The organism is Paenibacillus piri (genome assembly GCF_004354045.1).
GTDB classification, from domain to species: Bacteria; Bacillota; Bacilli; order Paenibacillales; family NBRC-103111; genus Paenibacillus_S; species Paenibacillus_S piri.
Genome location: NZ_SMRT01000009.1, coordinates 115344 through 173014, shown reverse-complemented (window position 1 = coordinate 173014; position 57671 = coordinate 115344). Strand labels below are relative to the sequence as shown.

Annotated in this window: 56 protein-coding genes and 1 other RNA gene (2 of these 57 cut by a window edge); 25 read left to right on the top strand and 32 right to left on the bottom strand. The window is 51.7% G+C overall.

Features of this window, described 5'->3' with window-relative positions; all coding sequences use genetic code 11:
• From E1757_RS19325 to E1757_RS19310, 4 genes are all read right to left on the bottom strand, one after another.
• Window positions 1–301, bottom strand: partial view of a hypothetical protein gene (locus E1757_RS19325; protein ID WP_133231089.1) — the start only. It extends 1328 nt beyond the left edge of the window; the window shows 301 of its 1629 coding nt (coding positions 1–301); the start codon lies at window positions 299–301; the stop codon falls past the left edge of the window.
• A gap of 165 nt (window positions 302–466) precedes the next feature.
• Window positions 467–898, bottom strand: a complete 432-nt coding sequence (locus tag E1757_RS19320; protein WP_133231087.1) for a DUF309 domain-containing protein — start codon at window positions 896–898, stop codon at window positions 467–469.
• A gap of 45 nt (window positions 899–943) precedes the next feature.
• Window positions 944–1738, bottom strand: a complete 795-nt coding sequence (gene yjbM / locus E1757_RS19315; protein ID WP_133231085.1) for a GTP diphosphokinase — start codon at window positions 1736–1738, stop codon at window positions 944–946.
• A 20-nt stretch (window positions 1739–1758) separates the two neighbouring features.
• Window positions 1759–2859, bottom strand: a complete 1101-nt coding sequence (locus E1757_RS19310) for a quinone-dependent dihydroorotate dehydrogenase (protein WP_133231083.1) — start codon at window positions 2857–2859, stop codon at window positions 1759–1761.
• A 164-nt stretch (window positions 2860–3023) separates the two neighbouring features.
• Here E1757_RS19310 and E1757_RS35870 point away from each other — a divergent pair, with 164 nt between their 5' ends.
• Window positions 3024–3161, top strand: coding sequence for a hypothetical protein (locus E1757_RS35870; RefSeq protein ID WP_165972182.1), 138 nt, complete (start codon window positions 3024–3026; stop codon window positions 3159–3161).
• 28 nt (window positions 3162–3189) lie between these two features.
• On the opposite strand, the gene E1757_RS19305 is transcribed toward E1757_RS35870, so the two are convergent.
• From E1757_RS19305 to E1757_RS19270, 8 genes are all read right to left on the bottom strand, one after another.
• The gene (locus tag E1757_RS19305) at window positions 3190–4635 is read right to left on the bottom strand and encodes a L,D-transpeptidase family protein (protein ID WP_133231081.1); all 1446 of its coding nucleotides are present in this window, start codon (window positions 4633–4635) and stop codon (window positions 3190–3192) included.
• A gap of 734 nt (window positions 4636–5369) precedes the next feature.
• Window positions 5370–6107 (bottom strand): HD-GYP domain-containing protein, encoded by a 738-nt coding sequence (locus tag E1757_RS19300; RefSeq protein ID WP_133231079.1) that lies wholly within the window; start codon window positions 6105–6107, stop codon window positions 5370–5372.
• Between the two features lie 180 nt (window positions 6108–6287).
• A complete protein-coding gene (locus tag E1757_RS19295; RefSeq protein ID WP_133231077.1) occupies window positions 6288–7886 on the bottom strand; it encodes a stalk domain-containing protein in 1599 nt (532 codons plus the stop codon).
• Between the two features lie 26 nt (window positions 7887–7912).
• Window positions 7913–10057, bottom strand: coding sequence for a FecR domain-containing protein (locus E1757_RS19290; protein WP_133231075.1), 2145 nt, complete (start codon window positions 10055–10057; stop codon window positions 7913–7915).
• 111 nt (window positions 10058–10168) lie between these two features.
• Window positions 10169–12001, bottom strand: coding sequence for a CHASE2 domain-containing protein (locus E1757_RS19285; protein WP_133231073.1), 1833 nt, complete (start codon window positions 11999–12001; stop codon window positions 10169–10171).
• A 151-nt stretch (window positions 12002–12152) separates the two neighbouring features.
• A complete protein-coding gene (locus E1757_RS19280; protein WP_133231071.1) occupies window positions 12153–12389 on the bottom strand; it encodes a ferredoxin in 237 nt (78 codons plus the stop codon).
• Between the two features lie 61 nt (window positions 12390–12450).
• The gene (gene mobB / locus E1757_RS19275; RefSeq protein WP_246079300.1) at window positions 12451–12993 is read right to left on the bottom strand and encodes a molybdopterin-guanine dinucleotide biosynthesis protein B; all 543 of its coding nucleotides are present in this window, start codon (window positions 12991–12993) and stop codon (window positions 12451–12453) included.
• Complete coding sequence (locus E1757_RS19270) at window positions 12986–14296, bottom strand: DNA polymerase IV (RefSeq protein WP_133231069.1); 1311 nt, start codon at window positions 14294–14296, stop codon at window positions 12986–12988. Before E1757_RS19270 ends, mobB begins: the two co-directional genes overlap by 8 nt.
• Window positions 14297–14612: 316 nt before the next feature.
• Here E1757_RS19270 and cimA point away from each other — a divergent pair, with 316 nt between their 5' ends.
• Window positions 14613–16229: a citramalate synthase gene (gene cimA, locus E1757_RS19265; RefSeq protein WP_133231067.1), complete on the top strand. Its 1617-nt coding sequence runs from the start codon at window positions 14613–14615 to the stop codon at window positions 16227–16229.
• A 78-nt stretch (window positions 16230–16307) separates the two neighbouring features.
• Here cimA and E1757_RS19260 read toward each other — a convergent pair whose 3' ends face one another.
• Window positions 16308–16856: a TlpA family protein disulfide reductase gene (locus E1757_RS19260; RefSeq protein ID WP_133231065.1), complete on the bottom strand. Its 549-nt coding sequence runs from the start codon at window positions 16854–16856 to the stop codon at window positions 16308–16310.
• Between the two features lie 184 nt (window positions 16857–17040).
• On the opposite strand from E1757_RS19260, the gene E1757_RS19255 reads away from it, so the two are divergent.
• On the top strand, window positions 17041–18339 hold the full coding sequence (locus E1757_RS19255; protein WP_133231063.1) for an MFS transporter: 1299 nt from the start codon (window positions 17041–17043) through the stop codon (window positions 18337–18339).
• Between the two features lie 84 nt (window positions 18340–18423).
• Window positions 18424–18921 carry a Mov34/MPN/PAD-1 family protein gene (locus E1757_RS19250; protein ID WP_133231061.1) on the top strand — a complete coding sequence of 166 codons (498 nt, stop codon included), beginning with the start codon at window positions 18424–18426 and terminating at the stop codon, window positions 18919–18921.
• Between the two features lie 95 nt (window positions 18922–19016).
• On the opposite strand, the gene E1757_RS19245 is transcribed toward E1757_RS19250, so the two are convergent.
• From E1757_RS19245 to E1757_RS19235, 3 genes are read right to left on the bottom strand one after another with little or no spacing between them, the layout of a single operon-like run.
• Window positions 19017–19754, bottom strand: a complete 738-nt coding sequence (locus tag E1757_RS19245) for an exonuclease domain-containing protein (protein WP_133231059.1) — start codon at window positions 19752–19754, stop codon at window positions 19017–19019.
• Between the two features lie 12 nt (window positions 19755–19766).
• Window positions 19767–20846: a DUF294 nucleotidyltransferase-like domain-containing protein gene (locus tag E1757_RS19240; protein WP_133231057.1), complete on the bottom strand. Its 1080-nt coding sequence runs from the start codon at window positions 20844–20846 to the stop codon at window positions 19767–19769.
• Window positions 20847–20901: 55 nt separating this feature from the next.
• Window positions 20902–22290: an ammonium transporter gene (locus tag E1757_RS19235; protein WP_133231055.1), complete on the bottom strand. Its 1389-nt coding sequence runs from the start codon at window positions 22288–22290 to the stop codon at window positions 20902–20904.
• A gap of 466 nt (window positions 22291–22756) precedes the next feature.
• Here E1757_RS19235 and E1757_RS19230 point away from each other — a divergent pair, with 466 nt between their 5' ends.
• Window positions 22757–23188 carry a MerR family transcriptional regulator gene (locus E1757_RS19230; RefSeq protein ID WP_133231053.1) on the top strand — a complete coding sequence of 144 codons (432 nt, stop codon included), beginning with the start codon at window positions 22757–22759 and terminating at the stop codon, window positions 23186–23188.
• 23 nt (window positions 23189–23211) lie between these two features.
• Entirely contained in the window at window positions 23212–23898 is a 687-nt protein-coding gene (locus tag E1757_RS19225) for a zinc metallopeptidase (RefSeq protein WP_133231051.1), read from the top strand.
• 62 nt (window positions 23899–23960) lie between these two features.
• On the opposite strand, the gene gltC is transcribed toward E1757_RS19225, so the two are convergent.
• Entirely contained in the window at window positions 23961–24851 is an 891-nt protein-coding gene (gene gltC / locus E1757_RS19220; RefSeq protein ID WP_133231049.1) for a glutamate biosynthesis transcriptional regulator GltC, read from the bottom strand.
• Window positions 24852–24960: 109 nt separating this feature from the next.
• On the opposite strand from gltC, the gene tpx reads away from it, so the two are divergent.
• Window positions 24961–25479 carry a thiol peroxidase gene (gene tpx, locus E1757_RS19215; protein WP_133231047.1) on the top strand — a complete coding sequence of 173 codons (519 nt, stop codon included), beginning with the start codon at window positions 24961–24963 and terminating at the stop codon, window positions 25477–25479.
• Between the two features lie 374 nt (window positions 25480–25853).
• Here the strand turns inward: tpx and E1757_RS19210 are convergent, their stop codons facing one another.
• Window positions 25854–26243, bottom strand: coding sequence for a DUF1499 domain-containing protein (locus tag E1757_RS19210; protein ID WP_133231045.1), 390 nt, complete (start codon window positions 26241–26243; stop codon window positions 25854–25856).
• A 468-nt stretch (window positions 26244–26711) separates the two neighbouring features.
• Between E1757_RS19210 and xylB the strand changes: the two genes are divergently transcribed.
• Window positions 26712–28250 carry a xylulokinase gene (gene xylB, locus E1757_RS19205; protein WP_133231043.1) on the top strand — a complete coding sequence of 513 codons (1539 nt, stop codon included), beginning with the start codon at window positions 26712–26714 and terminating at the stop codon, window positions 28248–28250.
• Between the two features lie 150 nt (window positions 28251–28400).
• Here the strand turns inward: xylB and fsa are convergent, their stop codons facing one another.
• The 4 genes from fsa to cshA form a co-directional block, all read right to left on the bottom strand.
• Window positions 28401–29057, bottom strand: coding sequence for a fructose-6-phosphate aldolase (gene fsa / locus E1757_RS19200; RefSeq protein WP_133231041.1), 657 nt, complete (start codon window positions 29055–29057; stop codon window positions 28401–28403).
• Between the two features lie 83 nt (window positions 29058–29140).
• A non-coding RNA gene (gene ssrS / locus E1757_RS19195) (6S RNA) lies at window positions 29141–29321 on the bottom strand.
• Window positions 29322–29437: 116 nt separating this feature from the next.
• Entirely contained in the window at window positions 29438–30280 is an 843-nt protein-coding gene (locus E1757_RS19190; RefSeq protein ID WP_133231039.1) for a YesL family protein, read from the bottom strand.
• Window positions 30281–30564: 284 nt separating this feature from the next.
• Complete coding sequence (cshA, locus tag E1757_RS19185) at window positions 30565–32154, bottom strand: degradosome RNA helicase CshA (protein WP_133231037.1); 1590 nt, start codon at window positions 32152–32154, stop codon at window positions 30565–30567.
• Between the two features lie 277 nt (window positions 32155–32431).
• Between cshA and E1757_RS19180 the strand changes: the two genes are divergently transcribed.
• From E1757_RS19180 to tatA, 5 genes are all read left to right on the top strand, one after another.
• Window positions 32432–32968: a DUF4178 domain-containing protein gene (locus tag E1757_RS19180; RefSeq protein WP_133231035.1), complete on the top strand. Its 537-nt coding sequence runs from the start codon at window positions 32432–32434 to the stop codon at window positions 32966–32968.
• A gap of 43 nt (window positions 32969–33011) precedes the next feature.
• Entirely contained in the window at window positions 33012–33713 is a 702-nt protein-coding gene (locus tag E1757_RS19175) for a DUF4247 domain-containing protein (RefSeq protein WP_133231033.1), read from the top strand.
• 157 nt (window positions 33714–33870) lie between these two features.
• Window positions 33871–34695, top strand: coding sequence for a YitT family protein (locus E1757_RS19170; RefSeq protein ID WP_281282500.1), 825 nt, complete (start codon window positions 33871–33873; stop codon window positions 34693–34695).
• A gap of 140 nt (window positions 34696–34835) precedes the next feature.
• The gene (locus E1757_RS19165) at window positions 34836–35030 is read left to right on the top strand and encodes a hypothetical protein (RefSeq protein ID WP_133231303.1); all 195 of its coding nucleotides are present in this window, start codon (window positions 34836–34838) and stop codon (window positions 35028–35030) included.
• A 123-nt stretch (window positions 35031–35153) separates the two neighbouring features.
• Window positions 35154–35402 (top strand): twin-arginine translocase TatA/TatE family subunit, encoded by a 249-nt coding sequence (gene tatA, locus E1757_RS19160; RefSeq protein WP_133231031.1) that lies wholly within the window; start codon window positions 35154–35156, stop codon window positions 35400–35402.
• Between the two features lie 149 nt (window positions 35403–35551).
• On the opposite strand, the gene E1757_RS19155 is transcribed toward tatA, so the two are convergent.
• Together E1757_RS19155 and E1757_RS19150 are read right to left on the bottom strand one after the other, a co-directional pair.
• Complete coding sequence (locus tag E1757_RS19155; protein ID WP_425464851.1) at window positions 35552–37639, bottom strand: glycoside hydrolase family 65; 2088 nt, start codon at window positions 37637–37639, stop codon at window positions 35552–35554.
• Window positions 37640–37864: 225 nt separating this feature from the next.
• Window positions 37865–39046, bottom strand: coding sequence for an MFS transporter (locus tag E1757_RS19150; protein WP_133231027.1), 1182 nt, complete (start codon window positions 39044–39046; stop codon window positions 37865–37867).
• Between the two features lie 179 nt (window positions 39047–39225).
• Here E1757_RS19150 and E1757_RS19145 point away from each other — a divergent pair, with 179 nt between their 5' ends.
• Window positions 39226–40389: a putative glycoside hydrolase gene (locus tag E1757_RS19145; RefSeq protein ID WP_133231025.1), complete on the top strand. Its 1164-nt coding sequence runs from the start codon at window positions 39226–39228 to the stop codon at window positions 40387–40389.
• 68 nt (window positions 40390–40457) lie between these two features.
• Here E1757_RS19145 and E1757_RS19140 read toward each other — a convergent pair whose 3' ends face one another.
• Together E1757_RS19140 and E1757_RS19135 are read right to left on the bottom strand one after the other, a co-directional pair.
• A complete protein-coding gene (locus E1757_RS19140) occupies window positions 40458–41132 on the bottom strand; it encodes a uracil-DNA glycosylase (RefSeq protein WP_133231301.1) in 675 nt (224 codons plus the stop codon).
• 28 nt (window positions 41133–41160) lie between these two features.
• Entirely contained in the window at window positions 41161–41703 is a 543-nt protein-coding gene (locus tag E1757_RS19135) for an NADPH-dependent FMN reductase (protein ID WP_133231023.1), read from the bottom strand.
• A gap of 284 nt (window positions 41704–41987) precedes the next feature.
• Between E1757_RS19135 and E1757_RS19130 the strand changes: the two genes are divergently transcribed.
• Window positions 41988–42428, top strand: coding sequence for a peroxiredoxin (locus E1757_RS19130; RefSeq protein WP_133231021.1), 441 nt, complete (start codon window positions 41988–41990; stop codon window positions 42426–42428).
• Between the two features lie 144 nt (window positions 42429–42572).
• Here E1757_RS19130 and pfkA read toward each other — a convergent pair whose 3' ends face one another.
• From pfkA to E1757_RS19110, 4 genes are all read right to left on the bottom strand, one after another.
• Window positions 42573–43538, bottom strand: a complete 966-nt coding sequence (gene pfkA, locus E1757_RS19125) for a 6-phosphofructokinase (protein ID WP_133231019.1) — start codon at window positions 43536–43538, stop codon at window positions 42573–42575.
• A gap of 109 nt (window positions 43539–43647) precedes the next feature.
• Window positions 43648–44673: a tetraprenyl-beta-curcumene synthase family protein gene (locus E1757_RS19120; RefSeq protein ID WP_133231299.1), complete on the bottom strand. Its 1026-nt coding sequence runs from the start codon at window positions 44671–44673 to the stop codon at window positions 43648–43650.
• Between the two features lie 43 nt (window positions 44674–44716).
• Entirely contained in the window at window positions 44717–45316 is a 600-nt protein-coding gene (locus E1757_RS19115) for a hypothetical protein (RefSeq protein ID WP_246079298.1), read from the bottom strand.
• Window positions 45317–45546: 230 nt separating this feature from the next.
• Window positions 45547–45864 (bottom strand): hypothetical protein, encoded by a 318-nt coding sequence (locus E1757_RS19110; RefSeq protein ID WP_133231015.1) that lies wholly within the window; start codon window positions 45862–45864, stop codon window positions 45547–45549.
• Window positions 45865–46046: 182 nt separating this feature from the next.
• On the opposite strand from E1757_RS19110, the gene E1757_RS19105 reads away from it, so the two are divergent.
• The 6 genes from E1757_RS19105 (at window position 46047) to E1757_RS19080 (ending at window position 52876) form a co-directional block, all read left to right on the top strand.
• On the top strand, window positions 46047–47375 hold the full coding sequence (locus E1757_RS19105) for a multi antimicrobial extrusion protein MatE (protein WP_133231013.1): 1329 nt from the start codon (window positions 46047–46049) through the stop codon (window positions 47373–47375).
• Window positions 47376–47396: 21 nt separating this feature from the next.
• Window positions 47397–48569: an MFS transporter gene (locus tag E1757_RS19100; RefSeq protein WP_246079296.1), complete on the top strand. Its 1173-nt coding sequence runs from the start codon at window positions 47397–47399 to the stop codon at window positions 48567–48569.
• Between the two features lie 275 nt (window positions 48570–48844).
• Window positions 48845–49537, top strand: coding sequence for an ABC transporter ATP-binding protein (locus E1757_RS19095; protein ID WP_133231011.1), 693 nt, complete (start codon window positions 48845–48847; stop codon window positions 49535–49537).
• Window positions 49534–50931, top strand: coding sequence for an ABC transporter permease (locus tag E1757_RS19090; RefSeq protein WP_133231009.1), 1398 nt, complete (start codon window positions 49534–49536; stop codon window positions 50929–50931). Before E1757_RS19095 ends, E1757_RS19090 begins: the two co-directional genes overlap by 4 nt.
• 12 nt (window positions 50932–50943) lie before the next feature.
• Complete coding sequence (locus E1757_RS19085) at window positions 50944–52035, top strand: efflux RND transporter periplasmic adaptor subunit (RefSeq protein ID WP_133231007.1); 1092 nt, start codon at window positions 50944–50946, stop codon at window positions 52033–52035.
• Between the two features lie 193 nt (window positions 52036–52228).
• Entirely contained in the window at window positions 52229–52876 is a 648-nt protein-coding gene (locus tag E1757_RS19080) for a nitroreductase family protein (protein WP_133231005.1), read from the top strand.
• 315 nt (window positions 52877–53191) lie between these two features.
• Here the strand turns inward: E1757_RS19080 and E1757_RS19075 are convergent, their stop codons facing one another.
• Together E1757_RS19075 and E1757_RS19070 are read right to left on the bottom strand one after the other, a co-directional pair.
• Entirely contained in the window at window positions 53192–53389 is a 198-nt protein-coding gene (locus tag E1757_RS19075) for a cold shock domain-containing protein (RefSeq protein WP_079908601.1), read from the bottom strand.
• Window positions 53390–53468: 79 nt separating this feature from the next.
• Window positions 53469–54197 carry a methyltransferase domain-containing protein gene (locus E1757_RS19070; protein ID WP_133231003.1) on the bottom strand — a complete coding sequence of 243 codons (729 nt, stop codon included), beginning with the start codon at window positions 54195–54197 and terminating at the stop codon, window positions 53469–53471.
• A 222-nt stretch (window positions 54198–54419) separates the two neighbouring features.
• Between E1757_RS19070 and E1757_RS19065 the strand changes: the two genes are divergently transcribed.
• The 4 genes from E1757_RS19065 to pepF form a co-directional block, all read left to right on the top strand.
• Window positions 54420–54653: a hypothetical protein gene (locus E1757_RS19065; protein WP_133231001.1), complete on the top strand. Its 234-nt coding sequence runs from the start codon at window positions 54420–54422 to the stop codon at window positions 54651–54653.
• A gap of 258 nt (window positions 54654–54911) precedes the next feature.
• Window positions 54912–55718 carry a TerC family protein gene (locus E1757_RS19060; protein WP_133230999.1) on the top strand — a complete coding sequence of 269 codons (807 nt, stop codon included), beginning with the start codon at window positions 54912–54914 and terminating at the stop codon, window positions 55716–55718.
• A 391-nt stretch (window positions 55719–56109) separates the two neighbouring features.
• Complete coding sequence (locus E1757_RS19055; RefSeq protein ID WP_133230997.1) at window positions 56110–56289, top strand: hypothetical protein; 180 nt, start codon at window positions 56110–56112, stop codon at window positions 56287–56289.
• 339 nt (window positions 56290–56628) lie between these two features.
• A protein-coding gene (pepF, locus tag E1757_RS19050; RefSeq protein WP_181956670.1) for an oligoendopeptidase F crosses the window boundary here: on the top strand, window positions 56629–57671 show its 5' portion. It continues 748 nt past the right edge of the window; the window shows 1043 of its 1791 coding nt (coding positions 1–1043); its start codon is at window positions 56629–56631; its stop codon lies beyond the right edge, outside the window.

Here is a 57671-nt window from a genome sequence, read left to right as displayed (position 1 = left end):
GCCCCTGATTTGCTTGATACTGAACCCCACGGTTTACTTTAGCCTTATTCAGCTGCAAAGGGCCGAACTGATGCTGCGGCAAATTGCCGTTCGAGCTCTCGTAATCCTCGACAACCTGGTAGCTGACGGGCATTGCGATCATTTTAGCGGAACCGTTCTTCTGCGCATCGGCAGCCGACAATTGAGTCAGCCGGCTCTGGGGTACATGAGTCCGCCATACAATCAAACTCGCCACACACAAAACTGTGATCGCAACTGCCAACTTCCAATAAAGACCTGCCGTTTTCTTGGTGATGTTCATGTTTTATTCCCCACTGTCTGCACATAGATATGGTTGAACCGTATCCATGTATTCCACACCGGCGGGCAAAATCCTTCAAGGCGAGAAACGCCCGTTTCACGATCCGCGATCATACAAGCGATTATATATTAAATTCGACTCCTGGCAGGGCAGACATGCTTCCATTCATGCGTCTTCATGCCCGGACGAAGGCGGATTCTCCTTTAACGCGTCGACCTGCTCCGTTAATGCCGGATCGAGAATCCGGATATTCAAGTCGTAAAAATCGAACGGTTCCCGCTCCAGCCGCTCCAAACGCTGCAAGTACGTCCGGCTGTCCTCCACCAGCAATCCCAGATCTATGCCAAGCTCCTGCTTGCCAGCGTGCTGCAGCTTGTCCAATGCCGCTGTGAACAGCTTGATGGCTCCGCTCACATTGCCGTTGCGGTGATGATAAAGGCCTACCGCTACCTGCAGCAGACCTTGAAGCAGAGGAGCTCTGCCTTCTTCCAGCCAGAGCTCCTCCATCACTTCATGACATTCGAAATAATCCCGCTCCACATTAAAGTAATAGACAAATTCCACATAAAGCCGATCATACCGGTGTTCTCCTGTCATCGTATCACCTCAATGGTTCGGCCCGCCGTTCCAGCGGCCGGCCGACTACCCTTTCTTGGCTCTTGCGATTGCCTCTTCGATTTCTGCGGAAAGCTCCTTCAAATACCTGACATCGTCCGTCCCCCAATGCTCGTTGAAGCGCAATTGAAACTGGGCGGCTTCCCTGACGCGGTGAAAGTAGTAGAGCTCCTGGATTCCGTTCAAGACGCGGGAGATGATGATGGAATTATCCTCGAACAGCTGCTGCGACTCGACTATTTCATCCCGAATGCTGCTCATTTCCTGATCGAGAATATATGCCGCTTCCGCCGCCTTGCTAAGCCGTTTAAGGACATCTTCCGGCAGACTCTCCCGGTATTTATAATTCAGCGAATGCTCGATCGTCGCCCAGAAATTCATCGCAAGCGTGCGAATCTGCACCTCCGCCAATACCCGTTTCATGCCTAATGCCGTTTGTACCGGGTACTCCACAATCATATGGTAGCTGCGGTAACCGCTCGGCTTCTTATTGGTTACATAATCTTTCTCGTACACCAATGTCATATCCTCACGCTGCCGGATCAAGCTGGCAAGCCGTTCAATATCCTCGACAAACTGGCACATGATGCGGATGCCTGCGATATCTTCAATCCCCTGCTCCAGCTGCTCCATCGGCACGTTCAACCGTTTCGCTTTTTCGAGAATGCTGGATACCTTTTTCACCCGTCCGGTAACGAATTCGATCGGCGCATATTCTTCCCGGCTTTTCAATTCGGTGCGCAACGTTTTAAATTTAACCTTTAATTCTTCAACGGACTGTTCATATGGCAGCAGAAATTTTTTCCAGTCGCGTCCATCCATCCGTATTTCCTCCATTCTGACTAACGCCGGTGTGCGGAACCAACCGCTTCCGATATATGCTTGAACCCGTCCTGTTTCATCAGCTCGGCAATCCCTTCATTCAAGCGGCGGATAATGCCGGGACCTTCATAAATCAATGACGTATAAATTTCCACGAGACTCGCGCCTGCGCATATTTTGTCATAAGCGTCCCTGGCCGTAAAAATGCCTCCCGAGCCGATAATCGGCAGCTTGCCTTCCGTCGCCGCATAGATTTGGCGGATCAGCCGTGTGGAACGCTCAGTCAACGGCCGTCCGCTCAGACCTCCCGCTTCTCCTTTGTGCGGATGCGACAAGCCCTCTCTGGAAATGGTCGTGTTGGACGCAATAATGCCCGAAACACCGCTCCGGGCGATCGTTTGCACCATGTAATGGATTTCTTCATCCGACAAATCCGGAGCAATCTTCACAAGTACGGGCTTTGCAGATCCTCCGCGCTGCTGATGCTGAAGCTTCATTTCATCCTGAACCGCGGCAAGCAGACGCGACAGATCGTCGCCATGCTGTAAATTGCGCAAATCGGGTGTGTTGGGCGAGCTGATATTGACCACGAAAAAATCACCGCGGCTGTACAGCCCCCGAATGCAGGCGCGATAATCGTCCTCCGCATGTTCGTTCGGCGTCGTTTTATTTTTCCCGATATTGACGGCTAGCGGTACGAACCGCTTGCCCGCCTCCTCCAAGTGACGCGCCATTCCCTCGATGCCGACATTATTGAAGCCCATCCGGTTGATCAGCGCCGCATCCTCCGGCAGCCTGAACAAACGGGGAAGCTCGTTGCCTGCCTGCGGCTTCGGCGTAACCGTGCCGACCTCCATAAATCCGAAACCGATGCTTGAAAAGCCGGGAACAGCCTTCGCATTTTTGTCCAAGCCCGCCGCAAGTCCTACCGGATTGGCGAAGGTTATTCCCCACAATTCGGTTTTTAACTCAGGGATCGAAGGTACTCCGTACATGCCTCTGAGCAGCGCCCGACCTCCCGGAAGCTTCGCGACGGCATGAAGTCCGTCAATGATTAGGTGATGCGCTTTTTCCGGGTCCATGCGAAATAGCGCCGGTTTTACAATTTGTTTATAAAGCATGCTTATTTGTCTCTCCCCCACGTGCGTGTTGTTGCTCTCTTTGAACAGTTTATCGTTTTATGAGGGAAAAATAAAGAGGAGGCGCCGAACGAAAATCGGCTTCTCAAACGGATACGGTATGATAAAATATTCGTAAATCCACCGAAAAGGCAGGGCTGATCTCCATGCAGCGTAAAAAACCGACCTATTTGCAGCAGCGTAAACCGAAGCAACAAATGAACAAAAAACTACTTATTTGGGTAGGCTCGATATTCGCTGCGATCCTTATCGTCATGATCGTCCTATTGCTGTTGAATCCTTAGATGCTTCTTCCTGTCCAATGCCGAATTTTCAATCCAGCCATTTGTACACCTTGCCGGGGTTCGTCTCATTGCTGCTGAGCGGCAGCCGGAACGACGGGTTTCCGCGTTTGATTTCGGCCGGCAGCAACCCTTTGCCGATAGTGACCTTGGTTCCGAGCGGAACCATATCGAACAGCTCCTCGACATCGTCCGGCAGCATGCGGACGCATCCCAAGGACTGGTCCTTTTCAATGCTTGACGGCTTGTTGGTGCCGTGAATCGCATAGAGCGTGTCGGACAAGGTCATGCCTCTGCTGCCAAAATCGCCATTCGATTTGCCGTTCGGATTCCGCACCTTTTCCGATATTTCGAAGCTGCCTTCCGGTGTTTTATCCCCGCCGAGCCCGACCGGATAGCTGCGTACGATCATTTGACCGCTCACAATGGCTAGCCGATGGTTCGATTTATCGACGACGATGCGAAGCGGCTCCATCAATGGCTTGATCAGCCCGCTCGCGACGGAGGCGCCGCCTGTATCCGGACCGGCCTGCACGGCAGATACCGGCTGCGAATCGGGCACCGGCTGTCCGGTCGGATCCACCGGCGGCAGCCCCTTCGATTTCTCGTACAGCTGTTCCATATATGCCGTGACGCCCGGCAGCACATTATCCGGGTACGGCCGGTTCAGCTCCTGCAGTCCGACAGGCGCTTTTCCGTTAATGCGCGTAAAGGACGCGACCGCCGAACGGAGCACAAGCTCCTGCTCCCGCTGACCCGCCCAAGAACCGTAGATCGCGTTCGCCTTCGCGGCGTCGGTCGGTTGGCAGGCGCAGCTTTCCGCATCATAATAATTGATTTGCTGCCTGGATGCATCCTGCTTTCCTTCCACCGACAGCAGCAGCTGCGGAGGCTGCAGCCAATGTATCCACTTACCGTCATCCGTCGGCTTTCCATGCGCCAAAATAGCGTAGCTGTTCACGCGTTCCTTCAGCAGCATTTCCTGCAAGGCGGCACCGACGTTTTCTTTATTTTTTCCGCCGGCGACATAATATACTTTCGTCTGCTCCATCTGCGCTTCGCTGACTCCGGGAGGAAGCGCCGGAGCGTTCGCGGGGAACGGCTGCGGTTCCGGCGTGTAAGCGCGCTGTATCGGCAAATATAAAATACCGGCCATTGCGAGCGCTGTCAGCGCCGCGATGCGAATACGGCTAAGCCAGCGCCGCGCTCTGCTTCTTTGCTCCCACTGCTTCAACGCTCGCAGCGATTCCTGCGAAACGGGAATCGTCTTGTTTTCAAATGCTTCGTAGACCTCGCCCGCCTGCGCATAACAGTAGAGCGCTTTGCCTCGTTTCCCCTGCGCATCATATTCTCTCCCCAGCAAATACCAGGCCATTTTATTGTTCGGGTGCTCTCGCACATATTTTTTAAGATGAAGCGAATCTTCCTTATATTTGAAAAACTGGCGAAGCTGATCCTCGTGATCCTTTTCTTTCATTGCGATCCCTTCCTTCCGCCCTTCCCCCATAATATCGGCTTTCCCTCGTTGATTTTGAAGGTGCTCCATCCGCTTATGTTTGTGCTCGATTCACCGTAGTGTAAGAATAGCTTCTGACCGAAGCCCTTGCGGCGAAGACACATTAGTGCTTTAGATTTGATTTTTCTTGCGATACTAAGAAAAACGTCTTTCGAGGTCCTTGGCGAAGGATTTACGTTTGAGCGTTGGGAGGGATGGATTATGGCAACACTAAATCCTTTCTTTGAATTTCCGCAGTTCTTGAACTTTTCAGCTTCTTTCATAACTACAGCACGTATATTTTTCCCCTAGCTTCTTCACAAAGTTTTCTCAGTGCTTATGTTCATCAAACAATATTTGTCGTGTGATATTTGTCTCCATAACTTTAATTGCCAAAAAACTCAAAAAAGAAAGCACATGGCTTCCAGGTTTTATACATTCTATTATGTCAAGGATAATCCGCTTCGCCGCTCTTAGGGGACCAGCGTGTTTATCAAGGTTGTGCGAAGCAAAGTATTAACAACTCAGTAAACCGTCAGGTAAATCACCCTGACGGTCAATATTGGTGGTAGAAGCCGCGCGAGTCCGTATTGTTCGATTCTGAGCTTCGGCCGCTGCCTTCTTTAATCACTTTTTCCTTCATCAAAAGACTCCATTGTCCCGTTTCTTACACGGGCTGTCATGTCGAATGCGACACCCGCTGTTTGCCGGTATCATTATTCCACAGGAGCAACGAAAGGCTTGCTCTCGAAAGAGTCCTGCAAATAGTTTCTGCTGCGCATGACCGTCTCGAACGCCTTGACGACTTGCGGATCAAACTGCGTACCTTCGCACCTTATTATTTCATCGACGCCTTCCTTGTAGCTTCTGCCCTTGGCGTAAGGACGATCCGTCGTTATGGCGTCGAACGCATCCGACACCGCGACGATTCTGGCGCAGAACGGGATGTCTTCGCCTCCCAGCCCTTCGGGGTAGCCGGAACCATCCATCTTTTCGTGGTGGTATTTGGCTACTTCAGTCGCTTGAATCATCCGCTCCAACGGCTGCATTTTCGATAAAATGCGCGCTCCGATCGTCGTATGCGAAATCATGATCTGGAATTCCTCGTCAGTCAAACTGTCCTTTTTCAACAGCACGCGGTCCGGTACGCCGATCTTGCCAATGTCATGCATCAATGCGGCCCGATAAAAATGTTTGCACTCGGACTCGTCCATCCCGAGCTCTCTGGCCATCCATAAGGAGTACAGCCCGACTCTTGACGAATGGCCCGCAGTATAAGGATCGCGGGAATCAAGAGCAAGCACCAATGAATGAATGACGCTTATGGAAAATGGATGATCCGTTTCGGTCGAACCGCTTTTCAGCTCATCAGCCGATTCCAGCAGCAGAGAAAGCTCCTTATTTCGCTTCTCCAGTTGTTCGATGCGATTGCGAAGTTCTTGTATGCTGGACATTCGGTCTACCTCCAACCTGACTTTTTGCTTATTATCATAATCGAAAAGACCTATGATGTGAAGAGCAGAGTCCACTGCCTTTCAGCATCATAGGCCTTTCGCTTCTCCGGAACGGCTCCGCCTTTGCCGCTGCCTGATCACCGGACCTCTATAGTTTTTCTGTCAGTACCCGGTATTGATTTATCGCAGTATGGCTGTCTTGGCGGCGTCGTACCATTGAACGTTCATCCCGATTTCCTCCGCAAAGAAACGGATCGGCACGTACGTCGTATCTTCCTTAATATATGGAGCTACATCGGTTTCCTTCATTACCCCGTCGCTGCCCTTCACTTTCCGTTGTATACCGGTTTTGCCGATATACAGCTCGATGGTCATGTCGTCCTTCGACAATTGGACGCTGCGCGACACATCGTCGAAAGTTACCTGGTAACCCAAAGTTTCCGAAATGGCTCTGACAGGAACCATCGTTCTGTCGTCTTTAAATTCCGGTTTGACGGAAAACTGGATCAACTGCGAGCCGTAGGCGACCTTCAGCTCAGTATCATTGGGCAAACCGGCCGGCAGCTGGTACAGGCTGACTTGACGCAGCTTGTTATTATAAGCATCCGTTACTACAATACTGCCATCCTGGGCAACCGCCACATCGGTCGGGTTGTTCAGCGCTGCGCTGCGGTCGGCGCCATCCGCTTCGCCCGCGCGCTGGCCGGCATTGCCTGCAATTGTCGAAACATGGCCGTTCAGCAAATAACGGATGGAATGATTCAGACTATCGGCGATCAGCAGCCCTCCTTCAGCGGTAACGGCGATTCCTTGCGGACTGTAAAACAAAGCCTTATCCGCCGGTCCGTCGGCAAAATCGCCGGCTGCGTACAGATCGTTCCTGCCGTACAAGCCGGTTTTGGCTTCATTCATACTGCTGCCGGCTGCTGTCGTGACCGTACGCTGCTGCAGGTCGATATAGCGTATTCTTTGATTGCCGGTATCACTGACATACAAATTCCCTTTACTGTCTATGGCAAGACCGGTCGGTTCATTGAACTTCGCGTTCGCAAGAGGTCCGTCCGCGTAGTCGCCCGCTTGCGCTACTTGTCCCGGCGTCACCTCGATCAGCCGTCCCGACAAGGCGTTCAACGTCTTCACTTCGCCGCTCGGGCTGATGCTGCGAATCAAATGATTGAGCGTATCCGCCACATAGATCGTTCCGTCGGCTGCAACGGCTGCATCGGAAGGATGGTTAAAGGCAGCATCCGCACCGGTCGCATCCTTCATGCCGATGACGCCGCTTCCGGCGATCGTCGTGACCTGGCCGGAAGGCGTAATTTTACGGATCGCATTGTTGCCCGCATCCGCCACAATGATATTGCCCTGGCCGTCCACGGCCAAGCCGGCAGGATTTTGAAAGAATGACACTTCCTTCGCATCGTCGTATCGTCCGCCCAGCGGCAGCCCTTTGTCGTCTTTCTTCAGGGTCAGCCCTGCATATGTGGTAACCTGTCCGGCTTTAACCTGCCGCAGCAGATGGTTGCGTGTGTCGGCCACCAGCAATGAACCGTCAGCCAGTATGGCAATACCGGAAGGACTGCGGAAGGACGCCTTTGCGGCAGCGCCGTTGTCCCCCCCGAAATCCCCGGTTCCGGATATTGTGGTCACATTCGTTAAAATTTGATCGTCGCTTCCTCTGACGCCGTCCGCCGACAATGAAGCTCCCCATACCGTTGAGGTACTCAGCCAAACGGACGCAACTAGAGTCAAGGCAGCGAGCTTGCTTACTTTTTTCATAGGGTTCCCCTTCCCGGAATCATACCTTACTTGGTTACGGTTATTGATTTAGGTGCCGTAAACTCGGCTACGGTAGCGCCGTTCTTATTCACAACCTTGACATAGACAAGATCTACCTTCGCGGAACCGGCCGCGGCAGCAGAGAAGGTCAACGGGACCGTTACAAGCGTCTTTGCGCCTTCAACCGTAATATTCGGAACCGTTGTTGTCGAACCGGATGCTTCGAATTGCGACGCCGCATAAATCAACTCGTTCTGAGTGCTGCCGGTTACTTGGCGCAACGTCTCAGCCGATTTCGATTCTCCATCGAATACGGTGCCGGGAACATCGCTTAATTCGGCCGGACCGTTGTAGCTCAACGATTTGTCATAAACCAAATGCGCCTCGACCGCATAAAACTGTTTGTCTTGAGGGAAATTGGCCATGGATAAGTTCAATAATACCGTGTTGCCTTCTTTGCCCGATTGCGAGAGCAGCAGCTCCGGCTGCTTGACCGATGGTTCCGTCAGGCTAACTGTAATTTTAGGGATGCTCAGCAACGGACTGAACCGGCCGCCGCGTTCTGCGCGCGCAATCAAATTATATTCGCCGTTTACTGAAAATTCCTTAATTTCCGCTTTGGTAAATACCGTATCCTGATCAAACCCTTTACCCGGAAGGCTTGCGATGATTTTATCGCCGAGCAGCAATTGAATGTTCGTGTTGCTTACGCCACGCAGCCTCAATTCCTCGTTCCCCGCGGTTACGATCGCCGGAGAACTGGACAGTACAGGAGCCGGGACATTCGTATTGCTCGTACCGCCTCCACCGCTGCTGCCTCCACTGCCGCCGCCGGACGGAGAAGGAGCAGAAGGAGTCGACTGCGAATTTTTCTTTTCCTTATCTTGTTGGAACCGCTTCTTCTCATCGTCGTTCAGCTTGCTGATATATTCGGCCTCCAGCCGTTTCTTCGCTTCTTCCTCATTCGTCTTATTAAGGTCGTTGATTCGTTGTACTTCTCTTTCCATAAGGTCCAGAATAGCTTTGAGCCGTTCCAGCAATTCCTGCTGAGCTCTGAATTCCTGTGCGTATTTCTCCTGCTCCTCCATCTTCCATCGTGCAATTTCAGCCAGTCTTTGCTGCTCCGCCAGCGGGTCCAGACCCGCGGTTGGATCAAGCTGCTGCACATTGTTCAGATCCAGCTTTTTGGCAGGATCTGCGATATTCAAGTTCGTTTCGTTAATGATTTTGTCCATTTGTTCTTTGCTGAATTTTTGATGCTCCAGAGCAGCTTTCGCAATATTGCCGATCAGGTTGTCCAGGTTTCTGCCGATTTTGTCCAACGTTTCGTTATTTTTGATGACATACGGCGATTTTCCGGTATTCGCGTTGCCATTGTCGGAAATCTGCTGCTTCATCTTTTCGATGAATTGAGCGTTTTCCTTATCGATCTCCGCTTTGTTGCGAATGATCGCTTCAATTACCCGCGGCGCCGCATTGGCAATCAGGTCATCGATATCGAAAGGACCGACCTTCTTATTCAAGCGTTCGGTTTCATAACGTCCGCTGAGCGTAAGCTGCTGGGAAGGCAAAAGATCGGTAGTCGTTTCTTGCCGACTTCCATCCGTTCCGTTGGTGGAGGTGGATGCGCTGATACGCCCCGATGCCAAATACGTGCCGGTTTGACCTGTCGCAGGATTAATGAAAGTTCCCAGCTGGGTCCCGCGCACACCCATGACCGCCGTCGGCGTTTCGACTTCGAATTCATCCTCCGAGCTTACGAGAGATTTGACTTTCACCCATATGGAGCCTGCGAATGTCTTCAGCTTGGATTGCTTGCCTCCCGCTTGCTCGGACAACTCCGATATGTTTACTTCCGCGTTGTCGCCAATCGTAATCTCGTCTTCGTGATCGGCAATTTTCAGCACGGCCGATGATTGGGCACCCGTCAAAATGACGTCGCCCTGGTTCAGGCTCATATCCGCATAAACGGTATATGCCTTGGAACCCCCCGCCTTTTTGACGGTTACATTTCCGTTAACCTCGGTTACGATGGCGGCACGGGATGTTTTGGCGGCCTGAGCAGGCTGAACCCATACGGTCGACAGCATTGAAAAGAACAAACAATTTGCAATAATAAGCGATAATAACGACTTCTTGTCAACTTTCCTCACCCGCTTCGAATGACCCACGTTCAATCTCCTCTCATCTTCTATCAAACTTTTACTTAGAGCCTGCGCTTTTGATATGCTTCATTTATTGTAATTGGCTATATTTCAATTGGCAATGCAAAATTTGACACATTACGAGGCTTTTCCCGGCTTCTCCCCGTTCGTCGGCTCGCCTTTGATGCTTACGACCTCATACAGCTTGACTGCCGCACTTTTCCCCTTCATCAGCTTCTCTCCGGCAAAATTGTATTCGATGTAAGCTTTGGTCTGTTCGTAGGTGGATTCGGACACCCAAACCTGATTCGGGCTGGCGGTCGATTCGATTCTTGCCGCCGTGTTGACATTGTCGCCGATCGCCGTGTAATCGACCCGCAGATACGAGCCGATATTGCCCACGACCACATCCCCGGTGTTAATACCGATCCGGATGCTAAGCGTAATTCCGTACTTCGCTTCAACGTCCGCGCGTACCCGCTCCATGCCCTTTTGGATTTCATACCCGGTTTTCACCGCGTAATAAGCGTGGTTCGGCACATCCAGAGGCGCATTATACAAGATCATCGCGGCGTCGCCGATAAATTTATCGATCGTGCCGTGATTTTCAAGCGCCCGTTCCGTTATGAGGTTGAACATCATATTCAAAAAGTCGACGACTTCTTCCGGCTTCAGCTTTTCGGACAACGGCGTAAAGCCACTGACGTCAAGGAACAGCAGCGTCAGCTCCCGCTTGATTCCGCCCAGCTGAATTTCCGAATCGCTCTTGGCGATTTCCTTCACCAAATCCGGCGAAATGTAGCGTCCGAACTGTTTCGTTATATAGTTTTTTTGCTTCGTCTCAAAATAGGTTTTCATCGCGATATTGCCTATGTAAGAAATCAATCCGCTCAGCATGGCGCCAACGGCGTCCAAATAGTAATCGCTGTATGCGAACGTCAAATATTGAACGATCATCAGAGCGATGCATACCGAAAATACAAAAACAATGCCGCTGATCGCCTTCAGCCTCCATGTCAGGAAACCGAACAACGCAACCATCAAAGCCGCCAATACTACGGTAACGGCTCCGCTGACGGGCGTAATTATTTTTTGATTTAAAATCTGGTTCAAAATATTGGCGTGGGCATAAACCAGATGCATGTGGCGTTCGACCGGGGTTGTCCCTTCATCGGAGCCGGGAGCCGTATAACCGACCAGTATGATGCGGTCCTTGAACACGCTCGCCGGTATTTTGCCGTTGAATACTTCGGAAAACGGAATCGTTTCAAAATCTTTTTCCATACCGTCCCACTTGATGGTCAGCTGGGATTTCGGGCTGTTCTGCTGCGGCGGCATGTTGAGATACTTGCTTACATCGGCGCCGGCCAGCTGTGCCACAGCCAGACCCATGGAAGGAAGAATGCCTTGGGGCGTATTGATCTCCAGCCAGTTAAAGCGAATGACGCCGTCGGAATCGTACGCCGCATTGATGTGGGCCCTGTGGGGAGATTTATCGATAGCCGGAATCGGGTTTTGCACGCCTTGAGCCATGATCAGCTCGCCTGCTTTGACTTTGGTGGAGCGTGCGAATTCATTTTCCAGTTCCGCATGGGACGGAAAAATAATATTGTTATACTTGGCAATCGTATCGCCCAGCAATTTGTCGCTTTCGGGATTATTGCTTGCGGTATAAAGCTCGATATCGAAGCCGATCACTTTTGCTCCCGCTTTTTCCAATTGATCGATAAGCTGGGCGTATACCTTGCGGTCCCAAGGGTACGGTCCCACCGCTTTGATCGAATCGGAATCGATCCCGATGACGACGATATCCCCATGCGGGGCGCCGGACATGGACTGCTTCATATTCATGTCAAACACTTGGTCGGAGAGCACCTTCCATAATCCGAAGGCAAGAAAAATCAAACAAATGATTACAACGATGACATTGCCTGTTACAATAACTGCAGACTTGCTTAACCCCTTTTTCATTTAACCCCTCCAACCGAAAGTTTCGAACCTAATTTTACCACACAATGTTCCCAAATAGATGATTTTTCTACAAATAAACACAAAAAAAGCCCTTTTTCTAGGTCTATTAACCTAGAAAAAAAGGCTTCTTGTCGAAAATGAATGAATATAATTATTTATTGAAAGGAGTGTCTGCTACTTTAATGGAATCGGTAGGACAGCCGTCTTGCGCATCCTGCAGATCGTCGTACAAATCATCCGGAATTTCCGTAACGCCTTTGTTGCCGTCTCCGTCAAAAATAACTTCAGCCAAACCTTCGTCGTCGTAATCGTAAATGTCCGGAGCAGTCGCACCGCAGGCTCCACATGCGATACAGGTATCTTTTTCCACCCAAGTGTATTTTGCCATCTCTGAATTCCTCCCTATATTGTAACCTCATCCTAAAATATAATATAAAACGCCGGAAAGTTCAAACACAATTGTTGTTCATCCGTTCTTCGATCCATGCCGCTACCGCGCCGATATCGTTCAGATCGAGAAAAGGGATCGCCGCAGGCGCCAGTTTTCGCATATCCGACGGTGCCGCGCAAGCGGCAGGCGCTTCAGGCAGCAGCTTCATGATATCGGCCTGCTCCTCATTCCGGAAGAGCGCAATTTTATCATGTGTGCCGCTCTTAAAGCCTTCGATCAAAATGAGCTCAAAACTTCGCCCGGCGGCAAACAGCCCGATCATCTGCTCCAACGTGCCGGAGCCGCGGTAATACAGGACGCTCGACTCGGGTGAAAGAACTGCCGTTGCGGACGCGCCCGCCTCCCGGTAAAGTGCCGAATCGGTACCTGCCGCTTCTTTATAATGCCCATGAGCATCATGCTTAATTACGGCCGTCCGCAGCCCCCGCTGCGCAAAATGGTTCACGAGCGCGGCGATCAGCGTCGTCTTGCCGCTGTTGGAAAATCCCGCAAATCCGATCACGGTCGTCACTCCCGCACCTCCGTCGTTCAAGCTATTCATTCGGCTCCTCCTCATCTCCCAGCCGCTGCAGCTTAAGATGATCCATCTGCAGCGAGGTGCCCCTTGCTTTGTGGTCGCGGATCAGCGCGGAAGGATCGTCGCCCAGCATGCCTGCCGTCAATATCGCGTTCTCGCCGAATTTGTCGCGCAGCGCATCGAGCGTCCGATTCAATTTCTCCCGTACCGGCTGCTTTTCGTAATCGAACAAGTCGAGCTGGATGGCAGCCTCTTCCTTGTTTATTAAATTTTGCAGTGTAATGCCCAGCAGCCGCACCGGCTTTCCGGCCGGCCAATGCTCCTCGAGCAGCTTGCAAGACACCCGGTAAATGTCCTCGCGATCCTCGGTGGGCGAAGAAAGCTTGACCGCTCTCGTAATCGTCTTCATATCCGGATCGCGAATCGTAATTTGCACGGTTTGCGCCAGCAGCTTCTGCTTGCGCAGACGCCTCCCGACCTGATCGGCAATATTCAGCATCACTCTGCGCATATCGCTCAGCTCGGTGAAGTTGACCGGGAGCGTCGTCGTATGTCCGATCGACTTGCTTTGCCCGCGCTCCGGCTGCACGGGAGAATCGTCGACGCCGTTTGCGGAATGCTTCAGCACAATTCCCATGATGCCGAATTGCTCGCGAAGCAGCTTCTCATCCGCATGGGCCAGTTGGCCCAGCGTATGAATGTTGAAGCGCTTCAGCTTTTCCGCCGTTTTGCCGCCAATTCCGTACAGCTCGGCGCATGGACGGTTCCACAGCAGCCGCGGCACGTCCCGCTTGCGCAGCACGGTCAGCCCGTTCGGCTTCTTCATGTCCGACGCCATCTTGGCCAGCAGCTTGTTGGGCGCGATTCCGACCGAGCATGGCAGCTGCAGCTCCTCGCGAATGCGCCGCTGAATGAGCCCGGCGATCTCGAGCGGCGTCCCGAACTGCTTGGAGCCGGTAATGTCGACATAGCATTCGTCAATCGACATCGCTTCCACCAGCGGCGAATAATTGTATACGATATTCATGAAGGCGCGGGAATATTGCCGGTATAAATGAAAATTCGGGCGAATCAGAACCAGCTCGGGGCACTTTTTCAACGCTTGTCCGACCAGCATCCCCGTTCTGATCCCCTTCGCTCTTGCCGCGTAGGAGCAGGTGACAATGATGCCCTTGCGCAGCTCGACGCTGCCCGCTACCGCTGTCGCCTTGCCTTTGTACTGCTCGGGGCTTTCCGCCTCGTGGACCGAGCAGTAAAAGGCGTTCATATCAATATGCAGGATGACTCTTCCGTTGACCGGATAAGCATGTTGTCTATCGCTGCTCATAAGGCGGACGAAATACGGGCACGGCGAGCGCCCGTTTCACTGAAATTCGCTGCGGCCTCATGCCGATCCGCCGGCATCGCATCATGCAATACAACCTTCGTGGCGGTCATGTAAAGCACCTCCGTATCGTTCTTGAAATCGGTGCGTAACGTTCAACACCAGCATACAATCCCCGCTCCGGCCGGTCAAGAAATCAAACCGTCGATTTTGTGAAAGGGATATCTTTAGCTATTACGCTTGTGGTATAATATACAATTATATTTTGTGCAAATTTGTATACGCAGTCTACGCAGTAACGAGCAGGAGGACAAACCTAATGGCCAATATCGTGAAAATTTTCGACACAACGCTTAGAGACGGCACACAGGGCGAAGGCATCAGCTTATCCGTAGAGGATAAAATGAAAATTGCCCGCAAGCTCGATTCGCTTGGCGTTCATTATATTGAGGGCGGCTGGCCCGGCAGCAACAACAAGGATATTGAATTTTTCACGCGGGTCAAGGAGCTTGGTTTGACTCATGCCAAGGTGACTGCTTTCGGCAGCACCCGCCGCAAGGATACGCTCCCGGAGAACGATGTGAATCTGAACCGCATCCTGGAGGTAGGGGTACCGGTTGCCACGATTTTCGGCAAATCATGGGATTTCCACGTGCATCAGGCGATCCAGACCACATTGGAAGAAAATCTCGCCATGATTTATGACTCCGTCCTTTATTTGAAACAGAACGGACTCGAAGTGATTTACGATGCCGAGCATTTTTTCGACGGCTATAAAAACAATCCGGAATATGCGCTGCAGACGATCCGTAAAGCCGAGGAAGCCGGCGCCGATTGGATCGTGCTGTGCGATACGAACGGCGGCACGCTGCCGCATGAAGTAAGCGAGATCGTTACCGCCGTGAAACGGGCGATCGGCATCCCGGTCGGCATCCATGCCCATAACGACTGCGAGCTCGGGGTAGCCAACAGCCTGGCAGCCGTCATGGCGGGAGCGACCCAGGTTCAAGGAACGATCAACGGCTTCGGCGAGCGCTGCGGCAACGCCAACCTGTGTTCGATCATTCCCAACCTTCAGCTGAAATTGAATTATTCCTGTATTTCCGACGAGCAGCTGCAAAGCCTGACAAGCGTCGCCCGTTACGTAAGCGAGATCGCCAACATGCATTTGCCGGTCAATCAGCCGTTCGTCGGCGCGGCGGCGTTTGCCCATAAAGGCGGCATTCATGTCTCGGCGATTCTCCGCAATCCGAGCACTTACGAGCATATCACGCCGGAGCTTGTCGGCAATAAGCAGCGCGTTCTCGTTTCGGAGCTTGCCGGACTGAGCAATCTGGTGTTCAAGGCGCAGGAGCTCGGGATCGAATTCGACAACAACAATCCGCAATCGCGCAAGCTGATTGACCAAATCAAGGAAATGGAGCATCAGGGCTACCAGTTCGAAGGCGCCGACGCCTCTCTGGAGCTGCTCATCCGCGACGCTTACGGAAAGCAGGAGGAATTGTTCACGCTGGAATCGTTCAAAATCATCGTCGCCCAGTCAGCCGGGCAGCCCGTCGTGACCGAAGCTATCGTGAAATTGAATATTAACGGCGAAACCGTGTATAATGCGGCCGAAGGCAACGGGCCAGTCAACGCCCTTGACCATGCGCTTCGCAAATGCTTGCTACCTTATTTCCCGATTTTGCAGGATATGCATTTGAGCGATTACAAGGTCCGGGTACTCGACGAAAAGGATACTACCGCGGCGAAAGTCCGGGTACTGATCGAATCCACCGACTACAACAATACATGGAGTACGGTAGGCGTGTCCGCCAACATTATCGAAGCGAGCTGCGACGCGTTAATCGACAGTCTGCGGTATGCGCTGATCGGCAAAAAGGTCACCCCCGTACAATCGGAGGAGAAAGAAAGAGTCGGTTTGGTCAATCACTAAAAGTCCGATTATCATTTCTTAATAACGAACAAGCGGTGTGCAAAAGGAAGCTCCTTCCGTTGCACACCGCTCTTTTTTTCAACCGTTGATCAGCATTTGAATCTTTTTCTCCAGCATGTCCGGCGGCAAAACATGAATGACATCGCGCAAATTGCCGTGCTTGTCGATCAAAAAGCTGGTCGGTACGAACAAGATGCGAAACTTTTCCGCCGTTTTCCCTTCCTGATCCAACAATACAGGGAACGAAATATTGTATTTTTGAATGAACCCTTTTACATCTTCCAGCCGATCGCCCTTCGTCACGTTAACCCCGTAAAGATCGAATTGCTTGGCGTATTTATCATACATCCGCTTCAAATCGGGGGCTTCTTCATGACAAGGGCCGCACCAGGAAGCCCAGAAATTGACGATCAGCGGCTTTTCCCGTTCTCCTTCTCCACCAACTTGATACGTTTTACCGTCAAGACCTTTCAGCGTAAACGCCGGCGCCGGCTTGCCGCGTATCAACTCCGAGGAATTATGGGCAGCCGCCCTGGCATTTTGTCCGTTTTGCATCATTTGATACGCCGCTAATAAGACCAGCAATAAAGCAATGACCATAACGGGCCCGTTGCGTTTCATCTTCATTTGGGCATATTCTCCTTTAATCTGCGAAGTGTTCTGCCGCTCCCTGCTGCGCCGATGCAGTCTGATTTTCCGCAATAGCTTTCCGTTAGCGCGACTTTCCATGGAATAACCAAGAAAGAATGACGGAAGCGGCGGGAGGGCACATTAAGGCTACATTACGGTCTTTAGAGGAGACTTTCATCCGATGGAAAAAGCGAAAACCCGAAAGCTGAATATTACCTTCGAAAGCGAAATTGACTCCGGAGCTTCGGACGGTACGCCTGCCAAACCTAAGAACAAAGGCGGCTCCAAAGGCCAAATATGGGAGTTCATCGCTATCGCCACTGTCCCGCTGGTGCTGGTGCTCGGGAACTCCATGCTTGTGCCGATTTTACCCGATATGCAGGAGAAGCTCGGCATCAGTAAATTTCAAAGCAGTCTGGTCATTACCTTATTTTCGGTAACTGCCGGATTAGTTATACCTGTTTCCGGTTATTTATCGGACCGCTTCTCGCGGAAAAGCATTATGATTCCTTCCTTGATCATTTACGGTGCGGCAGGCATTTTGGCAGGCTTTGGCGCGGTCTGGAACTCGTACACGGTCGTCATCATTGCGAGAGCCATACAAGGCTTGGGCGCCGCGGGAACCGCACCGATCGCAATGGCGTTGGCCGGAGACCTGTACAAGGGCGGCACGGAGAGCAAGGCGCTCGGCTTGACGGAAGCGTCCAACGGCATGGGCAAAGTGCTCAGTCCGATTATAGGCTCGCTGCTGGCGCTGATCGTATGGTATGCCGCTTTTTTCGCTTTTCCTATTTTTTGCGCGATATCATTGGCAGCCGTTATTTTTTTGCTGAAGGAGCCTAAAAAACAACAGCCCGCCCCGAAGCTGAAGCCTTACCTGAAAACGATAGGGGGCATTTTAAAGAAGAAAGGGCGCTGGCTGATCACTTCCTTTTTTGCGGGATCGCTGGCCTTGTTTATTTTGTTCGGCGTATTGTTCTTTTTATCGAATATTTTGGAGGAAGCCCCTTATAACATCGACGGCGTTAAAAAAGGGCTTGTGCTGGCCATACCGCTGCTCGGCATGGTAATAACCTCGTATACTACCGGCGCTCTCATTAAAAAGAACGGAACCGCTATGAGATGGCTTATCAATATCGGGCTGATACTTATGACTGTCTCATTGGGCGCGTGTATTCTGATTTTGGAAAAAAATTTGTATATGTTGATCGGTCTGCTGACCTTAAGCAGTATAGGCACCGGCTTGCTGCTGCCATGTCTGAATACGATGATTACCGGCTCCGTGGAACGGGAACAGCGCGGCATGATCACATCCATCTACAGCAGCCTCCGTTTTCTGGGCGTCGCGTTCGGCCCTCCTCTATTCAGCTGGATGATGGACAAATCGCATTCGGTCGTCTTCATCACGGTCACATGCCTGTCGCTTGTTACTTTGGGTCTGTCCTTCTTTTTAATCAAACCGAAAGGGCAAATCCAATAATGCAAGGAGAGCCCTTTTCCTCTGCCGCCAAAGCGGATATAATAAAGCCAATGATCCGTATATTAAAAAGGAAGCTTTCCTCCAATGACGATTACAAACGCTGTTCTGCCCGCATCGTTACGGGTTTCAATTTTGCATTACTGCATGGAAAAAAAGCCGCATGAAGCCTGCGGCTTTTTACTTGGCCGCATAGACGGCGCAACACTTAGTGTCACGCGTTTTTTACCCGTGCCGAACATTGCCGCCAGGCCAGAACGACAGTTTTCGATGGATCCCGCCGTCTTGATCCCAATTGTAACGAATCCGTCCTCCTTGTACGATCCCGTCGTCGGTCTGCTTCATTCGCATCCGTCCGCCTCCTCGGCGCCTTCCGTCGAAGATTTGCAAACCGCATGGCGCTCAATGCCAAGCCATTGGATCGTAGGGCTGCAGGACGAAGAACATTGCGAAATAGGCGTATACTGCTACCATCATTTTAACCATGACCCGAACCGCCCCGGCAGCATATCCGGAGACGCCTCCTCATTCACCGCCATTGCGCTTTCCGTAGTAGAAGACCACGATATAAACTGCCATCCTTAAAGGACGTGCGCGCTTGTCAAGGTTGGCACAGCAAAGGTTGAAACTTTTCTTTACAAATAAAAGAAGCCTTCGCACATCGCAAGATGCTGAAGACTTTAAGCCTGATGGCTGAGCTGGGCGTACAAATCGCCAAGCGTATGAATTTCTCTCGCGTGAATTTCCGACACCAGCTTTCCCCACAGCCTGGCGGTCATCAGCGCATCCTCCAATGCGTGATGGCGCATCGTCACTTCAATCCCGTACAAATCGAGCATTGTATCCAAATCATAGCTTTTCAGCTTCGGATTCAGCCATTTGGCGATCATCATCGTATCCAGCATACGGTGAGACAGATTGACCTTGGAAGTTTTCCATAATGCGGAATTGAGAAAATGTTTGTCATGCCCGGTTCCATGCGCTACCAGCACCTTTTGCTGCACAAATTCCAAAAAGCTGCGAAGACCGTTAATCATGTCGGGCGCATCGTTCACCATATCGTTCGTAATGCCGGTCAGCTCGACGATTTCGTCCGGAATCGAACGTCTCGGATTAACGAGACTGTAAAAGGTTTGATCCTCCTCCAGCGCGTCGCCTGTAACCGAGACCGCGCCGAACGAAATGATTTCATCCCCGTTATACGGCGAAAAACCGGTCGTTTCCAGATCGAAAACAACCAGTTCCACCGTCTTCAGAGGGATTTCATACAAGGAATTTTTTCGCTGTTCCTTCATAATGGATCGAATGAAAGCCATCTGCTGGGCGCTCTGCACATTAAACATCGAGGTGATGGCAGGTGTAATGCCGCCCATTTTGTATAGATGCCACATTCTCCCCGCAGGCTTCATGTCTTTCATGACGAATACCACCTAACCTTTTTCCATCTCTTTATGGACGCTTTTTTTTACATACTTTTGCAGCTCGTTGCCAATCCGAAGACAAAGCTTCAACTCGCTGATTCGCTCCTTGGTCAAGGCGTCCGAAGACAGCTTCCCTCTGGACGTATAACGGCCCTCCTCCATTTGATACGGAGTCATGGAGCGCAGCTTCAAAGCAATGCATATCGCCTCCAGCCAGTCGTTAGCGATTTCCTCCTCAACGAAGCCGCCTTCCTTCAGACCGTTGATTCTCGCCTCCGTCGAGGAAACCTTCAAGCCCGCATCGACCGCCAACAGCCGGATTCCGTTTACGATCGGAATGTAGGCGCCGTATTTGATATCGACACCTCCAGCATCCTCGCCATACCTTTCCCGGATAAGCTGGCCGAATACTCCAAGCGAAATTTTATGATGCAGCGTGTTTTGAAGCATATGCTGCAGCATCGCGGGGTTTCTGCGAACATAGCCGTTCATTTCCTCGAGCAGCCGGTTCACCAGAGCTTCATCTCCGTAAACGGGGCGAATATCGGCAAAAATCAACAAGTAACGGACATGCTCCCAATGAGGCTCCTCCAGCCATTCGTACAGCATGGACCTGTAGCCGCTCCAGCTGTTGCGCCACTTGGCGTTGGTGCAAATAACACCGCCCGTACAAGGCGGGTAGCCGAGCTGCAGCAAAATGCCGCTGATCGATCCGGCCAGCCGTTCAAAGTAAGCGGGCGCAGCTGCTTCCGTTTCCGCATTGTCAGGGTCCGCATATATAATTCCGTTATCCTGATCGCTCCACAGCGTCTGCTCGCCGCGGCCGCCGCTTCCGAAGAGGACAAAGGCGAAGGGAAGCGGAGCGTCCCCGCCCCCCTCCGATTTCACCTTTTGCCGCGCCAGCTCGACCGCTTTGGAAATAAACAGATCATGAACCTGATTCAGCTCACGATTCCACTCAATTGAATGGGAAAGAAGGAGACGCCCTTCGAACTCCTCATGCAATTGATCGCGGAATCGTCGAAGCTGCTCATGATCGTCAGCCTTTTGAATTTCACTGCGAATCGATTCCAATGAGAGACGTTCCATCAGGTATCCCCTTCAACCCATGTGATATGATCTAAATCGCTATGCGTATATTACATTACAACGTTTGAGGAGAAGCGGCCGGCGCTTTTTTCATCGCTTCCGGATAGCCGTAGGTACCGTGCTCGGAAAGGTCCAGACCGACAATTTCTTCTTCCTCTGTAACACGAAGTCCGATCGTGATCTTGATCAAGCCAAGAATGATGAAGGAAAGCACGAGCACGAAGACGAATGCGCCGAATACGCCGAGCGCTTGAACGCCCAATTGCTGCAAGCCACCGCCGTACAGCAGTCCGGCTTCCCCGACGCCTACCGTTTTCGCAAGCTCGGGCGTTGCAAAAATACCTGTCGACAATGTTCCCCAAATTCCTGCGACACCGTGTACGGAGAATGCGTAAACCGGATCGTCGATGCCTGCTTTTTCAAACCATTGAGCCGTGAAGAAGGTAATAATACCGGACAATGCGCCGATGATAATCGCGTCGCGCGGAGTTACGAATGCGCAAGCGGCCGTAATCGCTACAAGCGCCGCCAGAACGCCGTTCAGCATGCTCGGAATGTCGGCTTTGCCGAAGTAAATCCATGATACCACAAGTGCCGCAACTGCGCCCGCTGCCGCAGCCAGGTTTGTCGTTAATGCAACATATCCGAAAAATCCGTCGCCGGTTGCGCTCAATGTCGAGCCTGCGTTAAAGCCGAACCAGCCGATCCACAAGATGATAACGCCCAGAACCGATAATACTTGGTTATGACCCGGAATTAAATTAGGTGTTTTATCTTTATTGAACTTGCCGATACGCGGTTTGAGCAAGATCGTTGCCACCAATGCCGCAGTTGCGCCTTGCAAGTGAACGACCGTCGAGCCTGCGAAATCCTGCATGCCCAATTGACCGAGCCAGCCGCCGCCCCATACCCAGTGAGCGACAACCGGATAAATCACGACCGTGAACAAAATACCGAAAATAAAGTATACGGCCAGTTTACCGCGTTCCGCGAAGCCGCCCCAGGCAATTGCCAGCGATACGCCCGCGAAAGCCAGCTGGAACAAGAACAAAATACTGATCGGAATCGGCGATTCCGCGAAAATGCTGATGGAAGCTTTCACTTGCTCGGCGGAACCATCCAGGAAAAAGCCGCCCTCTCCTATAAAGCTGTTGCCGTCGCCGAACGCGAAGCCGAAACCGATAGCCCAGAATGCAATGGCGCAAATACCGAAGGTTAATATGGTTTTACCCGCCACATGACCCGCATTTTTCATTCGTGTGGAGCCCGCCTCCAATAGCGCAAAACCGGCCTGCATGAAAATGACGAGAATGGCTGCCAGCATAACCCAGACAGAATCGATTGCGTTTGCCAGCTGTGCAGGGGTCTTATCATCCGCTGCGAAGGCCATCGTCGGAACTAGTAAAGACATGAGGCCGGTGGATAGAAGCATTTTTTTAAACATCGTTGACCACTTCCTTCTTAATGTTATAATATATAACATGCTTTGAAAATCTTAATGTCATTATATACAGCTTTTTTGGATTTGACAATAGGATTTTCATTAAAAAATTGATAAAAACGAAAAATAACCTCACATCAAATACGCATAATTCGGATTTACTCCCCATATAATGGGTGTTCTCTGAATTTTAAATGTCATAAATACTGACAATTATCAAAAAAAGGCTTAAATCTGCAAATCACATTGCGTCTGCGCCCGCAGCGTCCCGTCCGTTTTTCCCATACCGTTATTTATTATTATTATAGAAGAAAGACGATCAGTGACTTGCAAAAGCATAACGTTTGACTGTACGGTTTCATTTCAGGTATCATAAAACAATAGACGGCTGCCAAGTCATTAGTTTTATCCAATAAGCATATAAATGAGGACAAAAATCTTATACAGTAGGGGTGTTTCCAATGGGGATATGAAGCTATATAAAATCGGGGAGCTTGCCCGCTTGTCGGAGGTGAGTTCGAGAACGATCGATTACTACACGAAAATGGGACTGATCGAGCCGGAAACCCGTTCGGACACGAATTACCGTCTGTACAGCGATGAAACCTTAATGCGGCTCAAACGTATTGAGAATATGAAAAGGGAGAAGTATACCTTGGAGGAAATCAAGGAGAGCCTGACACTCTGGAATAAAATCAGTCCGGATGATGCCGTGACAGAGAAGCTGACATCATTCCAGCTTCATTTGCAGCAGCTGCAAAAGGAGGTTCATGAAATCGGCCCCCTGCTTGAACGGCTGAAGCCTTCGCAGCTCAAGAAGCTGAACAAAGTGCTCACTCCTCAAACCGCTGCATGTATTGAGGCCTTGCTGTTACTGCTGGGTAAAAGCCCCTTATCCTAAATTATAAATGGAGGTCTGCTGCCATGTTTTTTCACCCGATGGATTTTCTGATCATCATCGCCTTCGTGCTTTCCTTGTGGGCGCAATTTCGCGTTAAAGGCACCTTTAACAAATGGTCGACAGTCCCGACCAGCGGCGGTATGACCGGCTACGAGGCGGCCCGCCGCATGCTTGACGCAAACGGTTTGTACGACGTTCCGGTAGAACCGGTTCAGGGAAGACTTACCGACCACTATGACCCGACGCAACGGGTAGTCCGTTTGTCCGAGCCGGTTTATTACGAAAATTCGATTTCAGCCGTCTCGGTCGCTTGTCATGAAGTCGGCCATGCAATTCAACATAAGGTTCATTACCCGATGCTTTCGCTCCGCCATACGATGTTCCCGGTTGTGAATTTCGCTTCCGGCGTAGCGCCGCTGCTCATCTTGGCGGGTCTGTTCTTCCAGCAGTTTAACTTCCTGTTGGGTATCGGCATTATTTTCTTCTCGGCGGCCGTAGCCTTCCAACTGGTGACACTGCCTGTCGAATTTAACGCAAGCAACCGCGCCAGAGATTTGATGGTAGCCGAAGGCTTCATTACGAATGACGAGGAACGCGGTGTCGCCAAGGTGCTGAATGCGGCTGCGCTGACCTATGTCGCCGCGGCGCTGATCTCGCTGCTTGAACTGTTGAAATACATTATGATTTTCAACAACCGCAATAACGATTAACGCTGCATAACAGCAAAGCCGCCAGTCCTTGTCCGGACTGGCGGCTTTGCTGTTATATGGAATCAGGTGTCGGAAAAAAAGTGAACAAGGTAGCTCTGAAACCGCTCGGCGACAGGCGGCAGCCGATCGCCCGCGCGCTGGATCAACCCGATGCTGCGCGTCACTTTCGGATCGGTCACTCTGACTTTTGCCGGTTGCAGCTGGCTTATTTCCGTCAATGCCATCTCCGGCAGCAGACTGACCCCCATACCCGCGGCTACGAGCCCGCGGATCGTATCGGTCTCCTCCCCTTCGAAGCCGATCTGCGGCACAAATCCGGCCTTGTCGCATGCTTCCAGGACGATGCTGCGCAGCGAGTACTCTTCGCTGAACATGACGAACGAGTCATCCTTCAGCTGCTCCAGACGGATCGTTCCCTGCTCCGCAAGCTCATGTCCCTGCGGTACGATCGCGTACAGCTCCTCTTGGAGCAGCAGATGACCGCTCACATGATCGTGGTTGTCGGGAAACGGAGAAATGAAGGCAAGGTCGATCTCGCCTTTCATCACATCGCGGATCAGACTGTTGTATGTCCCCTGCCGCAGGCGGAACTTCACATTCGGATGCGATTTCCGGAAGCTGGCTACAACGGTGGGAAGCAGGTAAATCCCCAAACTGTGAGGAAACCCGATACGAATCTCTCCCGCTTCCGGATCAAGAAATTCGCGGACCTCCGTAACCGCCCGCTCGAGATCGAGCAGAATCGTTTCCATCCGGCTCAGAAACAGCTTGCCGACGGAGGTCAGCTGCAGATTTCGTCCTTTTTGCACAAATAAAGATACCCCGAGCTCCTCCTCCAGCTGGTGGATTTGCCGGCTCACCGCCGATTGCGCAACGTGCAGCTCCTCCGCCGCCTGCGTCACATGCTGTTTTTTGGCAACCTTCACAAAATACTGCAGCTGTCTTAATTCCACGATGTCTCTCCTTCCAAATCCGATTGGACAAGTTCCTTTTAAAAAGCTTATAATAAATCTTGGTGAAATACCAATCATTCTCAATGAGAAATAAGGAGGCCCATGTACAATGGCACAAGAGCGTACAGGAGTAGCAACTCTTAAAGGCAACCCGATTACATTGATCGGACCGGAATTAAAAGCTGGCGACAAAGCTCCCGACTTCAAAGTAAACAAAAATTTGATGGAGCAAGCATCCTTGGCTGACTACGCCGGGAAAGTCAAATTGATCAGCGTCGTTCCTTCCCTGGACACTGGCGTATGTGACGCTCAAACCCGCCGTTTTAACGAAGAAGCGGCCAAGCTTGGCGATAACGTTGTCGTGCTGACAATCAGCGTGGACCTGCCTTTTGCGCAAGCTCGCTGGTGCGGCGCCGCCGGAATCGACAAGGTCGTTACATTATCCGATTATAAAGATCGCAGCTTTGGTCAAGCCTACGGCGTATTGATCAAAGAAATTCAACTGCTGATGAGATCCATCTTCGTTCTCGACGCCAACGATACGATTCAATACGTAGAGTATTTGGGCGAAATGACCGAGCATCCTAACTACGAGAATGCGGTTGCAGCCGTTAAGAAGCTCGTATAACTGCTGCCCGAACTACTGTCTTCATTAGAAATTCGATGAAAAGCAGCGGTTAGGCGGAATCGTTCCGCCGACTTGTATATTTCAAGAAATCGCTCCGGTACCGTTCGCCGTCTGAATCGGTCCGGCATGATAAAAACAGCGGAGAAGCGATGCTTCCCCGCTGTTTTTTTGTCGATTGACCCGTTATGATGGTCCGCGTGATTACGAATACGCCTTCATCCAATTCGTGGAATCGTAGTACGGCGGCAAGTAAAAGGTAATTTATTCGATTACGACTTTATCGGGTTAAGACCCCCCACCTCTAAGGTGGGCCTTGAATCAGGTGGGGTAGAGTCCCCATCTGATTCCCCAATGTTCAGCAAAGCTGAACGAGTTCACTCATCGATTTTGTGGGCAGCCAACCGTTTATCCAATTGTTTATAGATTTCCAGGATTGTCCGGTAATTGGAGCCCATATCGCCTAATGACCCCCGCGATGCCGAATAAACGTCGATTGCTGTTTTAAGCGGATTAATGCCAAATAAGGTTAAGGTGATGTCCTGGGTACGGCCGGTTACCGTTCTTTTCTCGACAACGATTTCACCGACGCTTCTTACTTCATGAAGCAGTTTATAGCCGTTCATTTTTTTGAACATGTTGGTCACTTCATTCCAGACCTCATCCATGGAAAGCTTATAATACCGGGTTTTCAATGCCGGGTCTTTCGCTTTCTCACCTGTTGTTTCGTGGCTGCGAACAAGGCCGATTAAGGTGCGCTTTAACAAAGCTTTCCCTCCTCATAGAAGTACAGTACAATTATTTCCGTATACACTAGTTTAAATCATACCATTGATTGGGCTTCATATAAAGGGTTATTTCACATTTTAGACAATATTATGTTAATTAGATTAAGATTCGTTACAATTTCATGACAAATGGAAGTGAAGCTCGCACAGCAATTGCAAGTCGTCTAAAACACAGGTAAACCCGTACCTGCTGTGTGATGAATCCTCTGCTCCGATACTCGACTGACGGCTGAAACCCGTCATCCGTGTATGGCGACGCCCCATATCATTTTGCCCATTTTTCTAAAAAATGAAGCCGCTGCCGAAAAATGCCGGTTCCATTGATTTCTGACAGAAAAGATGCCGGACGGCAGCAGGAATTTGTCCGTTTTCTCCGAATATATATAGTGAGCAATTTGTTCAACGAATAAACAAAGTATGACTACCAATAGTTGGAGTGTGAATGGAATGGCCTATTTTTTAGGAATCGATTTGGGGACATCGGCGGTTAAATGTATTTTGGTCGACAGTCAGGGCGGCGTCAAGGCAAGCCACAGCGTCGAATATCCGCTTCTTCAACCGCAGCCCGGTTGGGCGGAGCAGCATCCGGAGGATTGGTGGAAGGGTACGGCGGATTGCATCCGGGCACTGCTGGCCAAATCGTCCGTAAAAGGCGAGGAGATTGCCGGCATAGGCTTGTCGGGGCAAATGCACGGCTCGGTCTTCCTCGATCAAGCATTGAACGTCGTCCGGCCGGCGCTCCTTTGGTGCGATCAGCGTACGGCCGCCGAATGCGAATGGATCGAACGGACGATCGGCAAGGAAGAGCTCGGACGATTGACCGGGAATAAAGCGCTTACCGGCTTTACCGCCCCGAAGGCAATCTGGCTGCGCAATCATGAGCCGCATCATTATGAGCGCACGGCTCATTTGATGCTGCCGAAGGATTATGTGCGGCTGCAGCTGACCGGAGCCTTCGGCATGGACGTCGCGGACGCCAGCGGCACGCTGCTGCTCGATGTGGAGAACCGCCGCTGGTCGCCGGAGGTCGCGCGGCAGCTCGGCATTCCGCTCGGATGGCTGCCGCCGCTCTTTGAAAGCAATGACGTGGCCGGCCATTTGCAGCCGGCCGCGGCGGAGCTGACCGGCCTGGCGGCAGGCACCCCCGTCGTCGCCGGAGGGGGCGACCAAGCTTGCGGCGCGGTCGGCGTAGGCGTCGTGCGCCAGGGCATCGCCTCGGTCGCCCTGGGCACGTCAGGTGTCGTGTTCGTCCACGACGACACGTATCAAATGGATCCGGAGTGCAGGCTGCACTCCTTCTGTCACGGCGTGCCAGGCAAATGGCACCGGATGGGGGTTATGCTGGCCGCCGGCGGCTCGTTCCAGTGGTGGAAAAATCATTTCGCGTTCGAGGAGCTTCAGCAGGCTGAAGCGGAAGGCCGCGATGTATATGAATATTTGACGGCGCTGGCGGCAACGGCGCCGCTCGGCAGCGAGGGGCTGCTGTTCATGCCTTATCTTACCGGCGAACGCACCCCTCATCCCGACCCTAAGGCGCGCGGCGGCTTCATCGGCTTGAACATGCGCCACTCGAAGGCGCATCTGACCCGCGCGGTACTCGAAGGCATCACGTTCGGCCTGCGCGATTCGATGGAGCTGATCAAAGCCTCCGGCATCCGAATAACGGAGCTGCGGGTCAACGGCGGCGGCGCGCGCAGCTTGTTCTGGAGGCAAATGATCGCGGATATATTCGGCTACCCGGTCGTAACCGTCAACTCCACCGACGGCCCGGCATACGGCGCTGCAGTCATGGCCGCCTCCGGCGTCCTACAGCAGGACATCGCCAGCCTGTGCGAGCAATGGATTCAAGTGGTCGACCGGGTTGAGCCTAACCCGGAGCAGCAGCGCCGCTACGAGCAATACTATGCGTTGTTCCGCACGCTGTATCCGACCTTGCAGTCGACGCTTCACCAGCTGACAGATCTGGTATCGGCTACGGCCGAATGACCCGTCCGGCGATACAAAGTGCAACGCGTGAAAGCAGACTTCTCAGCTCTTTCGCTTCCGTCAGGAGCGGAGGGGCTTCTTTGCGCTTCCTGGCTGGCAAAAAGGGAGGCCGGTCCGCAATAGACCAGCCTCCCTATATCCGATTTCCTATTAAAAATTGTTTTGTTTCGCGCCTTCCCAGTCTGCAAGGAAACGCTCGATACCGGCATCGGTCAAAGGATGCTTGGCCATTCCCTGGATGACCTTGTAAGGAACCGTAGCAATGTCGGCTCCAAGCAGCGCCGCTTCGATCACATGCGACGAATGGCGTACGCTGGCCGAAATGATTTCGGACTTAATATTATGTACCTTGAAAATTTGACTGATTTCTTTAATCAGATTCATCCCGACTTGATTGATATCGTCCAGACGGCCGATAAAAGGCGATACGTAGGTCGCGCCCGCTCTGGCGGCCAGCAACGCTTGAGGCGAGCTGAAAATGAGCGTAACGTTCGTTTTGATGCCTTCGGCCGTGAAAATTTTCGTAGCTTTCAAACCTTCTTCGGTCATCGGTACTTTCACGACGATGCTGTCGCCAAGAGCGGCAAGCTTGCGGCCTTGCTCAACCATTTCTTTCGATTCCAGACTGATGACTTCCGCACTGATCGGCAAATTACCGACGATGGATACGATTTCCTTGACGGTTTCGAAAAAATCTCTGCCTTCTTTAGCGATCAGCGAAGGGTTCGTCGTTACCCCTGCAATGACTCCCAAATCATGCGCTTTGCGAATTTCTTCTACGTTGGCTGTGTCAATAAACAGTTTCAAATTCCTTCACCCTCCTAAAATATGCAGCATACATGCTATCCCCATGTTGTGACCGATCGAATATGAACGAATAAAATGGCACAAAAAAACCCGCAAATGCCGTCCGATTTAGCGCTTCAAACCCGCTCTCGCAGGTGGGTGTCCGCAGAATCGGTTTTGAGATCCCTTTTCGGGGGCATGTCAGCCGCGATTCAATGTAGGTCTCCCAAGAAACAGTCATTGGTTCAAAACAACTTAAAATCGAAACGAACACCGCAGGATTTATAACCCCATTATATGACCTTCCATAGGGAAAGTAAACCTCAGCACCGCTTTCTGCGCTCCGATTCCATTATATATAGCGTTTGGCGCTGCTCATATACGTACAGGGGTTTGCGCTTTTAGTATTCCCGGCGATCCCCGTTTGATGCGCCTGGGACTGCCTTATCCGCAGGCGGCTTGTCCGACTCCGCATGCCCTTCGGCCGATTCAAGCTGCTTCGGTTCCTCGCCATTGTCGCCATGCTGCTCCGCTTCCTTCTCCGCCATCTCCTGCTGCTTCATTTGAAGCTTGCCAAAAATATGGTTGAAATGCCAAAACGACGTAACCGCGATCAGGCTGCCCATAAAAAACGGAATTAAAAACGTAAAGGTCGAAAAGCTGATGTATAAAATAAACCCGTTGCAAATGATCATCGAAATCGAGCGGACCGGATGCCCGATTGAAATCAGCACCGCATTTTTAACAATTTGAAACAATTTCATATGAAGATGGGACAAAATCGAGAAAAAATGGAAAAACGAGACGGAAATCAGCACTGTAAGCGTCAACACAAGAAATCGCAAAACGCCCAGCGTACCGCTCTGATTGCCATAATATTTAAAGTTGGTATACAGCACAACACCGATGATCGTATAAATAATCCCGCCCAGCATGGCTTGCACGAAATTTTCTTTATACCCGCGGAAAAAAGTTTTGAACAGCGGTGCATCTTCTTCGCCTGTCAACCATTTGCGAGCCACCGAAAACATGGCGGCCGTTGACGGAAACAGGGTGAACGGCGATACGATGGCAAGCAGGATGACGGTCGACAGCAATTGATCGACGGACTCCGCCTGCAGCAGCATCAAACCGATGAAGAAGAAGGGCAGCGCACAGATCACCCACAATACATTAATAACCGAAAGCCGCATGATCCATTCCGATATACGGTAAAAGCCACCCATAATCCCTCTAAACTCCAATACAATACCCTCCTTATGAAATCCCAACCGTGTTTGTTACAATAACGCAAACTCACTTTATAGAGACTATTATAACTTATTTTGGACGATCTAGGTAGACGTCTATGCATGCAGCAGTTATAGAATAGGACACAGGGACCCACCCGGAAAAACAAATCACGAAGGATACCGCCCCATGTATGGAGCGGTATTCTAACCACATTCGGACCAATTTGTAATAGTTCCAGGAAACGCTGCAGGCGGAAAAGAAAAGGTGAAGCTGGCTTTAGCTTCACCTTTTATTGTTAATTTTTTACAAGCTCTTCGTTGGAACGGGAAGATGAAGTCGAGCGGTTAAATCCGCGGTCCCGGCCATAATCGCGGCTATCGCCTCGTCCGCCTCCGCGGTTGTCGCGGGAGCCGTAGTCTCTTCCCCCGCCTCCGTCTCTGCGCGGAGGTCTCGAGCCGCCGGTACGGTCATACGGTCTGTCGCCGCGGCGAGCGCCGGCTGCCGTTCCGTAAGCGCCCGACGGTTTGCGTCCCGAGCTGCGCACGTCGTTTCTTCTCTTCTTGGCGCGCAGCGGTTCTTCCGGCGTCAGCTCGATCGTGACGTCTTTCTTGTCGCCGGTCAGCAGCTTCAGCGCCGAAGCAAGCAGATGAACGGAGTCATGCTGCTCCAGCAGCTGGATCGCCAAGCCTTTATATTCGTTATGATCGTCTTTATCCAGGACGGCCAGAATCCGTTCTGCCGTAACCTTCTGCTTGCCTTCGATCGCTTCCGCCATGCTTGGAATCGGTCTTTTCGTAATTTTATGACGCGTCAGACGTTCGATGAAATTCAAGTGATCGATTTCCCGCGGCGTCACGAATGTATATGCTGCGCCTTCCTTGCCCGCACGGCCTGTACGGCCGATCCGGTGAACATAGCTTTCGGGATCCTGCGGCAGGTCGAAATTAATAACATGCGTAACGCCCGAAACGTCCAGACCGCGTGCCGCCACATCCGTAGCGACCAGCACGTCGATGCTGCCGTCGCGGAATTTGCGCATCACGTTGTCGCGTTGATTTTGCGACAGGTCGCCATGCAAACCTTCGGCGGTATATCCGCGTTTTTGCAAGGCTTCCGCCAATTCGTCAACCCGGCGCTTCGTGCGGCCGAAAATAATAGCCAATTCCGGCGATTCCATGTCGATCAAACGGCACAGCGCTTCGAATTTTTGTCTTTCCTGCAGCTCGATGTAAGATTGCTCGATCAGCGGTGCGCTCATTTGCTTCGGAATGACGGATACATGCTCGGGGTTGCGCAAAAACTGCTGGGCTAGCTTTTGAATATTAAGCGGCATCGTAGCCGAGAACAGCATGGTTTGGCGTTCCGAAGGAACGAGCTTCAAAATCGATTGGATATCTTCCATGAAGCCCATATCGAGCATTTCATCCGCTTCGTCCAAAATAACCGTCTGTACATCGTCCAGCTTGATCGTTTTGCGGTTAATATGGTCGAGCAGGCGTCCCGGCGTTCCGATAATGATTTGCGGTCTCTTTTTCAAGGAACGGATTTGCTTGACGATGTCTTGTCCTCCGTAAATCGGCAAAGAGCGGATGCCTTTGAACCGGCCCAGCTTTTCGATCTCTTCCGCTACCTGAATGGCCAGCTCGCGGGTCGGGCACATCACCAGGGCGACGATTTTTTCTTCTCTCACGTCGATTTTATTTACCAGCGGAATGCCGAACGCAGCCGTTTTGCCGGTTCCTGTCTGGGCTTGACCGATTAAGTCGCTGTTCTCCATGGCAATCGGGATCGCTTTTTCCTGAATCGGTGTCGATTCCTCAAAACCCATTTCCGTAATGGCACGCAGCACTTTTGGTTCCAAGCCGAATTCGTTGAAGTTTTTCAAATGATTTCATTCTCCTTTAATTTAGGGTTCTTATTTGTTTATACCCTTAAGTGCGACTCCAATATCCTTCTATTGTATCTGTAAAATGCATCCCAGGCATTCGTAATTACATAAGCAAGGCCGTACTTAAGAATATCTTTAGTATTATACCACAACAGCAATTCAAATTCCAGAAATTTCAGAATTGAAACCCGGACTTCCTCTTTGCCGTATATATTAGTTATAATGATAACTAACAATTGTTCCTATACATGATCAAGCAAAAGGAGTGTGCGCCATGTCCATCTGGAAAAGAGTCGGCTCCATTATCAAAAGCAACAAAGAGCAGCCGCAGCCGGTAAAAGCATCCAATCCTATAGAGGATTCACAAGTTGGAGACATTATAAACGTAGATCTTGAAGAATATATCGTGTCCGGCAAGCTCGTTTATTTCGACCGGGGCTTTCCGCCGCACCGCATTGTGTATTATTTGCAGAACGGATCGGAAATTTCAAGTTTGCTTATCGAAAAGGGCCGCAGCTATGAATGCTTCGTCTGCCATTTTGTCGAGGGCGCGCTCGATGATCCGAATGATGTGCCTACGGAACTGGACGTTAACGGCGAAGTTACGTACAGCCTCGAAAATCAGCGGACGGACCTGGTCCGCGCCGAAGGCAGAACCGATTTCCGCGCCAACGACGAAGTTATATTATGGCGTTATTTTGGGTCCGAAGGACGTTATTTCTTCCTTCAGTGGCAGGACGGCAAGTTCGTCGCGATGGAAGGAACGAAAACCCCCGCAGGCCAGATCAAATTTATGAAGGGCAGCCTGTAAGACAGCTTGAAGTACGGCGCAACCCGTATGGAGGTGATTCGGAATGAAAAAGCGCTGGCTGCAAATGCTCGCCGTTCTGCTCGTTATCAGCCTTGTCGCAGGCTGCGGCGACGCAAGCAATTATGTGAAAGAAAACTATCAGCTCATCGACGTGCAGGGCCAAGGCAAAAGCACCGCCAAAATTTACTCGGTCGAGGGCAAGGACGTTCCGACCGTCGCCAAGGAGCTCGCGGCTAACGAGAAGCCCAAAGAAACTAGCAAGGAATCGAAGGATCAAATGTTCCTTGTGTACGATAATAAAATTGTAAACGTGCATAAAGACCCGGAACAGGAAAACAACACCCTTGTCGAGCTGGACTCAATCGAATATGCCAAAGAAAATTATGACTCATCCTTCCTTCAAGGCTATATAGCGGCTTCATTGCTTCAATCTTTATTCGGCGGTGGCTGGTCCGGCTCGCAGCGTGGCTCCGATTATCGGGGCTATACGCCGCCCAAACAGTCTGACTCCGGCAAATCCCAGACTGCGCCGTCAAACGACGGAAAGAGCCCGGCTGCAACTCCCCCGACGACAACCGACCGGAAGGGCAGCTTTAACACCGCGCCAACCACGAAAGCTCCATCCAGCGGCAGCAGCGCGCGGAAAAGCGACGGATCTTCGCCGACCTATAAGGCGCCGAGCAGCAGCAAGTCGGGCTCCAAGCCTAGCACGAGCACGCGCTCAGGGTCGTTCAAAAGGAAATAAACGCGATTCACGGCTTTCCGCCAACGGAAGGCCGTGATTTTTTTAACCCTTGAAAAGACTTCATATTGAAGATTTTTAGTTGCAGCCCGCATCGCTCCGGATGGATTTGCCTTATATTGCCGATACTAAGCTTATCCAGCTTATAGGAGGATGAGCCGTGCTGCGTACATGGATCGGACCGCTGCTGCTGATCGTCATATGCTCCGCGATGCTGGCCGTGGGCTTCAATCTGTTTCTTGTTCCTCTGCAGCTGCTGAGCGGAGGATTATCCGGTATTTCGATGATCGTCAGCTATTTCACGAGGTGGCAGATATCGACGCTTTATTTGCTGAGCAATTTGCCCGTAATCGTCTGGGGACTCATTACAATCGGTCGCAAGTTTATTATATTGAGCGTCGTTTCCGTCATCTTGACTACATGGTTTTTGCGTCTGCTGCCCGCCTATCCCATCGTTGAAGATCATATATTGGCCGCTGTGACAGGCGGCGTGCTCATAGGTATCGCATCGGGCTTATCGCTGAGGGCAGGCGGCTCGACCGGAGGGTTCGATATAATCGGCTCCATTCTAATGCGGAATCGCGATTTTCCGTTAGGCATGCTATTATTTGCACTGAACGGCCTGGTCATCATCGCTTTAGGCTACTTCAAGCGTGATTGGGACTTGGCGCTATATTCGATGCTTTCGATCTTTATTACCGGGAAAGTACTCGACACGATTCATACCCGCTATTTGAAAGTAACCGTCTTTATTATAACGCACCGGAAGAACGAGCTGCTCGAACGGCTGATGCAGCTTAGGCGGGGTGTAACGATCATGCGCACCGAGGGTGCCTATACCCGTAAAGAGCAGCATATGCTGATGACCGTGACGACGCGGTACGATCTGGTCAGCCTGCAGCAGCTGATCCGTACCACCGATCCGGACGCTTTTGTCAATATCGTCGAAACGGCTGCGATTATGGGCAGCTTTCGAAGGTCGTGATGTGCGGAATTGCAAAATAAACCATACATAAAGCTTCCGGATATGATATACTGTTCGTAGTAATTTCATTAAAATCCTCTTTCTTTATGTTCATCAAGTAAGTCAAGCCTGATCTTCTCTAACAACGACGAGGAAGGGTGATACTTGTGGAAACAGTAAAGTTGTCGACGATTGTGATGAGATTGACTCCGGAATTATATCCTTTTTTGAAGCGTACCGAGCTTGACTTTGAGATTGTGCTTCGCAACGGGCTCGAGGCTTTGGAAGCCGAGGACGCTATGGAAATTATTCAATACAGTATTTCGGAACAACAAAAGGACGCCTTGCTCCATTAAGGGGCGGCGTCCTTGTTTTTTCTTAAATTGTTAAAAATGTTGTGTTTTCGTAATATTTCCACGTTATATTTTGGCTATAAAATGGTATGATAGATTTGTTATCAAAATATGGAGGTGTATTACATGGGAGCTTTATCTCCATGGCATATTATACTGATTGCTCTTGTCGCCCTGCTGCTGTTTGGTCCGAATAAATTGCCGGAATTGGGCCGGGGCTTCGGTAAAATGTTCCGCGAATTTAAAGATGCCACATCCGGCAACGGATCTTCCTCAGACGATTCCGCCCAACCGGCTAAAAAAGAGCTGCAGTCCGCACAGGAAACGCCAAGCGTCGAGCAGCCTGCCAACGCGTCCTCTAACACGCCTAAATAAGCGCTTTATGCAAGCGCTTCGGCAGTCACCGCACACCTGACCGGCTGTGCATCCCAAATATATAATACGAATGAAAAGGCCATGCTGGTTGACTGCACGGCCTGTTTGTTTTGCTTCCGGACGGATTCAACTTCCGCCCCTTTCATATCTCAAATAAGTTTGGACAGCCCTTCGCTGCGGACAACCCATGTCCCGTCCTTCGGAAAGCCGGGGGCCCGATCGTCCGTACAGCCCTCCCAGCCGCAGGCCATGACGGCGACAGCCGTCAGCAAGCCGCCGTTGCCGGGCAAATATGCGGTCAAACCGGGGCGCTGATAGTTGTGGCCGTTCGGAAAGTAACTGTTTTTCACCTGATCCATCAACAGCACATCGACCGCGATGTTCCCCTCACCGAGCCTGGCCGCCGTCATGGCCGCCATCGGAAAGTCCCAGCCCCAGGCCGTCTCCCATTTCCATTCGGCGATAACCTTATTGAGTGTGCTGCGCATGATGTCCCGGTCGGCCAGCTTCCCCGGGAGAATCCCCAGCGCGCCGAGCATGGAAGGATGGTCTTCGTTGAACCGGGTAAACGAATCGGGGCAACGTTCATGGGCCATGTATACATCCCCGTCGCCGACCGGGAGCTCAGCCATATGCGCGCAAATATGATCCCAGGCCGGTTCGCGTTCAAGCCCGAGACGTTCCCTCCACCGCTGCGCCAGCTCCAGCCCGTATACCCAATACTCAAGCTCGAAGGTCGGATTGAGCGTCTCCTCCGGCGCATGATTTTCCTGTGCGGGAATAACCGGCGGCCCGAGGACATAGCGCTTCGAAGCTTCGTCCCATACGGCGAATGAAGCCATGAACACTGCGCTTTCCAGCACAATGTCTTTGTAATTGTTCAGCGTTTTGTCGTCGGGATGGCTGCGGTAGCACAGCTCCGCCATCGCGATCGGATGCGGCTGCTGCCAAATGAGCAGCGTGCCGATCGGCGACGGGCTTTGCCGGCCGTCCGGATCGACCATTTTCGGCCAGCGCGCCCCTTCGTACCCTTGCGACGCGGCCAACTCCCTGGCAACCGGGAGAACCCAGTTGTACCATGCCATGCTTTTTTCCAGCATGGCGGTGCGGCCCCATAGGGCGAAATGCGCGGCATGCCACCAGTGCATTTCGAGATGGAACTTCCCGTACCAGCTGTTGTACAGCAGCCCTGTTTCCTGCGGCGGCATGGAGCCCGAGCAGTGAATCGCGGTCTGGTACTGCGACAGCACAATGCGCCGCTCCAGCTCGACCGCGCGCGGATCGCTGCTGCCGCTCAAATCGACGGCCGCCCCTTCCAGCCAAAACCGCCGCCAAAATTGACGGCTTGCCGCCTCGATTTCATGGAAGCCGCTCTGCCCGATTTGGCGGTCGCTGCCTTCCGCGCCGAATGCAACCGTCAGCAGCAGCTTGTCCGGAGAGCCTTCCGGCTCTATCCGATATTCATGCTCGCTTACGCGGCGCAGCACGCCGTCGGACCATGCCGCTGTCACCGTGCAGCCGTCATCATCCATGCTGCGTTTCCACTTCACGGAACCGGCTTCGGACGATTCGATCATCGTATGATGCGCATTCGGCATGTTCCAGTTCAAACCGACGCTTTCCGCCCATTCGTCGGATTCGACATCGGAAGCCGGAAATGCGATACGGACAGCAAGTCGGCCTGCGGCGAGCAATGGGGATTGAATCGAGATGCCAAGCTGATCGGACTCGGGATGGCAGCAGGTTGCAACCACGGCCGGTAACCCCTCCGCTTCGAACCTGCTCGTGATGATGCCCTCCCATAAATCAAGCTTCTGATCAATCGCTTGAAGATCTTCAAGCTTCGCTTCGCTACCGTCCTCCAGACGGATTACGAGTCCGATTTGCCCCAACTGCATGCGATGCGGATTTTGCCGCAGCCAATGGAACGCATCCTCCTGGCCCGCCGCATCCGCAGCATATCCGACCGGACGACCGTATGTATCGTACGGCTTCAGCCTGAGCTGTTCCTGCTCGTACTTGCGGCGTCCGCCCGTGCTGTGCCAGCCCCAATTGGACTGCGTTCCGAGCGGCACCCGGTAGCTTTCGGGAAAGCTCTGCAATCCCGTAATGTCGACGGTGAAAGCGAATTCACCGTTCCCTACAGTAAGCGGAGACATCGGCTCCGCCTGCTTTAGGACGGGATGATGTCTGCCGACCCAAGCTTGACGATTTATATTACTGCTCAATCGTATCACCTTTTTCAAAGTCGTATTTTAACGCAATTGATTACCTTAACTATAAAAGATTGTTTTCGCCGCCGTCTACACGTATTCTGCATTTTTGTAGCGCAATATTGCGATACGGTCTGCAAAACAAAAAAGCCTTTTCGGTCTCTCATTTCGCGACGGATCCCGCTCTTGCGGGAGAATTCCGCGGACAGACGAGGGCGGGCGCTTCTTGCGAAACACCCGCCCTTTCCGCTACCTGTTGACCGGACTTTCAGAGACGATCCGGCTTCGTCTGTTTTGCCCGAAGACATGCGTTCCGAACAGCAGGACCGCTGCGATCGCAGTCATAATCGCCCCGAATATATACATCGAATGTCCGCCCCACATATCTTTGATGAACCCTCCGACAAAGCCGCCCGTAATGCCGGCCAAACCGAGAAATACGGCGGACAGCAGCGCCAGGCCGGTCGAGCGCAGCTCCTCGGGCACGAGCCGTACCGCATACTGCACAGCAACGATCCAGAAGACGGCGAAGGTCAACGAATGCAGAACCTGGAGAGCGATGAGTACGGTCGGATCCGTAATCCATGCGTTCAAAATCCACCGGATCGTATACAGCACGGCGACAACGCCCAGCATCGCAAGCTCGTGGAACCGATGCATATACCTGCCCAGCAGGGCAAAGGTAGGAACCTCGCTTGCGGCGGCAAGCGCCCAAGCCCATCCGGCCATCGAATCGCTCGCACCCAAATCTTTTAAATAAAGCACGAGAAGCCCGTCGTTCATCCGATGCGGCACCATCATGATAAAGATCAGCACTAAAAACCAAACGAACGGCTTGTTTTTCAAAATAGTGCCGAAAGCGCCGAACGAAATGTGCGGCCCGCTTCCTTTTTCATCCTTCAATAATATTAACAGCACAAGCGGCAGCACCCAGATCGACCAGTACAGCACGGGTATATGCTCAATTCCGCCAAGCGCCTTCAGCACCGATCCGGAGATCAAAGCGATAAACGTAAACCCGAGCGAGCCCCAGAGCCTCACCGATCCGTACGACTTGCCCGCTTCAAGCGCCCCTTTTATCGTTACGCTGTCCAGCAGCGGAGTTGACGAAAGCATAAAGAAATAAAGCATCAGCATGAACAAAAACGCCCACCCGAAGCCGTCGGTATGAAAAATGCCGATGCTGGAACAAATCGTCATCACCCACAAGGAGAAAATAATCAGCTTCGTCGTATGATAGCGGTCGGCCAAATAGCCCCATAACGGCTGGGCGAAAATAGCGATAAACGGTCCGAACATCATCAGCAGCCCGATTTGCGAGGATGTATAGCCTTTATGAACGAAATAAAGCGGCAGAAATGGCATAACAGCGGCATTCGTCGCATAATAGGTAAGATTTAGGCCGCGCAGCGTCCACAGTTGCTTATTCATGACACCTGTCCTTTTTTTGGGGTAAATATGATGCTTCGAAATAAACCAAACTAGGTAGGCCATACGGTTTTTCGCGTAATTTTTCAATTTGTTACAAAATGCGTCAAACTTCTCTATCAACCTACCAACTTCTCTATTATAATGAAAGATATCATTCTGGCAAGGAGAGATTGACACGCATGGAACTTTTATTAGCCTCGCTGCTGATGGTGATGGGCCAAGTCGGCGCAGATCACCCCGATGTAAGCTTCGACCAGCTCGTGCAAGCATCGCTCGATTCGAAAAACGCGATCGTTCAGCAAGCGCCTGTCGACCCGAACGACCGCCTGATGCCGGTCAACAAAAAAGACCCTCAAACCGATGCGCCCAAAGTAAAAGGGATTTATGTTACGGCGCACAGCGCAGGGGGCTCCCGCTTAAACACGTTATTAAAGCTGGCCGACGATACGGAGCTCAATTCCTTTGTCGTCGACATTAAGGACGATTGGGGCTACATTACATACCCGACCGGCAACCCGGAGCTTGAAGCGATGGAAACGACTCAAAAAATTATTCCCGATATGCCCAAGCTGATGACCACGCTTCAGGAGCATCAAGTGTATCCGATTGCCCGCATCGTCGTGTTCAAGGATACGATACTCGCCAAAAAACGTCCCGACCTCTCTTTTGTCAATCCGGACGGCAGCTTATGGAATAATGGAAAAGACAGCTTCGTCAATCCGTATAAAAAAGAAGTGTGGGATTATAATATTGCGATTGCCAAGGAAGCGGCGAAGGCCGGCTTTAAAGAAATCCAGTTCGACTACGTCCGGTTCCCCGAAGGCTTCGAGAAACGGGCCGATACTTTAAAATATGAGAAGGACGACCGTTCCAGAATCGATGCCGTCGCCGAATTTGTGAAGTATGCACGCGAGCAGCTCACGCCGCTGGGCGTCAGGGTTTCCGTCGATATATTCGGCTATGCGGCATCCGTGCCGGCGGCTGAAGGAATCGGCCAAGATTTTGTAAAAATATCGCAGAATACCGACGTGATCTGCCCGATGATTTATCCGAGCCACTACAGCACAGGCTGGTTCGGCGCCAAGGTGCCCGACGCCGCGCCTTATGTAACGATAGACGGAGCGCTGAAAGATACGCATAAAAAGCTGGACCCGATCGGCCGCCTGAAACCGGTTATCCGTCCATGGATTCAGGATTTCACGGCATCCTGGGTGCATGGCTACATCAAGTACGGCAAGCACGAGGTCGAGGAGCAGATCCGCGCATTGAAGGATAACGGAGTGGACGAGTTTCTATTATGGAACGCAGTCAATACGTACACGCCGAATGTCGATTACAAGTAATCCGGTTGTTACGCGCACATAAAAGCCTCCCGCCGTATTCAAGGTCGGGAGGCTTCGCTATGTATCAGCTATAAGTCCGGCAGCTGCCAATCGATCGGCTCAACGCCGATACTGCGCAAAAAATCGTTAGCCTGTGAAAACGGTTTGCTTCCGAAAAAGCCGCGATGAGCGGACAGCGGACTCGGGTGCACGGAGCGCAGAATGCGGTGCCGCTTGTTCGTAACCAGCTCGGCTTTCTTACCCGCATGGCTCCCCCACAGTATAAACAGAACGGGCAGCTCGCGTTCGTTGAGCAGGCGGATCACACAATCGGTGAACTGCTCCCAGCCTTTCCCTTTATGCGAGTTCGGCGTCGCCTCCCTGACGGTCAGCACCGTGTTCAACAGCAGCACCCCCTGCTCGGCCCAGCCGGCCAGGTGGCCATGGTTCGGAATCGCACAGCCGAGATCGCCGCTCAGCTCCTTAAACATATTTTGCAAGGAAGGCGGCGCCGGTACTCCCGGTTTTACAGAGAAGCTCAAGCCGTGCGCCTGTCCTTCGCCATGATACGGGTCCTGCCCCAAAATGACGACCTTCGTGCCCGCGTAGGAGGTGAAATGCAGCGCGTTGAATATATCGTACATATTCGGGTAAATGGTCAGGGAACCGAACTCTTTCTTTAAAAATTGCCGAAGCTCCAAATAATACGGCTGCTCAAACTCCGCGGCGAGCAGGTCCGCCCAGTCATTTTTTAAAATCGACATCATGTGATTCACTCCAACCGATTGCTTATCAGGATATTTTGCGGAACGTTTTCACCATGGAGACGAAAAAATTCAATGTACGCTGTACGCGCTGCCTTGTTTTATCGTCGGCCGGCGACCCGTCAGGCGTAAAGCTGCGCTGCTCGCCGCCGATGGAGATCCATTCCGGGCAGTTCACGCCATGCACGTTGCGCACGATAGTTTGCAGCTGCTGCAGGGAGCTCATGCCCACCGCGCCGCCGGCCGAGCTTACCGACAGGACGACCTTGCCGTCGAATTCATCGAAGCCGACGAAATCCAACGCATTTTTCAATATACCGCTCGGCGCACCGTGGTAATCGGGAGTCGCGAGCACAATACCGTCCGCTTCCCGCAAACTTTTGACCAGCACCGCAACATTCGCGTCGTCCGAAGCGACTCCGGGTCTGTAAAACGGCAATGGAAGCTCAAACAAAGGAAGCAGGGTCACTTGGCATCCCATATTTTCCAATTGTTGCTGCAGGTGTCTGCATAATTGGGTGCTCGTGGCGTTTTTCCGGTTGCTTCCGGCAATAATGGTAATATGAACCATGAAACGTACTCCCTTCGTCACAACTTTTCATACATATTTATATATAATGTTATTTTACTCGATACAGGATCATTTGGCGACAATAAATTTCCAACCGTCATATAACTTTCGACATGTCCACGATTCCGGCCTCCTGCTTGCCGATATTCGGATTCATGCCCTTCCTTATCCGGCCCTTCCAAACTCGCACGTCCTTTTATCGTAACAGAACAGGCTCCGCTTGCATAACTTTTCCGTTATTCGCTACAATGAAAGAAACGATAACGTCCAAAGGAGTGAGCCTCATGCTTTCCATCGGTCAACAAGCACCGTCATTCGAGGCCGAAAGCACGCAGGGCCGCGTCCGGCTCGGCGAATATTTCGGCAAACAGCCGGTCGTGCTGATCTTTTATCCAAAAGACGAAACGCCGATCTGTACGAAGCAACTATGCGCTGTGCGCGATTCCGCCGCCCGCTATGCCGAATTTAATGCGCTTGTGCTCGGGATCAACCCGGGCTCAATCGACGAGCATGAGCGGTTTGCGCAAAAATACGGTTATGATTTCCCGCTTGTTTCGGATCGCGACGAGCGGATCCGGCAGCTGTACGAGGTAGGCAATATACCGCTGCTCGGCCAAAAACGGTGCGTATTTGTGATCGATGCAAGCGGAACGGTCATTTATGCGAAACGGGGCAACCGGCCGACCGCCGAAATCGTCGAGGCGTTGAAATCATCCAGGCGTTGATAGAATAGAATGTTCTGTAATCCGTGCTATCCTGAGCAAGTTTCCGGAATGATCCGCATAATGCTTGCTAACGCATTCCCGTGCAACAAAAAACATGCTGCCACCTGTTCGTCCAGGCAACGCATGTTTTTATTATCCGGCCGCTTATTGAGACAGCCTCTTCGCCAGCTCATACAGCTCCATATTGAACTCCCGTTTTGTGGACACCACTTTCTCGATATCCGTTGCCACCAACTCACCCTTGATTATTCCGCAGCCTTTGCCGGAATCGCCTTCAATCAATCTGCGCACGGCAAAATCTCCGAGGCTGCTTGCGAGAATGCGGTCGTTATGCGTCGGCGTTCCGCCGCGCTGAATATGCCCGAGCACCGTTACCCTCGGTTCGATACCCGTATTTTTAGTAATTTCCGTCGCAATTTCCTCGCCCTTGCATACGCCTTCCGCAACCAAAATAATACTGTGCCGCTTGCCGAGATTGAAGTTGTCCACCATCCGCTGCGACACCTCGGTCAGGTCGAAAGGAACCTCGGGCACGAGGATCGTTTCCGCTCCGCTGGCCAGCCCGGCATATAAAGCAATTTCGCCGCAATGGCGACCCATGACTTCAACGACAGACGAACGCTCATGCGAGCTCATCGTGTCGCGCAGCTTATTGATCGCATCGACGACGATACTGACCGCCGTATCGAATCCGATCGTAAAATCGGTAAACGGAATATCGTTATCGATCGTTCCGGGAAGCCCCATCGTCTTAATGCCGAGCTTGCTGAGCTTGTAGGCACCCTGGTAAGAACCGTCGCCGCCGATGACGACAAGCCCGTCAATCCCCTGCTTGCGCAGATTTTCCGCTCCTTTTTCCTGTCCTTCCGGCGTTATAAACTCCTTGCAGCGCGCCGTCTGCAATATCGTTCCGCCGCGCTGGATAATATCGCCCACGCTGCGCAAATCCATCGGACGGATATCATTGTTGATCAGTCCGGCGTAGCCCCGCTGTACCGCAAATACTTCCAATCCGTGAAACAAACCGCTGCGTACGACAGCCCGCACGGCCGCATTCATTCCTTGCGAATCTCCGCCGCTCGTGAGAACGGCAATTTTTTTTACTGACATGTATGGTTTCCTCCTAAGGGGCTTTGCTTGGCAAAACCGACATCATAAACATTTGCAAACAATTGGCTTCATTAAGCGGCCTCCAGCCGCTCCAACATGGCCATGGAAATCAAGAAGTTTTCCGGATGAAAATACTGTTTACATAGAAAAACATCCGCATGAGCGGACTGCCTTTCATCAGCATCCGCGATATTTGCTTCACCTGTCTCTGTTTACTTACTTTCGGATCGGACAAATACAGCGCAAGCAGGCCCTCGATAATCATCCGTTGAAACGGCGTATGCTCCAATCGTTCCGCCTTTTCCCTCGCCTCCGTCACAATAAAAGCAATGCGCTGTACGGTTTGGTCCAAGCCGTCGTAATAGCTGCAAAAGTTCAAATCTCCGCCGTGCTCATCTTCCTCCTGATCGATTAAATAATCGAGCAATATATGCAGCCCGCATATATACGGAAAATAAGCCGCATGGATCGCTTCTACGGTTTCCTGCTTCAACCTCGGCTCCGAAGCGGCCAAAAACAGCATGAAAACGCCAAGCGTGGAACCTGTAGCAGCAGCAAACTCATTCCAGCTTATACCCGGATAGCGCGATTGGTGCTTGCTCCACCACGCGAGCAGCGCTTCCTCCCGCAATTCGCGGCTAATATGCTTGTACACCTGAAGATCGCAATACAGCCCAACCAGCTCGCGAACCCGGCTCGCGACAAGCGAATACGAAGGCAGCAATCTTAGGCTCGCTTGACAAGTTTTGACCAGCTCGTTCAAGTAGCCGCCATCCTCTTTCTCCTCGCGGTACGCGTAATAATCGTGCAGCGGCTCGGCAGGATCGGTCGCATCCAGCATCGATTGATGCAGCATGCGGAAATCATCCGGGTCGAGCGATGTGCTGCGGTCGCACAAATTATCCAAATAATCGCTTATCGTCTGGAATGCAACGATCAACGGGATTAGCACATGCCGCATTTCCAGCCGGGCGACGGCATACACCGCCCCGCCCTGACAATGGAACTGCTTGCTGGTCATACTCGCTATCGCTTGCTTTTGCAGCTCGGGATCAGGCATCCGGTCCGCCTGCTGCCGCCAAAACTTCAGCTGCTCGCTTACTTCCGGCAGCACATAGCGATATATCCGGATCATAAGTTGCAGAGGATTTCGCGGGACATGCCCTACCCGGCTGGATTCAAAACTCAATCCGCTTCCCCCCGCTCTGCTCCAATGAATACTGCAGCAGCAGCTTCATCTCGATCCGTTGAACAGCAGACAGCAGCGCTTCCGATTCTTGCTCCTGCGCTACTTGAACCTGCTGCTGCACAGCGTCGATAAATCCATAAGGATCCCATACCGATCCGGACATCAGCTTCTCCAGTTGGCTTTTAAGCGCTGCGCTGCGGATCGAGCCGGTGTCGTGACTGCGGTACACGTCCTTGGCTTCCAACAGCAAGGAAGCGAATACCGGGTGCGAGCCAACCTGCCGGAACCAATATTTCGAGTTGCTGTAATCGCCCTCCATACGGTGCATAATCCCATGCCAGTAGCTGCCGGTCGCGTTATGTATGCTTTGCGACAGCTCATGCGATTTGTCCAGACTGTCATTCAGCAGGTGCAGGCCCGCTTTGACAGCCGACGCATATGGAGCTTGCCCGGAGGCCAGCCCTTCGGGCGATAGCTTTGCAATCCGGATATCGAGCAGCTCATCCCATTCCTCCGCCGGATACAAGGATGTCCGGTGCTCCGATAACTTGTTCCACAGCTTCTGCACGGCTTCCGTCCATTCCATCATCTACCACCTACTTTATCGGATTTATCCAATAAAACTCATAACCTTGATTATAACATAAGAAAGCATAAGTTTGAACCGGAGGTTCACCTTTCGCCATGTTTCAAGCAAGGCTTCCTCTTTCACGCGGTCGCTCATCCTCGCCTTACCTCGATCGGGTTTGCTTATAACATAAGAAAGCATAAGTTTGAACCGGAGGTTCACCTTTCGCCATGTTTCAAGCAAGGCTTTTTCTAATGATGAGCGGCCGAAGCCGTCACATCCTGATTGACCCTGAACCACAGATGCAGCTCGTTGATCGTCCCCGCCAACTCGGCGATTTCCGAGTTCAACCGGCAGGACAGCTTAAAATTATCTTCGACATTGAGCTGGTTTTGCTTTTGAATAATAACGCGTTCCAGCCGTTTGATTTGTTCCGGTATCGTACCGCGAATTTCCTCCCAGCGCAATAAAATGAGCGACCGCTCATTTTCCGTGTACTCCTCCCATTCCTTCTCCAAATGCGGGAGCGGTATTCCAAGCCGACCATCTATAATGAATTTCCAGGACATCGCATTCTCCGCCTTTCCATAGCCAGCATGACGCATAGCTGCATTTTATCTACAGTTAACTGTAACATGATCCCCGGGATGCTTCCAGTGGGCGCATTAAAAATTACTTCTTCGAAACGTTTTAATCTGTGCTATACTAGAGAAATTGATTTGACATTATACCGGTAGGAGTCCTGTAAGTTATGAGCAGCAGCCCAGAACAGAAAGTGACATTCGGCCAACTGTTGGCATTTTTCGTACCGCTCGGCATTGCATCCAGTCTGATTACGATTTCCCATGTCATTATTAATAGCACCTTGGCGCGATCCGCTAATCCCGAAGTCATCATCGCCTGCTATGCGCTGCCTATGAGCGTGATCGGCTTGACGGAAAAACCTGCGATGCTGCTGCGGCAAACCTGCTCCGCCCTGGTGCGCGACCGCACCTCGTTTAGAGCCGTATCCGTGGTCAGCTGGTACTTGTTGGCTTGCATCCTGCTGCTAGGCGCGCTGATCTGCTACACGCCCATCGGCAAATGGGTCTTTTTTTATTTTTTCGGCGCGAGCGAAGCTCTCGTCGAGCCTATGGTCGACGTGTACCGGGTGCTTATGTTCGTCAGCATCTTCTCGACGCTGCGCTGCATGTATCAAGGCATCATAATTTTTAATATGCGGACCAAGTGGCTGACGATCGGCATGGCGTTCCGTCTATCGGCGATGTATGCGTTGTCGTTGTACTTTATCCATACGAATCAGGTAACGAGCGCCCGGGTCGGCGCGATCATCTTTCTTGTCGGCATGATTGTGGAGGCGGCGGTCAGCATGTGGGAAGGAAGATCGCTGCTGAAGCAAATTCCCGAGAAAAAGCCGGACCACCCTGTCGAACGTCCGCGGCAAATTTTTCAATTTTACCGGCCGCTGCTGTATTCGTCCGTCATTGCCGTCATTATCGGCCCTTCCATCAACGCGTTTCTGGGCAAAACGGTAGACCTGCAGCTCGCCATTTCCTCCTACGCGATTGCCGGAAGCATTTCGCAGCTGGTGCTGAGCTTTTTTTCATATATTCATCAAATTGTATTGAACTTTTATCGAAAAGATGCGAATACCGTGATTCGCTTTGCGTTCATCCTCGCCCTGATGCCGGGGCTGCTGATTGCGGTTGCCGCTTACACGCCGGTCGGCCCCTGGTTTTTGGAAAACGTAATGGGTGTCAACGAACGGCTGATGCACGCCAGTCTTGATACATTAAAGGTGTTTACCATTATGTCGCTTGTATTTCCTTGGCTCGACTTCGGCAACGGCCTGGTTCTGCTTCGCGGTGAGACGAAGCTGATGGTCTGGTCGCAGGCGGCCAACGTGACCATAACGTTAATCACGCTTGTCGTCTGCATTATGCTAAGCCCCGGCTGGAACGGGATGGTTGGCGCGCTTGCGCAGTCGTTGGGCGTTGCGGCGGAAGCTGCGGTCGTCTGGTCCGTCCTTCACGCGATCGGCAAGTCAAGCGGGAAGCGCTCATTCGGCGCAGCACTTTAATCTTAGAAACGAGTGATTTATTTGGACAGCGCGATTCGACAACGGCAACCCAACTATTCGGCGCTGCGAAGCTTCAGCTTTGTTTTCTACAGCACGATGGCCGTTATAACTTCCTATTTTCCGCTTTATTTTCAATCGAAAGGCTTTTCTACCGTACAAATCGGTCTCTTGTATGCGATCGGCCCGATGATCAGTATCGGCTCCAATCTGTTCTGGGGACTCATGAGCGATAAATTTCAAACGGTGAAAAAAATATTGGTCGGCATATTGGCCTGTCAATTTATCATGGCGTTTTTCGTGTCGCAAACGCTGCATTTCGGGCTGTTGATGACGCTGATGGCCATGTTCTTTTTTTTCCAGTCTCCGACCAGCTCGTTGAACGACAGCTTAACGCTTCTGACGATCAGCGGAACGAAAAAAAGCTACGCTTCGTTCCGGGTTTGGGGCTCGATCGGGTTTGCCGTTGCGTCTCTCGTGTTCGGTCTGCTGCTTAAGTCAAACGGGCCGGGGATCACATTTCTGTTATGCCTGGGGACGATTGGCGTGTCCTTCGCGCTTTCGTTATTTTTGACCGATGCGCGCAGCTCCTCCTTCAAAAAACCGGATTTTCGCGTACTCGGTAAAATCATCGGCTCCCGAAGGTTTGTCCTGTTTTTATTGACCGTGATGACGGTATCCGTCGCGCATCGGTTCAATGACGGATTTCTCGGTTTGTTTCTGCAAAAATTGGGGGCAGACCAAAGCATCGTCGGCTGGGCCTGGCTCATTTCCGCTTCCAGCGAAATTCCCGTGTTTATTTTACTCAGCAAATACGGGCACCGATTCAAGGAGCTTCCGCTGCTCGTGCTGTGCAGCCTCGTCTATGTGCTCCGGTTTATTGCCATGAGTCTGATTGATAACCCGATATGGGTTATCGTTGTGCAAGCTTTTCACAGCATTTCGTTCGGTATTTTCATGTTCACGGTTATCCGGTATATTCAACAGGTCGTGCCTGACGAGTATCGGGCAACCGGGCAGGCTATCTACGCCGTGACCTGGTCGGGAGCGGCCGGACTGCTCAGCGGTACGCTCGGCGGCTGGCTATACAATACATGGGGACCGCATACGATGTACGGTGCGGGAGCGATGCTTTCGTTCATCGGAATGATCGGCTTCCTGCTGCTGCATCTGTTCCGCGGCGATACGGAAGACTAGTGCAGCGGCTGCGGTCTCGAGCGAACGTCACATGACAAAGCAGCGCGGCTGCACGGACGAAAACGCGAACCCGCCTACGGGCCGTTCGTGCGAACGTTTATGTTGATCGACGATCTGCCGGGCGGGCATGTACGAAAGTGTCACTATGCAATGTCGTTTGAACATATGCGGCCTTCGTCGGCAAGCCGATGAAGGCTTTTGTCGCAGTTTGAAACATTTTGGCAGTGACTGCCGTCTAATTAAAGGGAAGTTTCCTTTTGTAACGGAGGGGTTATGTGCTTGCAGTCGAACAGCTTTCGCACCGGTTCCGCAACGGAAGCGAAGAAACGCCGGTGCTTCACCATATACAGTTTAAAGTTGAAAAAGGCGAAATGGTCGCCCTGCTCGGCAGCTCCGGTTCCGGCAAGTCGACGCTGCTGAACCTGATGGCCGGTTTGATGAAGCCGTCGGAAGGCAGCATCGTCATCAACAACCGCCCGATCGAGAAAATGAGCGAGAACGAGCTGGCCGAATTTCGCCGCACACATATCGGATTTATTTTTCAATCCTACGAGCTGATTCCTCATTTGACCGTGAGGGAAAACGTCGAGCTCCCGCTCGTCTTCCAGGGCGTCAAAGCAAAGCTCCGCAAAGAAAAGGCGCTCAGCCTGCTGAACAAGGTCGGCATCGGGGAGAAGAGCGAGCTGTTCCCTTCCCAGCTGTCCGGCGGGCAGCAGCAGCGCGTAAGCATAGCAAGATCGCTCGTTACCGAGCCGGCCATCGTGTTCGCGGACGAGCCGACCGGCAACCTGGATACGACAACGGAGAAGGAAATTATCGATCTGCTTATTGAATTGAACGAAACCTTATTCATTACGTTCGTAATCGTCACTCATGAGCTTGAGGTAGCGAGGCGCACGCGCCGGGTCATCCAGCTGCGCGACGGTTTCCTGGTCGAGGACGCGTCATGGGCAGGTGATGCGGAATGAAAGGCTTCGATTATTTGCGGCTGGGCTGGGATCAGCTCAGGCGCAGAATGGTCGTGACCTCGCTGTGCATCATGGGGATTGCGATCGGTTCCGCTTCGATCATCGTAGCGCTCTCCTTCGGCGAATCGATCAACCATTACAGCCGCGAGCAAATGAGCTACTTTATGAAATCGGACGAAATCACGATCCGCAGCGGCAATCCGGCCGACACGAATACATCCGACCCGAACGCCGCGAAGCCGTATGAGTTAACCAAAGCGAAAATTGATATCATTCGCGGCCTTCCGCATGTCAAAGCGATCGCAACCTTCCAAACATTGAACTCGTTTCAATTCGAAATTGAAAATAAGCGCGGCTATATCAACAGCATCTTCGCAACGCCGCTCGATACGCTCGAAGCGTTCGGCAGCGAGCTGCAGCAGGGCGGCGCAAGCGAGCTGGAAAACTCGATCATTTTAAGCTACGGCGCAACCATGGGGCTGCTCGACCGGCAGCTGGCGCAAAACCGGACACTGCAGGCGCGGTATTCGTCCGGCCGTCAGCCAGCCGACAGCTGGAAACAGCAGGCTTATATCGCTTACCCGGTTTATCAGAAGCAAATCATGTTAAAGCCGCAGGCCTACAGCCCCAACGGCGTTGAAACATCGGGCACCTCGTTTCCGTTGCGCGTCGTCGGCATCTTGAAAAAGCCCGAAGGTATCCCGGATGATTCCGTGATGAACATGAAAACCGCCTTCGTCTCGCCCGGGCTGGGCAAACGGCTGCAGGAAGCTATCGACAATATGTATACGGGCTCCGAGCTATCGTCTAACAGCGGCCAATCTCAGCAAACGTCTACAGCGGAATTCAACGAGGCGAAAGTTAAAGTCGATCTTAGCTCGAATGTCAAGGAAGTCGAGGAGCTGATCAAGAAGCTGAAGCTGTCAGCGGAAACGAATCTGCATCGCGAGGAGCAGATGCAGGGGCAGCTGGTCATCCTGCGTCTTATATTCGGAGGGATCGGCCTGTTTATTTTATTCGTCGCTTCCATCTCGATCATTGTGGCGATGACGATGTCCACGTATCAGCGAAGAAGGCAGATCGGCATTATGAAGGTGCTCGGCGCCAACCTGAAGCAAATCCGCAACATGTTCATGACCGAATCGGCGCTGCTCGGCCTGCTCGGCGGCGGATGCGGCATCCTGCTGTCCTACTGGGTCATCTGGGGCATCAACATTGCCGTCATTCAGTTTACGCCGCAGCGGCCCGGAGCACAGGCGGAAATATTGTTTATAAGTCCGTGGATTTTACCGGTCGGCTTGTTTTTCGCCGTGATGACCGGGGTTCTCTCCGGCTTATATCCGGCTGTCAAAGCATCGCGCACGGATGCATTAACCTCAATCAAGCGGGATTAGGAGATTATGACGATGAAGAAGAAATCATGGCTGCTCGGAATCGCCATCCTGCTGGCGGCCGGTACGACCGCAGCTTTATTTACATTGAGCCATAGTCCCAAGCCGCAGCCATCTATGGGGCAGCATAACGGCTCCGCTATCACGTTCAAGGTCGCGCGTGAACAATTGTCCAACACGATCGAGCTGAAGGGCAAATCCTCGTACCAGAAAGAGACGTATGTCAACGCTCCGTTCAGCGGCGATGTCCAAGCCTGGGGCGCATCCGAAGGCGCGCAGGTCAACAAGGGCGACATTTTATTCCAGTTGGACGATACCGCATTGAATGATGAAATAGCACAGCTTCAGGCGAATCAGAAAAAAAACGATATGGATATCCAAATCGCCGAATTTCAAAAAAATACGACAGGGGCATTGTCCTCGCCGGCCGACGGATTGTCAGAGATCGAAGCCAAGCAGCGGTATGCGCAGGAGAAAACCCGCGAGATGCAGACCGAAATCAACAGGCTGAGCCACGAGCATATCCAGTCCCAGCTGACGCAAAAGCTGGACAAGCGCAAGAGCGCCTCCTTTAAGGCGCCGGAAAGCGGCATCTTCCTGTTTCAGGACACGAAGGAGCCGCAATCGGTGAAAGAAAACGAGCGGATCGGCAAAATCGTCGACCTCACCAAGCTGCAGCTGATCGGGTACATCGGCGAATACGATCTGTTCCACATCAAGCCCGGCATGCCGGTGGCGGTGAAAGTCGACGCGCTCAAAAATACGACACTGGAAGGCAAGGTCGAGAAGCTGTCCAAATTCGCCAAAAGCAAGGATGAAAAAGATACGTCCCCGGCGCAGTTCGAGGTCGTGGTCTCGCTTCCGCCGAATGAGCAACTGATCGCCGGGCTCAGCTTGACGGCAACCATCGAGACGGACAAGAAACCCGACGCCCTGGTCGTCTCGACATTGGCCATCCAACGCGATAAGGACCAGTATTATGTGATGGTTTCGGAAGGCGGCCAAACCGCTCCCGTCCGCCGCGACATCAAGATCGGGTTGGAAACGCCGGACAAGACCGAAATATTAAGCGGATTGAATGAAGGCGACACCGTTATTTTGCAATAGACGGCAATGCGAGGTTGTCATTCCTTTTAAAACGGGATATAATTAACGGTAGCTCTTAGTACCAAGTCATAAATAACCCGACAAAGCGAGGCTTTGGCATCGCTGCCTTATTTCAGATGCTTTGCCGGGACCCCGTAATCGTAAATGCTTTTATTTGTAAATCCAGCTGTGAGCCTGAAGGGATGAGCCTGTTATGTATTTTGAAAATTTTAAACAGATTTTACTGGACCGCAGAAGTATTCGCCGGTTTACGGAGCAGGACGTGACCGTCGAAGATATAAAGGAATTGATTGATTGCGCCCGTTATGCGCCTAGCGATACGAATTCGCAGACATGGCAGTTTATCGCCATCATCAACCGCGAGAAAATCAAACATATCGAACAAATGACGTGGGACCAGCTTCATCAAAAGGCTGCCGAAGCGGAGCAACGCGGTTTAAGCCGAGAAGCGCGGCTGCTGGTCAAATCGTTCGGCCCTTATGCGACCGCCTTCGCGGACGCTCCGGCGTTGATTGTTTGCCTGGCCACACCGTACACATCCAAGTTCAGAGACAAAATCTTCGATCCCGTCGCGCTTGTGGACCCTTCGGTCTGGGATGAGGAAGGGATCAAAAGCAGCTGTCTGGCCGCGCAAAATTTGATGCTCGCCGCGCACGCGAAAGGTCTCGCCACCTGTCCGATGACCGGGCCGGTGCTGCTGGCCGCGGATTCGCTGCGGACCTACCTCGACATTCCCGAGGAATGTCAGATTAACATGGTCATCTCGCTGGGCCACCCCGCCGAGCAGCCGGGCAGGCTGCCGAGGAAAGAAGTGGATGACATCTTGCGAATCGTCGACTGACCGACCGCACAAGGAGCAGCGGCTGCGCCGTCCTCCAGGACCGGGCGCGTTTGTCCGGGCCCAACCCGAAAAAAGAAGCTTCCAGCCCGCCGCCACGGCGATTTGGAAGCTTCTTTTTATTCACGATCGGTTAGCCGATTCGGGCCATTTCTTCTAATATTTTACTATTCGGACAAGGCGCAGGTTAAAAAAATGCAGAAAAAAGCAGCTCGCGCAAACCGAAGTTTTCGTGAACTGCCTTTGGTTTTTGGTTGCTATGGCACTAATATATAAGAAAACTTATCAATGGGCAACCCCATCTGAAGTTTTGGGATCTTATAGCTTAATGACGTTAGCTGCTTGAGGACCACGGTTTCCTTGAGTGATTTCGAACTCAACGGATTGGCCTTCTTCAAGAGTTTTGAAACCTTCGCCTTGAATCGCGGAGAAGTGAACGAATACATCGTCGCCGCCTTCAACTTGGATAAAACCGTAGCCTTTTTCTGCGTTAAACCATTTTACTGTACCTTTCAATGAAAACAACCTCCTAGAAGTATCGCCATCTAAGGGCGAGTAGGTTAATTATAGCATCACAGACATTATAAATCAACATTCAAAAATTATCAACATCGCGCCTGTTCCCTTGTTTTACAAGGCTTAACAGCTCTCCGGACCCCGGAATGAACGGCAATCGAGATTCCATAAATTGGCATTTAGCTTCGCTTTTCAACGCCTCGAGCAGCCGGTCCATATGAGGGTAATAGTCCCATTGAAGCGATTTCAACGGGTACAACCGCACCTGACCGCCGGGGCGGCATACGCGCAGCAGCTCCCGTACCGCATGCAGATGAAATTCATAATCAAACTGTTCATTATATAAAAACAGGAAGTGGCTGCACAGCACAAGCGAAAACGTATTGTCCGCAAACGGCAGCTGCGGCAGGCCGCTCTCAACGTAGCGTCCTTTCTCCCGGTGCTGACGGTAATCGTCGATAAACCGGGATAACGACTGTTCCCGCATTTCCCGGTGATGCTCCAATGTACCGTAATAGCTCCAATCGAAAATATCGCGAAGGGCAGCCAGCTTGGCTGTCGAAACCTCGATTTCGTTAAGTCCGTGTGCGAATATGCGTTCCTCGTTCATCGCGTACATCGGGTCGGCCGCATACGCCTGCAGCCCTTTCGCATTTGCCTCCGCCGTAAAGGATGACGCGCCTGCGGCGACGTCCAGCACCGGCCCTTGCCGGGAATCAAGCTCCTCCAAAGCAAACATCTTTACATATTCGGCGAACGACCTGCAGGTCATCGCCACACCCAATTGTTCATATCCTCGTTTACTCATGCTCTTCTCTCCTCTTCTCGGCTCAACTCATCTATGGCTTGACGCCATCAGCCCGCCTCGCGGAACTTAGTGGAATAGTATCACAGCAGCCAAAAATAGACAACTGTTTTTTCAGCGCAGCCGGACGGCGCGTTTGCTGCCGTTCGACGCTATCCCCTTGATTTTCCGCTGCGATTGCGGTATGATTCAGCCGATATCTCGAAAACGAAATGGAGCCCGGCCATGATTAAAAAACATTTGATATACAAAAAAGACAAGTGGAACATGCTGACGGTTGAAGTACACGGCAAAACGCTGATTTTACGTGAAATATCCGATCAATGGGGCGAGGAATGCCACACGTTTCTGAGCAGGCCCGAAATGATGCATTGGGCGGAAGGACGTTTTTCGAAGGAAGGCTTCGACGGTACCGAGGAGGAACGGGAAACGATCCTGCAAGCTTTTAAAGAAGTATAATTTTATTCCGGCAGCTTGACTTTGGGCTTGTCCTCCTTTTATAATAAGAGCAATTACATAAGATGTCCTCCAAAGGGGAGTAGCTGTCACAGTAAAGTCGTCAGTTCGGGTGAAAGCCCCGGCTTTATTGGCAACGAAACGTTGTTAGCAAGACCTTTGCCTATTCGGTAAAGGTCTTTTTCTATTGAAATGGCCTTTACCATACCGGTAGAGGTCATTTTTATGTAAAACCAAAATTCAAAAAGGAGCTGATCGGGTATGGAGTGGTTGGATGCGGCGTTTTTTACGGCACTTTTAAGCATTATTCTCATCGACTTGGTATTGGCTGGCGACAACGCCATCGTTATCGGATTAGCAGCGAGAAACTTGCCGAAGGAATACCAGAAAAAAGCGATTATTTGGGGGACCGTCGGAGCGATCGGAATTCGCGCAGCGGCGACGCTGGCCGTTGTGTGGCTGCTGAAGCTTCCGGCATTGCTGCTGATCGGCGGCATCATCCTCGTCTGGATCGCCTATAAGCTGGTGGTGGACAAAAAGAATCACGATATTCAGGCAAAAAATAAGCTATGGCCCGCCATTCAGACGATCATTATCGCCGATGCGGTCATGGGCTTCGACAACGTGGTCGCGGTAGCCGGCGCTGCGGGGTCGAATCACGGAAGCTTCCTGCTCGTTATTCTCGGACTGCTGATCAGTGTGCCGATCATGGTTTGGGGCAGCACCTTGTTCATTCGCCTGATGGAACGGTTCCCGTGGATTCTTTACATCGGTTCGGGAGTGCTTGCGTTAACCGCGGGTAAAATGCTGGTCGGCGACCCGCTGGTTGCGAGCTTTTTCACCGCGAATCCGGTGCTCAAATGGACGCTCGTCGTCATCATTACGGCAGGTGTATTGTTAGCCGGCATTTGGCGGAAGAAGAGCGTATCGTTCGTTACGCTGAACCCGAACGGACATCTGACACTATCGCAGGAGCTGTCCGCCGAGGCGAATATTCAACCCGACGACAGCTTTAAAGTGAGCCAGGATGAAAACGGCCGGCTCGTGCTGGTCAAGGTGACGGGATAATTCAAGCTTTGCCCGTGCCAAAAAGCCTCACGCAAGCTGCATTCCCGCTGTTTCCAGATGGCGGGATGCGCAGCTTGAGCGTGAGGCTTTTTGCGCATATCGATATAACAGGATGGAGCGGGATCTTCGTGCAAGCACCGGTTCTGTATCACCCTTGCGTCCCGTATACTTGAGGAGAGTGCGTGAAATACAGAGCTTTCCGTTAAATGTCCGATTCCTTTCCGGAAAATGGCGAACAATACGATTCGGTCCGAACGATCTATGGTCCGGCGGCACGGATTCTCCGACCTTTTAAAGGGAATTGACCGTACTGCGGCGAATCTTTTTTTGATAGATAAACTTGAACTTCGGTCAAACTATCGATACTGCCGCAGACGAGGTGAAATCATACATGAGCAATTCGACTTCCATTTTAACCTTTATTATTGTTTCTTTTTGCTTCGCGCTTATTCTTGTTTTAAAAAAGGACTCTATTCCCGCCAGCGCAAGGCGTTCTCTCGCCCTGCTGGCGCTGGTGATGGTCACCTTTTCCTTCGGGCTGATCGTTTACAGCTTCTTTACGCTGCATTAGCCCGCCGCGGCCCCAAACTCCCCATGAATTTACTTCAACCCAAAATTTTCTTAACGATATAGAATTTATAAAATTTTCAGCGAAGCTAACAAATTCTATATCACAAGAAAAACTTCCGCTAAGTCGCGGTCGCTCATCCATGAATAGACTTCGATAGAAGTTTTTCTTATAATTAACCTATTATCCGGTCATACTAGGAAAAAAATTGCAGGGAGCGTGAGCTTGATGCGTTTTATTCCGTTGGTTATGACCGGCGTACTGCTGGCGGGCACGATGCTTTCAGGCTCTGCAGCGGCGGACAGCCACGACAAACCATCCAAAATAACAAGGAGGACTCCGATGAACCAAGTACTTAAACGCAAAGACGTTTCTACGGAACAAAGCTGGAAGCTGGAGGATCTATTCCCCAACCAGCAGGCATGGGACCAAGAGTACCAGCACGTGAAGGATGCTTTGAAGAAAGTAGCCGCATTCCATGGCAAGCTCAAGGACCCTGCAGCGATCAAGCAGTGCTTTGAACTGGAAGACTCCATTTCCTTGCAAATGGAACGGCTGTACGTTTACGCCAATATGAAGCATCATGAAGATACGGCGGAGCCGACCTACCAGGCATTATCCGACAAAGCCAAAAAGCTCAGCGTCGAAAGCGGCGAGGCCTTATCTTTCATTTCTCCTGAAATTTTAAGCTTGTCCGACGAGCAGCTGAACAAGCTGGTCGGCGATCCGGAGCTCACCTTCTACAAGCGGACGCTGGAGGAAATGATCCGCGAAAAGCAGCATATTTTATCCAAGCAGGAAGAAGCTTTGCTGGCCCAGGTCGGCAATCTGTCGCAAGCGCCGGGCACCATATTCAGCATGCTGAATAATGCCGATTTGAAATTTCCGAAGGTCAAGGACGAACAAGGCGAGGAAGTTGAACTGACTCACGGCCGTTATATTCAATTTCTGGAAAGCCGCAACCGCGATGTCCGCAAAAATGCATTCCAGGCCATGTACGATACCTACGCCAAAAATAAAAACACGATCGGCGCGACACTGGCCGCCAATATTACGAAAAACATTTTTTACGCCAAGGTGCGCAAGTATCCTTCCGCTTTGGAAAAGTCGCTGTTCAGCGATAATATTGATAAAGAAGTGTATACCAACCTGATCGATACGATTCATGAATCGCTGCCGTTGATGCACCGTTACATGGCGCTGCGCAAAAAGCTGCTGAAAGTCGACGAATTACATATGTACGACCTGTTTGCTCCGCTGGTGGACGAATACAAGATGGATATTACGTACGATCAGGCGAAAGCAACCGTGAAGGATAGCTTGAAGCCTCTCGGTCAAAACTATTTGCAAATTTTGCAGGAAGGCTTTGACAACCGCTGGATCGA

Excerpts from the sequence above, each read along its gene's own strand:
- E1757_RS19270 (WP_133231069.1), bottom strand. The coding sequence starts at position 14,296 with ATGAGCAGCGATAGACAACATGCTTATCCGGTCAACGGAAGAGTCATC.
- E1757_RS19145 (WP_133231025.1), top strand. The coding sequence starts at position 39,226 with ATGGAACTTTTATTAGCCTCGCTGCTGATGGTGATGGGCCAAGTCGGC.
- E1757_RS19065 (WP_133231001.1), top strand. The coding sequence starts at position 54,420 with ATGATTAAAAAACATTTGATATACAAAAAAGACAAGTGGAACATGCTG.
- E1757_RS19115 (WP_246079298.1), bottom strand. The coding sequence starts at position 45,316 with ATGATGGAATGGACGGAAGCCGTGCAGAAGCTGTGGAACAAGTTATCG.
- E1757_RS19245 (WP_133231059.1), bottom strand. The coding sequence starts at position 19,754 with ATGAAAGACATGAAGCCTGCGGGGAGAATGTGGCATCTATACAAAATG.
- xylB (WP_133231043.1), top strand. The coding sequence starts at position 26,712 with ATGGCCTATTTTTTAGGAATCGATTTGGGGACATCGGCGGTTAAATGT.
- E1757_RS19225 (WP_133231051.1), top strand. The coding sequence starts at position 23,212 with ATGTTTTTTCACCCGATGGATTTTCTGATCATCATCGCCTTCGTGCTT.
- E1757_RS19235 (WP_133231055.1), bottom strand. The coding sequence starts at position 22,290 with ATGTTTAAAAAAATGCTTCTATCCACCGGCCTCATGTCTTTACTAGTT.
- E1757_RS19250 (WP_133231061.1), top strand. The coding sequence starts at position 18,424 with ATGACGATTACAAACGCTGTTCTGCCCGCATCGTTACGGGTTTCAATT.
- E1757_RS19175 (WP_133231033.1), top strand. The coding sequence starts at position 33,012 with ATGAAAAAGCGCTGGCTGCAAATGCTCGCCGTTCTGCTCGTTATCAGC.
- E1757_RS19300 (WP_133231079.1), bottom strand. The coding sequence starts at position 6,107 with ATGTCCAGCATACAAGAACTTCGCAATCGCATCGAACAACTGGAGAAG.
- E1757_RS19130 (WP_133231021.1), top strand. The coding sequence starts at position 41,988 with ATGCTTTCCATCGGTCAACAAGCACCGTCATTCGAGGCCGAAAGCACG.
- E1757_RS19295 (WP_133231077.1), bottom strand. The coding sequence starts at position 7,886 with ATGAAAAAAGTAAGCAAGCTCGCTGCCTTGACTCTAGTTGCGTCCGTT.
- cimA (WP_133231067.1), top strand. The coding sequence starts at position 14,613 with ATGGCCAATATCGTGAAAATTTTCGACACAACGCTTAGAGACGGCACA.
- E1757_RS19180 (WP_133231035.1), top strand. The coding sequence starts at position 32,432 with ATGTCCATCTGGAAAAGAGTCGGCTCCATTATCAAAAGCAACAAAGAG.
- E1757_RS19070 (WP_133231003.1), bottom strand. The coding sequence starts at position 54,197 with ATGAGTAAACGAGGATATGAACAATTGGGTGTGGCGATGACCTGCAGG.
- E1757_RS19260 (WP_133231065.1), bottom strand. The coding sequence starts at position 16,856 with ATGAAGATGAAACGCAACGGGCCCGTTATGGTCATTGCTTTATTGCTG.
- E1757_RS19320 (WP_133231087.1), bottom strand. The coding sequence starts at position 898 with ATGACAGGAGAACACCGGTATGATCGGCTTTATGTGGAATTTGTCTAT.
- E1757_RS35870 (WP_165972182.1), top strand. The coding sequence starts at position 3,024 with ATGCAGCGTAAAAAACCGACCTATTTGCAGCAGCGTAAACCGAAGCAA.
- tatA (WP_133231031.1), top strand. The coding sequence starts at position 35,154 with ATGGGAGCTTTATCTCCATGGCATATTATACTGATTGCTCTTGTCGCC.
- E1757_RS19280 (WP_133231071.1), bottom strand. The coding sequence starts at position 12,389 with ATGGCAAAATACACTTGGGTGGAAAAAGATACCTGTATCGCATGTGGA.
- E1757_RS19105 (WP_133231013.1), top strand. The coding sequence starts at position 46,047 with ATGAGCAGCAGCCCAGAACAGAAAGTGACATTCGGCCAACTGTTGGCA.
- E1757_RS19305 (WP_133231081.1), bottom strand. The coding sequence starts at position 4,635 with ATGAAAGAAAAGGATCACGAGGATCAGCTTCGCCAGTTTTTCAAATAT.
- E1757_RS19085 (WP_133231007.1), top strand. The coding sequence starts at position 50,944 with ATGAAGAAGAAATCATGGCTGCTCGGAATCGCCATCCTGCTGGCGGCC.
- E1757_RS19140 (WP_133231301.1), bottom strand. The coding sequence starts at position 41,132 with ATGTCGATTTTAAAAAATGACTGGGCGGACCTGCTCGCCGCGGAGTTT.
- tpx (WP_133231047.1), top strand. The coding sequence starts at position 24,961 with ATGGCACAAGAGCGTACAGGAGTAGCAACTCTTAAAGGCAACCCGATT.
- E1757_RS19310 (WP_133231083.1), bottom strand. The coding sequence starts at position 2,859 with ATGCTTTATAAACAAATTGTAAAACCGGCGCTATTTCGCATGGACCCG.
- E1757_RS19055 (WP_133230997.1), top strand. The coding sequence starts at position 56,110 with ATGAGCAATTCGACTTCCATTTTAACCTTTATTATTGTTTCTTTTTGC.
- pfkA (WP_133231019.1), bottom strand. The coding sequence starts at position 43,538 with ATGTCAGTAAAAAAAATTGCCGTTCTCACGAGCGGCGGAGATTCGCAA.
- E1757_RS19230 (WP_133231053.1), top strand. The coding sequence starts at position 22,757 with ATGAAGCTATATAAAATCGGGGAGCTTGCCCGCTTGTCGGAGGTGAGT.
- E1757_RS19110 (WP_133231015.1), bottom strand. The coding sequence starts at position 45,864 with ATGTCCTGGAAATTCATTATAGATGGTCGGCTTGGAATACCGCTCCCG.
- E1757_RS19080 (WP_133231005.1), top strand. The coding sequence starts at position 52,229 with ATGTATTTTGAAAATTTTAAACAGATTTTACTGGACCGCAGAAGTATT.
- E1757_RS19135 (WP_133231023.1), bottom strand. The coding sequence starts at position 41,703 with ATGGTTCATATTACCATTATTGCCGGAAGCAACCGGAAAAACGCCACG.
- E1757_RS19240 (WP_133231057.1), bottom strand. The coding sequence starts at position 20,846 with ATGGAACGTCTCTCATTGGAATCGATTCGCAGTGAAATTCAAAAGGCT.
- E1757_RS19255 (WP_133231063.1), top strand. The coding sequence starts at position 17,041 with ATGGAAAAAGCGAAAACCCGAAAGCTGAATATTACCTTCGAAAGCGAA.
- E1757_RS19060 (WP_133230999.1), top strand. The coding sequence starts at position 54,912 with ATGGAGTGGTTGGATGCGGCGTTTTTTACGGCACTTTTAAGCATTATT.
- mobB (WP_246079300.1), bottom strand. The coding sequence starts at position 12,993 with ATGAATAGCTTGAACGACGGAGGTGCGGGAGTGACGACCGTGATCGGA.
- yjbM (WP_133231085.1), bottom strand. The coding sequence starts at position 1,738 with ATGGATGGACGCGACTGGAAAAAATTTCTGCTGCCATATGAACAGTCC.
- E1757_RS19285 (WP_133231073.1), bottom strand. The coding sequence starts at position 12,001 with ATGAAAAAGGGGTTAAGCAAGTCTGCAGTTATTGTAACAGGCAATGTC.
- E1757_RS19120 (WP_133231299.1), bottom strand. The coding sequence starts at position 44,673 with ATGATCCGGATATATCGCTATGTGCTGCCGGAAGTAAGCGAGCAGCTG.
- E1757_RS19090 (WP_133231009.1), top strand. The coding sequence starts at position 49,534 with ATGAAAGGCTTCGATTATTTGCGGCTGGGCTGGGATCAGCTCAGGCGC.
- E1757_RS19150 (WP_133231027.1), bottom strand. The coding sequence starts at position 39,046 with ATGAATAAGCAACTGTGGACGCTGCGCGGCCTAAATCTTACCTATTAT.